Annotated in this window: 50 protein-coding genes, 11 tRNA genes, 2 rRNA genes, 1 other RNA gene and 1 riboswitch (1 of these 65 running past the window's edge); of the genes, 52 read left to right on the top strand and 12 right to left on the bottom strand. The window is 36.6% G+C overall.

From position 1 onward, the window contains the following. From F3D3_RS09435 to F3D3_RS09505, 15 genes are all read left to right on the top strand, one after another. Positions 1-815 (top strand): 23S ribosomal RNA (locus tag F3D3_RS09435); the annotation flags it as partial. 194 nt (positions 816-1,009) lie between these two features. Continuing rightward, a 5S ribosomal RNA gene (gene rrf / locus F3D3_RS09440) occupies positions 1,010-1,126 on the top strand. A gap of 50 nt (positions 1,127-1,176) precedes the next feature. Beyond that, a tRNA-Glu gene (locus F3D3_RS09445) sits at positions 1,177-1,251 on the top strand. 69 nt (positions 1,252-1,320) lie between these two features. Continuing rightward, a tRNA-Val gene (locus tag F3D3_RS09450) sits at positions 1,321-1,396 on the top strand. Positions 1,397-1,399: 3 nt separating this feature from the next. Next, positions 1,400-1,483, top strand: a tRNA-Leu gene (locus F3D3_RS09455). 3 nt (positions 1,484-1,486) lie between these two features. Next, positions 1,487-1,561, top strand: a tRNA-Gly gene (locus F3D3_RS09460). 8 nt (positions 1,562-1,569) lie between these two features. Beyond that, a tRNA-Gly gene (locus tag F3D3_RS09465) sits at positions 1,570-1,643 on the top strand. Positions 1,644-1,652: 9 nt separating this feature from the next. Beyond that, positions 1,653-1,728 (top strand) — tRNA-Lys (locus F3D3_RS09470). Positions 1,729-1,733: 5 nt separating this feature from the next. Beyond that, positions 1,734-1,808 (top strand) — tRNA-Cys (locus F3D3_RS09475). Between the two features lie 6 nt (positions 1,809-1,814). After that, a tRNA-Arg gene (locus tag F3D3_RS09480) sits at positions 1,815-1,891 on the top strand. 86 nt (positions 1,892-1,977) lie between these two features. Then, positions 1,978-2,053: transfer RNA gene (locus F3D3_RS09485), tRNA-Val, on the top strand. A gap of 2 nt (positions 2,054-2,055) precedes the next feature. Then, a tRNA-Leu gene (locus tag F3D3_RS09490) sits at positions 2,056-2,139 on the top strand. A gap of 36 nt (positions 2,140-2,175) precedes the next feature. Beyond that, a tRNA-Lys gene (locus F3D3_RS09495) sits at positions 2,176-2,251 on the top strand. Positions 2,252-2,437: 186 nt separating this feature from the next. Beyond that, positions 2,438-2,746: a hypothetical protein gene (locus F3D3_RS09500; protein ID WP_069873348.1), complete on the top strand. Its 309-nt coding sequence runs from the start codon at positions 2,438-2,440 to the stop codon at positions 2,744-2,746. A gap of 23 nt (positions 2,747-2,769) precedes the next feature. Next, the gene (locus F3D3_RS09505; RefSeq protein WP_069873350.1) at positions 2,770-3,714 is read left to right on the top strand and encodes an aminoglycoside phosphotransferase family protein; all 945 of its coding nucleotides are present in this window, start codon (positions 2,770-2,772) and stop codon (positions 3,712-3,714) included. Between the two features lie 288 nt (positions 3,715-4,002). Here the strand turns inward: F3D3_RS09505 and F3D3_RS09510 are convergent, their stop codons facing one another. From F3D3_RS09510 to F3D3_RS09530, 5 genes are read right to left on the bottom strand one after another with little or no spacing between them, the layout of a single operon-like run. After that, positions 4,003-5,226, bottom strand: coding sequence for an aspartate kinase (locus F3D3_RS09510; RefSeq protein ID WP_069873352.1), 1,224 nt, complete (start codon positions 5,224-5,226; stop codon positions 4,003-4,005). A 10-nt stretch (positions 5,227-5,236) separates the two neighbouring features. Then, positions 5,237-6,145 carry a homoserine kinase gene (thrB, locus tag F3D3_RS09515; RefSeq protein WP_069873354.1) on the bottom strand — a complete coding sequence of 303 codons (909 nt, stop codon included), beginning with the start codon at positions 6,143-6,145 and terminating at the stop codon, positions 5,237-5,239. Then, on the bottom strand, positions 6,138-6,410 hold the full coding sequence (locus F3D3_RS09520) for a pyridoxal-phosphate dependent enzyme (RefSeq protein WP_069873355.1): 273 nt from the start codon (positions 6,408-6,410) through the stop codon (positions 6,138-6,140). Before F3D3_RS09520 ends, thrB begins: the two co-directional genes overlap by 8 nt. Before the next feature lie 44 nt (positions 6,411-6,454). Further along, positions 6,455-7,690 (bottom strand): homoserine dehydrogenase, encoded by a 1,236-nt coding sequence (locus F3D3_RS09525; RefSeq protein WP_069873357.1) that lies wholly within the window; start codon positions 7,688-7,690, stop codon positions 6,455-6,457. A gap of 21 nt (positions 7,691-7,711) precedes the next feature. Beyond that, positions 7,712-8,152 (bottom strand): ACT domain-containing protein, encoded by a 441-nt coding sequence (locus F3D3_RS09530; RefSeq protein ID WP_069873359.1) that lies wholly within the window; start codon positions 8,150-8,152, stop codon positions 7,712-7,714. 263 nt (positions 8,153-8,415) lie between these two features. Between F3D3_RS09530 and F3D3_RS09535 the strand changes: the two genes are divergently transcribed. The 15 genes from F3D3_RS09535 to F3D3_RS09605 all read left to right on the top strand — a co-directional run bounded on the left by F3D3_RS09535 (position 8,416) and on the right by F3D3_RS09605 (position 23,517). Next, positions 8,416-8,865 carry a peroxiredoxin gene (locus F3D3_RS09535; RefSeq protein ID WP_069873361.1) on the top strand — a complete coding sequence of 150 codons (450 nt, stop codon included), beginning with the start codon at positions 8,416-8,418 and terminating at the stop codon, positions 8,863-8,865. Positions 8,866-8,911: 46 nt separating this feature from the next. Continuing rightward, positions 8,912-9,090: riboswitch (cobalamin riboswitch) on the top strand. A 94-nt stretch (positions 9,091-9,184) separates the two neighbouring features. Beyond that, on the top strand, positions 9,185-10,696 hold the full coding sequence (locus F3D3_RS09540) for a cobyric acid synthase (protein WP_069873696.1): 1,512 nt from the start codon (positions 9,185-9,187) through the stop codon (positions 10,694-10,696). Then, positions 10,690-11,649, top strand: a complete 960-nt coding sequence (gene cbiB / locus F3D3_RS09545) for an adenosylcobinamide-phosphate synthase CbiB (protein WP_255364383.1) — start codon at positions 10,690-10,692, stop codon at positions 11,647-11,649. The genes F3D3_RS09540 and cbiB overlap by 7 nt, the downstream gene beginning before the upstream one ends. Positions 11,650-11,704: 55 nt before the next feature. Then, complete coding sequence (locus F3D3_RS09550; protein ID WP_069873365.1) at positions 11,705-12,799, top strand: histidinol-phosphate transaminase; 1,095 nt, start codon at positions 11,705-11,707, stop codon at positions 12,797-12,799. Further along, positions 12,783-14,030, top strand: coding sequence for a helical backbone metal receptor (locus F3D3_RS09555; RefSeq protein WP_069873366.1), 1,248 nt, complete (start codon positions 12,783-12,785; stop codon positions 14,028-14,030). The genes F3D3_RS09550 and F3D3_RS09555 overlap by 17 nt, the downstream gene beginning before the upstream one ends. Positions 14,031-14,058: 28 nt before the next feature. Beyond that, a complete protein-coding gene (locus F3D3_RS09560) occupies positions 14,059-15,102 on the top strand; it encodes an iron ABC transporter permease (RefSeq protein WP_069873368.1) in 1,044 nt (347 codons plus the stop codon). A 9-nt stretch (positions 15,103-15,111) separates the two neighbouring features. Continuing rightward, positions 15,112-15,888, top strand: a complete 777-nt coding sequence (locus tag F3D3_RS09565; protein ID WP_069873370.1) for an ABC transporter ATP-binding protein — start codon at positions 15,112-15,114, stop codon at positions 15,886-15,888. Positions 15,889-15,937: 49 nt separating this feature from the next. After that, positions 15,938-16,498, top strand: a complete 561-nt coding sequence (gene cobU / locus F3D3_RS09570) for a bifunctional adenosylcobinamide kinase/adenosylcobinamide-phosphate guanylyltransferase (protein ID WP_069873372.1) — start codon at positions 15,938-15,940, stop codon at positions 16,496-16,498. A gap of 13 nt (positions 16,499-16,511) precedes the next feature. Then, positions 16,512-17,234, top strand: coding sequence for an adenosylcobinamide-GDP ribazoletransferase (gene cobS / locus F3D3_RS09575; protein ID WP_069873375.1), 723 nt, complete (start codon positions 16,512-16,514; stop codon positions 17,232-17,234). Positions 17,235-17,251: 17 nt separating this feature from the next. After that, positions 17,252-18,652 carry a cobyrinate a,c-diamide synthase gene (locus F3D3_RS09580; RefSeq protein ID WP_069873377.1) on the top strand — a complete coding sequence of 467 codons (1,401 nt, stop codon included), beginning with the start codon at positions 17,252-17,254 and terminating at the stop codon, positions 18,650-18,652. Positions 18,653-18,771: 119 nt separating this feature from the next. Next, entirely contained in the window at positions 18,772-19,578 is an 807-nt protein-coding gene (locus F3D3_RS09585) for a ZIP family metal transporter (protein WP_069873379.1), read from the top strand. Positions 19,579-19,747: 169 nt separating this feature from the next. Further along, a complete protein-coding gene (locus F3D3_RS09590) occupies positions 19,748-21,526 on the top strand; it encodes an FAD-dependent oxidoreductase (RefSeq protein WP_069873381.1) in 1,779 nt (592 codons plus the stop codon). Positions 21,527-21,624: 98 nt separating this feature from the next. After that, positions 21,625-22,005 carry a NusG domain II-containing protein gene (locus tag F3D3_RS09595; protein ID WP_069873383.1) on the top strand — a complete coding sequence of 127 codons (381 nt, stop codon included), beginning with the start codon at positions 21,625-21,627 and terminating at the stop codon, positions 22,003-22,005. Between the two features lie 3 nt (positions 22,006-22,008). After that, entirely contained in the window at positions 22,009-22,536 is a 528-nt protein-coding gene (locus F3D3_RS09600; RefSeq protein WP_069873385.1) for a Gx transporter family protein, read from the top strand. A gap of 21 nt (positions 22,537-22,557) precedes the next feature. Beyond that, positions 22,558-23,517, top strand: coding sequence for a polyprenyl synthetase family protein (locus tag F3D3_RS09605; protein ID WP_084388931.1), 960 nt, complete (start codon positions 22,558-22,560; stop codon positions 23,515-23,517). A gap of 132 nt (positions 23,518-23,649) precedes the next feature. On the opposite strand, the gene F3D3_RS09610 is transcribed toward F3D3_RS09605, so the two are convergent. Further along, a complete protein-coding gene (locus F3D3_RS09610) occupies positions 23,650-24,144 on the bottom strand; it encodes a GAF domain-containing protein (protein WP_069873387.1) in 495 nt (164 codons plus the stop codon). A 177-nt stretch (positions 24,145-24,321) separates the two neighbouring features. Then, positions 24,322-24,783 (bottom strand): transcription elongation factor GreA, encoded by a 462-nt coding sequence (greA, locus tag F3D3_RS09615; RefSeq protein WP_069873389.1) that lies wholly within the window; start codon positions 24,781-24,783, stop codon positions 24,322-24,324. 145 nt (positions 24,784-24,928) lie between these two features. On the opposite strand from greA, the gene F3D3_RS09620 reads away from it, so the two are divergent. Continuing rightward, complete coding sequence (locus F3D3_RS09620; RefSeq protein WP_069873391.1) at positions 24,929-25,936, top strand: hypothetical protein; 1,008 nt, start codon at positions 24,929-24,931, stop codon at positions 25,934-25,936. A gap of 47 nt (positions 25,937-25,983) precedes the next feature. On the opposite strand, the gene F3D3_RS09625 is transcribed toward F3D3_RS09620, so the two are convergent. Further along, complete coding sequence (locus F3D3_RS09625) at positions 25,984-27,162, bottom strand: GGDEF domain-containing protein (protein WP_069873393.1); 1,179 nt, start codon at positions 27,160-27,162, stop codon at positions 25,984-25,986. Between the two features lie 196 nt (positions 27,163-27,358). Here F3D3_RS09625 and asnS point away from each other — a divergent pair, with 196 nt between their 5' ends. From asnS to map, 3 genes are all read left to right on the top strand, one after another. Next, the gene (asnS, locus tag F3D3_RS09630) at positions 27,359-28,750 is read left to right on the top strand and encodes an asparagine--tRNA ligase (protein ID WP_069873395.1); all 1,392 of its coding nucleotides are present in this window, start codon (positions 27,359-27,361) and stop codon (positions 28,748-28,750) included. A 255-nt stretch (positions 28,751-29,005) separates the two neighbouring features. Then, the gene (locus F3D3_RS09635) at positions 29,006-30,976 is read left to right on the top strand and encodes a diguanylate cyclase (RefSeq protein WP_069873397.1); all 1,971 of its coding nucleotides are present in this window, start codon (positions 29,006-29,008) and stop codon (positions 30,974-30,976) included. A gap of 70 nt (positions 30,977-31,046) precedes the next feature. Next, positions 31,047-31,799 carry a type I methionyl aminopeptidase gene (gene map, locus F3D3_RS09640; RefSeq protein ID WP_069873399.1) on the top strand — a complete coding sequence of 251 codons (753 nt, stop codon included), beginning with the start codon at positions 31,047-31,049 and terminating at the stop codon, positions 31,797-31,799. Between the two features lie 9 nt (positions 31,800-31,808). Here the strand turns inward: map and F3D3_RS09645 are convergent, their stop codons facing one another. After that, entirely contained in the window at positions 31,809-32,483 is a 675-nt protein-coding gene (locus F3D3_RS09645) for an MgtC/SapB family protein (protein WP_069873401.1), read from the bottom strand. A gap of 242 nt (positions 32,484-32,725) precedes the next feature. On the opposite strand from F3D3_RS09645, the gene F3D3_RS09650 reads away from it, so the two are divergent. The 8 genes from F3D3_RS09650 (at position 32,726) to F3D3_RS09685 (ending at position 40,442) form a co-directional block, all read left to right on the top strand. Beyond that, the gene (locus F3D3_RS09650; protein ID WP_069873403.1) at positions 32,726-33,007 is read left to right on the top strand and encodes a DUF1294 domain-containing protein; all 282 of its coding nucleotides are present in this window, start codon (positions 32,726-32,728) and stop codon (positions 33,005-33,007) included. Positions 33,008-33,071: 64 nt separating this feature from the next. Beyond that, positions 33,072-33,965: a glutamate formimidoyltransferase gene (gene ftcD, locus F3D3_RS09655; RefSeq protein WP_069873405.1), complete on the top strand. Its 894-nt coding sequence runs from the start codon at positions 33,072-33,074 to the stop codon at positions 33,963-33,965. 3 nt (positions 33,966-33,968) lie between these two features. Beyond that, positions 33,969-35,240, top strand: a complete 1,272-nt coding sequence (gene hutI / locus F3D3_RS09660) for an imidazolonepropionase (protein WP_069873408.1) — start codon at positions 33,969-33,971, stop codon at positions 35,238-35,240. Positions 35,241-35,272: 32 nt separating this feature from the next. Further along, positions 35,273-35,890: a cyclodeaminase/cyclohydrolase family protein gene (locus tag F3D3_RS09665; RefSeq protein ID WP_069873410.1), complete on the top strand. Its 618-nt coding sequence runs from the start codon at positions 35,273-35,275 to the stop codon at positions 35,888-35,890. Between the two features lie 156 nt (positions 35,891-36,046). Next, complete coding sequence (locus F3D3_RS09670; RefSeq protein WP_069873412.1) at positions 36,047-36,886, top strand: DegV family protein; 840 nt, start codon at positions 36,047-36,049, stop codon at positions 36,884-36,886. A 249-nt stretch (positions 36,887-37,135) separates the two neighbouring features. Further along, positions 37,136-38,206, top strand: coding sequence for an alanine--glyoxylate aminotransferase family protein (locus F3D3_RS09675; protein ID WP_069873414.1), 1,071 nt, complete (start codon positions 37,136-37,138; stop codon positions 38,204-38,206). An 84-nt stretch (positions 38,207-38,290) separates the two neighbouring features. Then, positions 38,291-39,178 carry a D-2-hydroxyacid dehydrogenase gene (locus F3D3_RS09680; protein WP_069873700.1) on the top strand — a complete coding sequence of 296 codons (888 nt, stop codon included), beginning with the start codon at positions 38,291-38,293 and terminating at the stop codon, positions 39,176-39,178. Between the two features lie 16 nt (positions 39,179-39,194). Next, positions 39,195-40,442, top strand: a complete 1,248-nt coding sequence (locus F3D3_RS09685) for a DUF1015 domain-containing protein (RefSeq protein WP_069873416.1) — start codon at positions 39,195-39,197, stop codon at positions 40,440-40,442. Positions 40,443-40,576: 134 nt separating this feature from the next. On the opposite strand, the gene F3D3_RS09690 is transcribed toward F3D3_RS09685, so the two are convergent. Then, positions 40,577-42,487, bottom strand: a complete 1,911-nt coding sequence (locus F3D3_RS09690; protein ID WP_069873418.1) for a glutamine synthetase — start codon at positions 42,485-42,487, stop codon at positions 40,577-40,579. Between the two features lie 480 nt (positions 42,488-42,967). On the opposite strand from F3D3_RS09690, the gene ltaE reads away from it, so the two are divergent. The 4 genes from ltaE (at position 42,968) to ssrS (ending at position 45,712) form a co-directional block, all read left to right on the top strand. Further along, positions 42,968-43,984 carry a low-specificity L-threonine aldolase gene (gene ltaE, locus F3D3_RS09695; RefSeq protein WP_069873420.1) on the top strand — a complete coding sequence of 339 codons (1,017 nt, stop codon included), beginning with the start codon at positions 42,968-42,970 and terminating at the stop codon, positions 43,982-43,984. A gap of 9 nt (positions 43,985-43,993) precedes the next feature. Beyond that, positions 43,994-44,581 (top strand): hypothetical protein, encoded by a 588-nt coding sequence (locus tag F3D3_RS09700; protein ID WP_069873422.1) that lies wholly within the window; start codon positions 43,994-43,996, stop codon positions 44,579-44,581. 16 nt (positions 44,582-44,597) lie between these two features. Next, positions 44,598-45,506, top strand: coding sequence for an RluA family pseudouridine synthase (locus tag F3D3_RS09705; protein ID WP_069873424.1), 909 nt, complete (start codon positions 44,598-44,600; stop codon positions 45,504-45,506). A gap of 29 nt (positions 45,507-45,535) precedes the next feature. Beyond that, a non-coding RNA gene (gene ssrS / locus F3D3_RS09710) (6S RNA) lies at positions 45,536-45,712 on the top strand. Between the two features lie 83 nt (positions 45,713-45,795). On the opposite strand, the gene F3D3_RS09715 is transcribed toward ssrS, so the two are convergent. Both F3D3_RS09715 and F3D3_RS09720 read right to left on the bottom strand, forming a co-directional pair. Then, complete coding sequence (locus tag F3D3_RS09715) at positions 45,796-46,377, bottom strand: polymer-forming cytoskeletal protein (RefSeq protein WP_069873426.1); 582 nt, start codon at positions 46,375-46,377, stop codon at positions 45,796-45,798. A 10-nt stretch (positions 46,378-46,387) separates the two neighbouring features. Then, on the bottom strand, positions 46,388-47,389 hold the full coding sequence (locus F3D3_RS09720) for a M23 family metallopeptidase (RefSeq protein ID WP_069873428.1): 1,002 nt from the start codon (positions 47,387-47,389) through the stop codon (positions 46,388-46,390). A 239-nt stretch (positions 47,390-47,628) separates the two neighbouring features. Here F3D3_RS09720 and F3D3_RS09725 point away from each other — a divergent pair, with 239 nt between their 5' ends. The 6 genes from F3D3_RS09725 to F3D3_RS09745 form a co-directional block, all read left to right on the top strand. Continuing rightward, positions 47,629-48,054, top strand: coding sequence for a MarR family winged helix-turn-helix transcriptional regulator (locus tag F3D3_RS09725; protein WP_069873430.1), 426 nt, complete (start codon positions 47,629-47,631; stop codon positions 48,052-48,054). Positions 48,055-48,118: 64 nt separating this feature from the next. Then, positions 48,119-53,470: a diguanylate cyclase gene (locus F3D3_RS09730; protein WP_069873433.1), complete on the top strand. Its 5,352-nt coding sequence runs from the start codon at positions 48,119-48,121 to the stop codon at positions 53,468-53,470. A 74-nt stretch (positions 53,471-53,544) separates the two neighbouring features. Then, complete coding sequence (locus F3D3_RS09735) at positions 53,545-55,440, top strand: YgiQ family radical SAM protein (RefSeq protein ID WP_069873435.1); 1,896 nt, start codon at positions 53,545-53,547, stop codon at positions 55,438-55,440. 198 nt (positions 55,441-55,638) lie between these two features. Beyond that, positions 55,639-57,177, top strand: a complete 1,539-nt coding sequence (hutH, locus tag F3D3_RS09740; RefSeq protein WP_069873437.1) for a histidine ammonia-lyase — start codon at positions 55,639-55,641, stop codon at positions 57,175-57,177. Positions 57,178-57,189: 12 nt separating this feature from the next. Further along, positions 57,190-57,366 carry a DUF896 domain-containing protein gene (locus tag F3D3_RS23340; protein ID WP_084388933.1) on the top strand — a complete coding sequence of 59 codons (177 nt, stop codon included), beginning with the start codon at positions 57,190-57,192 and terminating at the stop codon, positions 57,364-57,366. A gap of 52 nt (positions 57,367-57,418) precedes the next feature. Beyond that, on the top strand, positions 57,419-57,671 hold the 5' portion of the coding sequence (locus tag F3D3_RS09745) for a chemotaxis protein CheW (protein WP_069873439.1). It continues 197 nt past the right edge of the window; only the first 253 of its 450 coding nucleotides appear in the window; it begins with the start codon at positions 57,419-57,421; the stop codon falls past the right edge of the window.

The raw sequence follows: 57,671 nt of genomic DNA on the forward strand, positions 1-57,671 counted from the left end.
GCTTGGCACTGGATAATGGTATATCATGTACAGGATAGGTGGGAGACATAGAAGTGAGGACGCCAGTCTTCATGGAGTCACTGTTGGGATACCACTCTTGATATAACGTTATTCTAACTATGGACAGTAACCCTGTTCTAGGACAATGTCAGGCGGGCAGTTTGACTGGGGCGGTCGCCTCCTAAAGAGTAACGGAGGCGCCTAAAGGTTCCCTCAGCGCGGTTGGAAATCGCGCGAAGAGTGTAAAGGCAAAAGGGAGCTTGACTGCGAGAGGGACACCTCGAGCAGGGACGAAAGTCGAGCTTAGTGATCCGGTGGCACCGCATGGAAGGGCCATCGCTCAACGGATAAAAGCTACCCCGGGGATAACAGGCTTATCTCCCCCAAGAGTCCACATCGACGGGGAGGTTTGGCACCTCGATGTCGGCTCGTCTCATCCTGGGGCTGAAGTAGGTCCCAAGGGTTGGGCTGTTCGCCCATTAAAGAGGCACGCGAGCTGGGTTCAGAACGTCGTGAGACAGTTCGGTCCCTATCTGCTGTGGGCGTAGGAAATTTGAGAGGAGCTGTCCTTAGTACGAGAGGACCGGGATGGACAAACCTCTGGTGTATCAGTTGTTCTGCCAAGAGCACTGCTGAGTAGCTAAGTTTGGAAGGGATAAGCGCTGAAGGCATCTAAGCGCGAAGCCCCCCTCAAGATGAGATTTCCCATCCTTTATGGAGTAAGATCCCATGTAGATAATATGGTAATAGGCCTGAGGTGTAAGTACAGTAATGTATTCAGCTGACAGGTACTAATAGATCGAGGACTTGACCAATGACAAGTTTTCACTTGTGAAAACGAGCAAGGTTTAAGACCACAAAAGAACAAATCGGTTAATCTGATATATGCAATTTTGAGTGTGCAAACATTGAGTTCTTGCTTGCAAGAATCTCAAGCCGACATAGCCTTTACGCAGTAAATGCAGGAGGCGTGTCGGAGTGCTTGTGAACTTAATTTAATACGAGATAATCCAGTGATGAAGGCGGAGGGGCTACACCTGTTCCCATACCGAACACAGAAGTAAAGTCCTCCAGCGTCGATGGTACTTGGCGGGCAGCTGCCTGGGAGAGTAGAACGTTGCTGGTTATCTAGTATGCTTTGGCATCTAGTGTTGATTGTTTGTACATTGAGCCTATGGCCCCTTGGTCAAGCGGTCAAGACACCGCCCTTTCACGGCGGTAACAGGGGTTCGATTCCCCTAGGGGTCACCATAATTTTTTTAGGTATATTATGGGTTTCATAAAACAATCGAAGTTATCCAAACTATAAATGGACAACATGGGAGTTTAGCTCAGCTGGGAGAGCATCTGCCTTACAAGCAGAGGGTCATAGGTTCGAGCCCTATAACTCCCACCATATGCGGGTATGGCGGAATTGGCAGACGCGCTAGACTTAGGATCTAGTGTCTTGTACGTGGGGGTTCAAGTCCCTCTACCCGCACCAATTGCGGAAGTGGCTCAGTGGTAGAGCATCGCCTTGCCAAGGCGAGGGTCGCGAGTTCGAATCTCGTCTTCCGCTCCATTTTTTTTGCGGGTGTAGCTCAATGGTAGAGCCCCAGCCTTCCAAGCTGGTTGTGAGAGTTCGATTCTCTTCACCCGCTCCATAAAGGCATGGTCCATTAGCTCAGTCGGTAGAGCATCTGACTTTTAATCAGGGTGTCCCGCGTTCGAGTCGCGGATGGATCACCATATAAGGCGACGTAGCCAAGTGGTAAGGCAGAGGTCTGCAAAACCTCTATTCACCAGTTCAAATCTGGTCGTCGCCTCCAAAATTTGCGCTCTTAGCTCAATTGGATAGAGTGTCTGACTACGAATCAGAAGGTTAGGGGTTCGAATCCCTTAGGGCGCGCCATCTAAATTAATGTGAGCTGTTATGATTATAGTATAGTCGTAACAGTTTTTTAAAATCAGAAGTTGTTTAAGTTATAAAGGAAACATGGGAGTTTAGCTCAGCTGGGAGAGCATCTGCCTTACAAGCAGAGGGTCATAGGTTCGAGCCCTATAACTCCCACCATTGCGGGTATGGCGGAATTGGCAGACGCGCTAGACTTAGGATCTAGTGTCTTGTACGTGGGGGTTCAAGTCCCTCTACCCGCACCATCTTATTTTTCAGTACATATAATCGTAAGATAATAAGGTCCATTAGCTTAGTTGGTAGAGCACTTGACTCTTAATCAGGGGGTCCCGCGTTCGAATCGCGGATGGATCACCATACTCATAAAAGACTTAACTGCTGTGATATAATCATAGCAGTTTTTTTTAAAAAATAATTAGTCTTATAAATATGTACAATATAAATGCCTCAGAGAATTGATGTCTAAAAAAAAATAGTCTATAATGAAAAGGTATGAGATTCAAAAAAAAATGAAAAAAAGCATTCTAAAGTTGAGAGGCGTAGATGAAGAATAAAAATATATTTATTATAACAATACTAATTTATATTATAACGGCTATAAGTTTAATTATTGGATTATCTCTACCGGTGGGTGATACATTTCTTGAAAGATTACTGGTGAACTTTAATTTACCCGCATATACCCAAGGCAATGAAGGCCTTTATATTCCAGGGGCTCAACTTTTTGTGGTCATATTGATAAGTTGGCTAATTTTGAAATGGCTGTATAGAGATCAAGTCTCACTTTGGAAAAATGGGCTATTGCTACTCATTGTACTTATAGTGCTATTATGGAAGGTAATCATTTATTGAAACGATGGCGGAAGGGTTTTTTTATGAATGTGACATATGATGAAATTGATCAAATTTTTAAGGACAAGTTAAATCAACCAAAAGTTAATATTTTACCTTGTGGTAATCATGACTTAAATCGCAATTTAGTCTTTAAGGTATACACGCCTTTAGAGCGTTGGATAATAAAATTTTACTATAAACCCCTAAAGAGAAGTCGTGAGATGAATGCACTCTCTTATTTTAATCAGAGTCATTTGAAAATAGTCGAAAATGGTAATTTGACAAATGGTACGGAATGGCTTATTTACGACTTTATTGAAGGTGAAGTGCTTGAACAGTGTTATAATACATTATCAGATGCAAATCTCAATACTTTATTCTATGATATAGGAAGAGAGATGGCTCGTTTACATAATGTAAAGCAATTTGATTATTTTGGAGATTGGGTAGATTATAAACAAAGTTCGCTTGAATGTTATAAGGCCTTCATCATAGAGGATACGGAGCGGTTAATTTTAAATAATTTGAAGCATAATCAAGAACAGGGTGTTATATTAGAACCTGCTATTGCTCTATTGAGGCGTGAATATCAGAATATACGAGATCTAAACGCAGGAAGATTATGTCATAGAGACTTAGATGGAAGAAATATTATTGTGAGTCGTTTAAATGGTGTTTATAAACTAGATACTATTTTAGATTTTGAAAAATGTGTTGTATTTAATGAACATTTTGATATTATTGGACTCTATAGAAAGTATTTTCTTAAAGCACCACATTTGATTAAACCCTTTAAATCTGGTTATGAAACCTTATTGACTATTGATGCAAGTTTTAACATAGAGCTGAAATTCAATCTTTTAAGACTAGGGATTGATCTAAGCAGCTGGGCAAAATATGTTTCAAATGATTTTTATATTGAAACGATGGCATATTTGTCTGATTTATTATTGAAAATTGATCGAATTGAAGACTTTTATATTTAGTTTAAAATGACAAGGTCTAATCGCAGTGACAGAGAGAGCAGGGGGAACGTTTCGCTCTTTGTGGGACAAAGTAGAATGCTCTATATAACCCTTGAGGAGATGTCCCCCACTTCTCAAAGTGGGGGTTCATATTCCTAATTCATTGGGAGTCCAAACGCCCAATGAATGCAATCCGATAGGATTGTGCAAGTGTTACGAGGGTAGCGAAGCGGACTGAGTAGACGCTTCGGTTAAAAACTTCCATAAAACAACTTATTCAGTTGAATTATGGAAGTTTTTTATGAACAGTTAAATGACTTTATTTAACTCGAAAAAATTGTGAATTTCAGATAAAGCTTCAGTTGCTTGTTTTTCATCTATAATACATGAAATTTTAATTTCTGAAGTGGAGATCATTTCTATGTTAATCCCCAATTGATACAATGCACCGAAGAGACCAGAGGCAATTGTGGCATCAGATGTTATACCAGTACCAACGATTGATAATTTAGCGACGTCAGTTTTAATAAGAAGTTCATTTGCCTCTACTTCTTTTATAAAAGCGTCTATAGTGGGTTTGACATGAGCCAGTTCATCCTTTGGGATTGTAAAAGAAATATCATTGAGGTCGTTATGATTTAAGTTTTGAATAATCATATCGATGTGAACGTTTTGTGCAGCCAATGCTGAAAACATTTTATAAGCTATACCAGGTTTGTCAGGGACGCTTGATACGGTGAGTCTTACAATATTGTCATCTAGGGTTACACCTCTAACTTGTGCTTTTTCCATACATTTCACCTCTTTAATTATAGTGCCGGGGTGGTCAAGCTCAAACGAGGATCTCACCACGAGTTTCATGTTGTTTTTTCTTGCAAGCTCAACTGATCTAGGATGCATGACCTTGGCACCTAGCTTTGCAAGTTCAAGCATTTCATCATAACTGATAGTTTGTATTAGGCAAGCCTCTTTAACAGATCTGGGATCAGCAGTGTAAATGCCCTTGACATCTGTATAAATTTCACACAGCTTTGCATTTAGGGCTACAGCTAAGGCAACTGCAGTTGTATCGGATCCGCCTCTGCCCAAAGTGGTTATATCCCCATTTTTACTTATGCCTTGAAAGCCAGCAACAATGACAATTTTATCTTCATTAATTTCTGATAGGATTCGATCTGTAATGATTTCGTTAATTTTGGCTTTTGAATAATAGGGATCAGTTTGAATGCCACATTGATAACCTGTTAGTGAAATCGCTTTATAGCCCTTTGATTCAATGGCCATAGCCAGTAACGAAATTGAAATTTGTTCTCCAGTTGAAAGTAACATATCCATTTCTCTTGAAGAGGGCGTAGCCGTGATGCTTTTTGCAAGTTCTATGAGATGATCTGTAGAATCACCCATTGCAGAGACAACCACTACGGGATTGAAACCTTTCTTTTTTTGTTCAATAATATGATTGGCGACGCGCTGAATGCGCTCTGCATTTGCAACGGAGCTGCCCCCATATTTCTGAATGATGATTTGATTCATAAGCACCTCTTTATTCTAGTAATTCGTAAGTTGTACCGTTTTTATTGACGGTTAAAGACTTTAACATCCATGCGTGATTCAACGTTTTTAAAAATGGATTGAAAATCAAATCAAATTCAGTATCTTCGCATTTCACCAAACCAATAAGAGTAGGTCCAGCACCACTTATAAAGGAACCAACAACATTGGTTTCTTTAAGTTTTTGCATAATAATATCTGATTCGTGTATAAGTTTAATTCTATACGGCTCGTGAATTTCATCTTTAAGAGAAAAGCTCAATAGATCATAATTTCTTGTATTGAGCGCATTAATAAGCATGCTTACTCTTGAGATATTGTTAACACATTGAGAAAGAGAATACTCAGTAGGTAAAACTTTTCGAGCGTCTCTTGTGCTCACTCTGAAATCTGGTATCAACACTTTAAATTGTATTTCATCTGGGAAATCCACCGTTGAATAGAAAACTTTATGAGAGTCATGGTCTAGACAAGAAATGACCATATTGCCTAAAATTGTAGGGACTACATTATCTGGATGCCCCTCAATTTCTGTTGCAAGATGAATAATCTCAGGTGTGCTGAGTTTGAAATCCATAAGGTAGTTAGCGGCAAAGATACCTGCAACGATAGAAGCAGCAGAGCTGCCAAGGCCTCGTGAAATCGGAATCTGGCATTCGCCCATAGTGAGGTTGTAACCTGTATCTTCAAAACCATACTTAGACAGGATATTATCAAGTGTGAGTTTTACATAATTATCTATATCTTCAACTTCAACTTTTCCATTTTCCCATGAGACTGAGTGCACGTTATCTTTTGTTTTTTCAACTGAAATTGTGTTAAATAAATTCAAAGCCACACCTAGGGTATCGAATCCAGGTCCCATGTTCGCTGATGTAGCGGGGACTTTAATCTTAATCATTCAGTATGCCTCCAATAATCGATTTAAGGTGATCATAGTCGCTATCAACGGCTTTAGTAACCGCCATGGTCATGCCTCTAGCTTTAAAAGATCCTGTTGGATTAAAACCATCATATTTAAGATAAATTTCAATTCTAGGCATTAGGGTTTCAAGATTTTTAGCGCGGATGAGCGGCGTATTGCCTTCATTAAGTGTAATGGCTTCGGTTGACTCTGCCAAAGGCATATATTTTCTATATGGATTAATTAATCCTGTGTACATCATAATAGTGATCTCCATGTTTTTAGTATTTTGTAGTGCTCAAGTTACTATTTATCAAATACAAGAAAGTGTTTATACTTACAATTTGCTTTATGAGCAATTTGATTTAATTGTTGAAGCAGGGTTTCTTCATTTTCAGCAACCAATTCTACATAAAGGATGTCTGAATTTGCATCTTTTGAGAGCTTAATCGCATTTGATGAAAAGCATTCAAATAGGAGCATAGTCAATTCTTGAAGCTTTCCATTTGTTAGTCGAATGACCCATTTTGATTTTTTCGGGTAATATTGATGAATGTGTACACTATCTTGATAATGATAAGAAGGCTGTATTTTCTTATTTTGAATAATATCGAGCAAATCCCCTAAGATCGCACTAGCCGTGGGGAACTTGCCAGCACCTTTTCCAGTAAACATGAGTTCACCAACAGCATCACCCTCCAAAATAACGGCATTATACTCATTGTCAATCTTGGCGTACTTTGATTGACTGGTTACATAAACAGGTCTGACGGTGCCGTAGATGCCATCTCCCATATCTTCTGAAAATGCCATGAGTTTCATTCTATAATTTTCACTGTGTGCATAGTCGATATCTGCTTTAAGAATGTTAGAAATGCCTTCAATCGGCAAGTCCGTCCATTTGATATTTTTTTTGTAACCAATCGAGGAGAGGATGACTAGCTTTCTCATTGCATCGTAGCCTTCAACATCTGAGGTTGGATCGGATTCGGCAAAACCCATTTCCTGCGCGAGTTCAAGTGCCGTTTCATAAGAAATATCGTCGTTAAACATTTTGGTGAGAATATAGTTTGTTGTACCATTGATGACAGCGCTGATGTTCTTTATGGTGTTACCGGCTAAGCATTCTTGAAGTGGCTTTAGAATGGGAATACCACCACCTACACTCGCCTCAAAACTTAAAATGGTGTTATTGAGTTTTGCAAGTTCCAAAAGGGCAGCGCCTTTTTCAGCAATCAAATCTTTATTAGCAGTAATAACTGGGATGCCTTTTTTTAGAAAGTACTCGAGATAATCATATGCGGGATATATCCCACCAATCGTTTCTATCGCGATGTCAAATTCTTCCTTTATGAGATCCTCAAAACTGTTCGTAAAGATATTAAAAGCTTTATGTGTTTTGTACTTATTTAAGCTGTTTACAAGAATTCTTTCAACGCGCACATTTTTTGAAAAGTTTTCCTGTATACTTTCATTATTTTTTTCTATGAGCTCGTAGACACCAGAACCTACAGTTCCGTATCCAAGCAACGCAATTTTCATATAAGAACCCCCTAGTTCAAGTTATTCAATGCCAAGTAAAGAAAATTTGTGAACACCTTCTATATTTTTTAATTCGTTAGAGAGTGTCGTAAATGAGTTGGTCATTTCGGATATATCAATAGTAATCGTAACATTGGCCATTAGATCAATGGGACTACTTTGGCTAATGGTCATGATATTGCCATTGTTATGGGCAATGCAATCAAGTACTTTGGACAATCGACCTGAATGATGATCTAAATTCATGGAGACAGTGGCCTTTTTTCCAATGACGCCATCGCCTAGTGCAAAGACAAAATCATTGTATTTATAAAATGTACTTCTACTGATACCTACTTTTTTTACCGCATCGGAAACTGATGTGGATTTGCCTTCTTTTAAAAGTGTTTTGGCTTCTACAACTTTAATAAAGACTTCAGGTAGAACATCAATGTGTATGAGTAAGAATTTTCCTTTATCCATGTTAACCTCCGTGTATTCTACAGACGGACAATTGTTCGCCAAATGATATTAATAAGGATTATAGCACATTAAAATACTGTATACAAGGCAATTGTTAAATATAATTCATGTTTTTATTTTAGAACATTTAAGGGTGTGTTTTATGAGCGGTTAAAGCTATGAATTGTTATGTAATAATCTGACGGATTGTGAATTTTGTAGTCCTTTGAGTATAAGCGGGTATATAATTGTTATGAAAAAGCGATTAAATTAGGAGGGCTTATATGCGTTATTTAAAAGATGATTTTGTTTTAAAAATGACCGGAAGTGGACAAATTGATCGAACTGTGCTTATGGAGCAGAATTTTATTCTCTATTTTTATCCTAAAGACAATACATCTGGTTGCACTTTAGAAGCACAGGACTTTGCTGATTTATATGATGAGTTTAAAGCATTGGGATATGAAGTATATGGGATCAGTAAAGATTCTATGAAGTCTCATGAGCGATTCAAAGAAAAATTCAATTTACCTTTCAACTTAATATCTGATGAAGCAAAAGTACTGCATCAATGCTTTGATGTCATCAAAGATAAAAAATTATATGGGAAACTTGTGACTGGAACAGAAAGATCCACTTTTGTCTTTAGAGAAGGGCTTTTATGTATAACTGAGTTCAGAGGTGTAAAGGCAAAAGGGCATGCGCGTGCTGTACTGGATCATTTGCAAAAGTAATACTGCCTTGACATTCTATAAAACCACCCGTATAATAGAGAAGAAAATTGAATAGTTTAATCAAGGTGCTTACTCTTTTAGCTAAGAGGGAAAGAGGTTGAAATCCTCTGCAGCCCCCGCTACTGTATATAGTGATGAAATCCAAGAATCCACTGAGAAATTGGGAAGGATGGAAAGTAAAGTGATCTATGAGCCAGGAAACCTGCCTTGATTTAGGATGAATCTACTTCGGAGGGAAGTCGGGTGATTTGAATTGATTGTATATTCAACACACGCATTTCTGCGTGTGTTTTTTTTTGAAGATAAAAGTGAGGATGTTATGGCAAAAAAACTAATGTTTCAGGGCACGGGTTCAACTGTTGGGAAAAGCCTTATTGTAGCAGCAATGTGCAGAATTTTAAACGATGAAGGCTATCGTGTAGCACCGTTTAAATCTCAAAACATGGCCTTAAATTCTTTCATTACAAAAGATGGAAAAGAAATGGGGCGTGCTCAGGTGGTTCAAGCAGAGGCCGCTAGAATTGAACCAGATGTTGCGATGAATCCAATTTTATTAAAACCGACAAGTTATGTGGGCTCGCAAATTATCTTAAATGGTCAAGTGTTTAAGAACATGAAAGCCAGTGAATATTTTTCAAAGAAGGATTTTTTGGTGCCTCATATAAGAACCGCCTTTAATAGCCTCAACCAAAACTATGATGTTATTGTTATAGAAGGTGCAGGTTCTCCGGCTGAAATCAATCTCAGAAGCCGAGATATTGTCAATATGGGACTCGCAGAAATTGTGGATACGGATGTCGTATTGATTGGCGATGTGGATAAAGGGGGGGTGTTTGCCTCTATATACGGGACTTATATGTTGCTGTCTGAATCGGAAAGGGCGCGTATTAAAGGTTTTGTCATCAATAAATTTAGAGGTGATGTGGCACTTTTAGTGCCTGGCGTCAAAATGATGGAAGAAAAGATCGGTATTCCTTGTGTAGGCATTATTCCTTTTATTGAGCAACTTAAAATTGATGATGAAGATAGTGTGTCTGAACGTTTGTATATGAAATCAGATAAGCCTATAAAAGTAGGGGTTATTAGATTGCCCTATATGTCAAACTTCAGCGATTTTACCGTGTTCGATATGGAATCCGATGTGAGTCTTGAATATGTCACTACGGAAAGTGAAATAGAAAGTTGTGATCTTTTAATTATTCCCGGCAGTAAAAATACCATCTTTGACATGCAATTTATTATTAAGCATAAGATTAATCAGGCGATATACAGATTCCACAAAGCTGAAAAACCAATTTTTGGTATTTGCGGCGGTTATCAAATCCTCGGCAACAGTATTTCCGATCCAGATAGTGTGGAGTCTATCGATCAAATGATTAGTGGTCTTGGATTATTAAATGTAGAGACCGTTATGGCAACAGAAAAAACAACTGTTCAAAGTGAGGCAACCATTCAAAATAATTACTTTGGTCTTATTACTGAGAAAATGCAAATTAAAGGTTACGAAATACACATGGGAGAAACCCTTTTTAATAGCGTTGATGTAGTGCCTTTTGCGCTGAATTCTAAGGGAAATTTCGATGGCGCAATAGATGAATCCGGTCGAGTCATGGGCACTTATTTTCATGGCATATTTGACAATGACCATTTCAGGAATGCAATATTAGATAAAATTAGGGCTCAAAAAGGGATTACATCTGATGACAGGGAAGATTCGTTTGAAGTTCTCAAAGACAGAGAGTATGACCGATTAGCTGAGCACGTTAAAAAATATATGGATATGACTTTGATTCGAAAATTTTTAGAGGAATCGAGGGTGTTAGATTGTTAGTCAATATCGGTATCGCAGTCCTTTTGGACTGGTTAGTAGGTGATCCTCCTAATTGGCCGCATCCAGTTAGGTTTATAGGGTGGTTAATCCGTAATTTTGAGAAGCTCATTAGACGCTTTTCAAAAAACCTCTATGTGGGTGGATTTATATTAATGATTTTAACAGTATCAACTGTTTTATCGTTATATATGTTTGCTGCATCAGTTTGCCACCCTTATTTTTTTAGAATTTTAAATATCTATTTATTATATACTTGTCTTGCTTGTAAATGCCTTAAAGATGAAGCTGTAAAAGTGAAGCAACTAATCCAATCCAACCAGATTGAAGCATCGAGAAAAGAATTGAGTTATTTAGTGGGAAGGGATACCGATACATTAACAGAAGAACAAGTATTGAGAGGGATTATTGAGACGGTATCTGAAAATACTGTGGATGGCATTTTAGCACCTCTTTTTTATATGCTTGTGGGCAGTTTGTTTACTTTTAATGGGATTTCAATGGCGGTGGCATTTGCCCTTATATACAAAAGTGTAAATACGCTTGACTCTATGGTAGGGTATATGCAAGCGCCTTATAAAGAGATTGGTATGATCTCTGCTAAAACGGATGATCTATTAAATTTTATGCCTGCACGATTGGGCGCTGTCTTTATGCTTGCGGCAGGTGCTGTTTTAAAGTTGAATGCAAAAAAAGGTTTTATCATCATGGTGAGAGATCATCAAAATCATAAAAGTCCCAATTGTGGGTATCCAGAATCGGTTACAGCGGGATTACTGGGGATTCAACTGGGAGGAACAAATATCTATTTTGGAGAACAAGTCTACAAACCGACGATTGGCGATAGATTAAGAGCTTTTGAAGTTGCTGATATTGATAAATCGGTGCAAGTGATGTATGTTTCAGAGATTATATTATTGCTATTAGGACTTCTTTTGGTGAATAGCATCTCATAGAATAATCAAGGATCGCACTGTTAATGATGTATATTGCTTAAAAGTAGGAGGCAAAATGAATTTTCATGGGGGCTATTTTGGATCAGAGGGTGTAATTGATTTCAGTGTCAATATTCCGCCACTTTCTTATCCGGAAGGTTTAAAAGAATTGATGTTGGATACATTTGAAGAACTTCGGAAATATCCTGAAATTGATGGCGTTTCGGCGCGTGATGCGATAGCGCATAGGACAGGGTATCAATCTGATGAGATCATTTTAGGAAATGGTGCAACTGAGTTAATCTATTTGTATTCAAGGAGTATCGGTGTTTCAAAGGCTCTGATACTTGAGCCTACTTTTACTGAGTATAGACGTGCACTTGAGTTAAATCATGTAGATGTGGCGGTTTTTTCACTCCTTGATTTTGTTAAAGCCGAGGGCAATCAATTATCGATTGCTGTTGATGATGTCAAATTATTGGAACAAATAATTTATACAATTGTAAATCAAAAAATAGAGTTGTTGGTATTATGCAATCCAAACAATCCAACAGGTCATCTTTATTCACGTGCATTTGTAGAGCAAATTATGGATGGCGTAAATGACCCGAATTTTAAAATTTTTATAGATGAATCTTTTTTAGATTTTGTATCCTATGATAAATTGGCGCTTTCTAATTTACAAATGAAGGGCTTAAAGTCGGTTTTTTTATTGAGATCAATGACCAAAAACTTTGAGGTGCCTGGTCTGAGGATTGGCTATGGGTTAAGTGATACGGAAACGATTGACAAAATGAAGCGTTATAAAGAACCGTGGTCCCTTAATGCGTTTGCACTTAAGGCAATTCCCTTCTTAGTCAATCAAGAGGGGCATATCGAGCGCATAAAAAAATGGTGTGAATCAGAATCCAATTTTATCGCAAGGCAATTATCCGAAATCGAAGGTTTAAGTTATTATAAAGGAGAGGCAAATTACTTTTTAATCCAAATTCCGGATTCAATGCATTTGACTTTCTTTGATAGGATGCTTAAGAGCAAGATCTATTTAAGGAAATGCGAAGATTTTATAGGACTTGGTAAATCCTATTTTAGAATTGCAATAAGAGAAAGAGCAGAAAATATTATATTGGTAAATGCCATTAAGGAGGTATTGAGTGGGTACAGTATATAGAAAATCAAGTTGTTTATTAATCGGTTTGATGATGCTTGTAGTAGCAGGGCTGTTATCCTTTGCATCAACTGTTGAAGTCAATGGTGAAAATAAAATCGTGACAACAGAAATAAAAAATGGAAGAACGTATATTTCTAGTGAAGACTTAAAGACCTTTGGCTTTACTACAGAGATCAAAGGCCAAATGATTATCGTCAAAAATAGTGATGTAAGTCTTACCTTTTATAGAGATACCAACAAAGTGACTGTAAATGATGCCGTAATCTCATTGGACTCTAAAATTTATGTGCGCAATGGTGTCCCTTATATTCCTATGAAGTTTTTCTTTGAAACCATCAACTATAGAGTGGGATGGACCCCAAAGTCGCATCAAGTGACTTTATATAAATTGGGTGATGAAAAATTTCCAATTGTAATCAGTGATGGTGATGTGCACTATAAATTTAAAGCACCCGCTAAAAGAGTTGTCTCGTTAGCACCTTCGGTAACGGAAATTTTATTTGCAATCGGTGCTGGAGATACGCTTGTTGGGAGAACCCTTTATTGCAATTATCCAACCGAGGCAAAGGCGATACAGACGGTGGGTTCTCTTTATGAACCCGATTTGGAAGGTATTTTGGATTTAGAACCAGAAGTTGTTATCGCGGCAACACATATAAATGAGGATGTCCTTAAAACTTTAACAAGTGCTAAAATTCAAACGTTAACTCAAAAATCTCCAAGTAAAATTAATGAAATTTATACTTTTATTTCGAAATTAGGAGCGCTAGTAGATCATAAGTATGAGGCGAGAGCTTTGATTTCTTCTCTTAAACTAAAAGTAGATCGCGTTAATCAGACAGTCGCTTTGATCCCAGAATCTGAACGCAAAACCATATATTATGTCGTTGGCACTGGTAAAAAAGAACATACTGCTGGCAACGGTACTTTCATTAATGAAGTGCTACAAGTTGCCGGTGGGATTAATGTTGCCACAGATGTAGAGGGGTGGTCGTATAGTCTGGAAAAGTTGATTGAACATAATCCAAGCTACTTATTTGGAGAGGGCTACAATTATGATACAATGATAGCGAGCGATAACTACAAGAATTTAAAGGCACTTAAAGACGATCATTACATTAAGATTGACAGTAATGTGTTTTCAATACCGGGTCCTCGTGTGATTGATTTAGGCTTAAAGCAGATCATTCATACGCTTTATCCAGATTATGAAAGTGATTTGAATTACTAAATGCATTCAAATTCTATAGGTAAAAAATATGAACTTTATTGAGAGAAGAAAATGGAATCGATTGTATATTGGGATTCTACTTTGTATATTGGTGTTCGTGAGTTTATTTGCCATCACTCAGGGATCTGTTAAGATCCCTGTAAGTGATGTTTTTCGCGTTTTTGTTCATCGTCTAAATTATCCAAATGATATCAGTGATATTAAAGGATCACACATTTTTATCATTGAAAATATTAGACTTCCTAGAATCGTTATGGCGAGTATCGTCGGTGGCGTATTGTCAATAGTGGGTGCTTCATTTCAAGCAATTTTTAAAAATCCAATGGCAGATCCATTTGTCATGGGTGTTTCATCAGGGGCTGCTTTTGGTGCCACTATGGGAATCGCATTTGGGTTGACAACAAATTTATTTGGATTTGGGACCATTTCGACTTTGGCGTTTCTAGGGGCGCTCGGGACCGTTTTTATTGTCTATTCGCTTGCAAGAGTGGGCACTAGAATTTCGACGACAAGTATTCTGCTCGCTGGAATTGTGATGAATTCTCTGCTAACATCCATTATTTCGCTGGTGATGATCATAAATCAAGATGATATTGCGAGGATTGTCACATGGACGATGGGGAGTTTTAATGGCGCATCATGGGATCAAATCGCAAAAATAGTATTGCCATCACTCATCGGTTTTGTATTATTGATGTTAAAGGCAAGAGATTTAAATGCAATTGTCATGGGTGAAGAGGATGCTAAGAATATGGGCGTCAATGTGGAACTTACGAAAAAGCTCATATTGATTTATTCATCTTTTCTTATCGCATTTTCTGTTGCGGTAAGTGGTATTATTGGATTTGTAGGTCTGATTATACCGCATTTATTTAGAATTGTTTTTGGTGCAGACCACCGTACGCTTTTGCCGGTATCTTTTTTTGGGGGGGCTATATTCCTAACGATTTCGGATACTTTGGCTCGAAGTTTAGTCCCAAATATGGAAGTGCCGGTTGGTATCATAACGGCGGTATTTGGTGGACCGTTCTTTTTATATTTGTTGAGCAAGAATAAAAAGAATATGGTATAGGAGGGCAACATGGTTGCAGCGATTCAAATAGAAAACTTAAAGTTTAAATACGATGAAGATGATGTTTTAAAATACATCAATCTCCATGTGCCTAAGGGCAGTTTTGTCAGTATTTTAGGGCCTAATGGCTCCGGCAAGACGACATTGTTAAAAAATGTGTGCCACCTTTTAAAACCTTATGAAGGTCAGATCGTCATAAGCGATCAACTCGTTGAGCGCTTTAAGAGTAAAGAACTCGCTAAGGAAATGGCTGTGGTACATCAAAGTGCAAGCACTGAATTTGATTTTAATGTGGAAGATGTAGTGCTAATGGGACGATTTCCATACATTAAAAAATTTCAATCTGAGTCCCTTGAAGACATTGCCATTGCCACAGAATCTATGAAGAAAACCTCTACGCTGCACTTAAAGCATAAGACCATTAAGGGCATAAGTGGTGGAGAACGGCAACGGGTGATGATTGCAAGAGCGCTGACTCAAGAACCACAAATATTGCTTTTAGATGAACCGATATCTCACTTAGATATCAAGTATCAATTAGAGATTTTAAAGCTATGTAAAGCCCTTAATGTAGAGAACCATCTTACAATTATCACCACGTTACATGATATCAATCTGGCAACGCGCTTTTCAGATTATATTATATTGATGAATCATGGTGAGATTGTGGAAATTGGAAAACCTTTTGAGGTAATGACAAAAGAAAATATCAAAAAGGTATATGAAGTGGATGTAGCAATTGTGAAAATAGATCAATTTGAAAATCCAATGATCATACCCCTTTGATCAAAGTGCGTAGACTTGAAAGGAATAAAACAGCATTTCAGGAGGTCGAATGAGTCAAATCATATTTATAACAGGTGGTGCTCGAAGTGGAAAGAGTACATTTGCAGAACAAACCGTAAAAAGTTTTGGCGAAAATATCATATACATTGCAACGGCGATTCCTTTTGATGAGGGGATGAAGGATCGAATTAAGAAGCACAAAGAAAGTAGACCGAAGACGTGGACGACTATTGAAGCTTATAAAGACTTTGATCAGCACTTTGATATGGCTGAAGTCAAGGCAGCTGATGGCATTATTTTCGATTGCATTACAGTTATGGTGACGAATTTGATGATGGCACCAAAGGTTGATTTTGAAATGGTGGACATGGATTTTGTCAATGAATTGGAACTTAAAATTCAAGACGAGGTGGATCAGTTAATCGCCACAGTTCGCAAACGTAATTTGAACATAGTGATTGTTTCTAATGAAGTTGGCCTAGGTCTTGTGCCCTTTTATAAAATGGGTAATTTTTTTAGAGATATCGCCGGTCGAATTAATCAGAAGATTGCTTCAGAAGCAGATGCCGTATATTTTACGGTGTCTGGAATTCCTATGAAAATCAAATAGGAGGCAGGCAGGTATGAAAGCTTTTTTGTTAATGTTATCTTTTTTTACAAGGATTCCAGTAGGGCATAAAGTCGCGTATTCTGATGCGCTCTATGAAAGAAGCATAAAGTACTTTCCCTATATTGGGCTTATCATTGGTGTGATCTCAGCTTTACCGCTTTGGCTGTTAAACGGAACTTCACAAGGTATTAAAAGTATCTTTGTGATATTGTTTTATCTATTTTTAAGTGGTGGCATTCATTTAGATGGATTAGCAGATGCCATGGATGGGTTATTCAGTGGCAGGGAAAAAGAGCGCATGCTAGAGATCATGAAGGATTCTAGGATTGGAAGTTTTGGTGTGATAGGCCTAATACTCTATTTTTTAGTGTTTTACCAATGTGCATCAGAGCTCATGCCGATCTTTATTGTATTAATGCCTTTTGTTGGAAAAAGTGCAGCGGCATTTACAGCGGGTTATAGTCATTATGCGAGAGTGTCTCCAGGGATGGGGACCATACTGATTGACTACCATAATCCTCAAACATCGATTGAAATTTTATTGGTAAATTTGGTGATTGCCTTTATTGCTCTTGGCATTGAAGGCCTTATAATCGTTAGCGTAACATTTGTTTTTGCTTTTTTATTGATGAAATGGATACAGGGTAAAATTGGAGGCATGACAGGAGATACTGTGGGGTTTGTTGTAGAAGTATGTCAAATGATTTTCCTTCTGCTATCAGTAATAGTATATTAAAAGTGAGGATTTATTGAATGAGAAAAGGTATGATTATTGCGGGCGCATCAAGCGGCTCTGGGAAAACAACAATTTCTATAGGGTTAATGCGGGCCTTTATGAAAAGAGGTTTAGTGGTTCAACCCTTTAAGACTGGACCAGATTATATAGACCCAATGTTTCACAGAAAAGTTTTAGGAACGTCATCTTACAACCTGCCACTGTGGATGGTGTCAGATGAGACGATTCAATACTTATTCAATAAAAGAAATGAAAACGCAGATATTTCAATCATTGAAGGGGTTATGGGATATTACGATGGTCATAGTGTAGAAGGCTTTGAAGGGAGCACGGCATATCTTGCCGATTTATTGGATGTATCGGCACTGCTCGTTTTTAATGCCAGCAGTATGTCTCTTAGCGCCGCTGCAATTGTGAAGGGATTTGCTGAGTTTAAAACGCCAACAAAGATCAAGGGCGTCATTTTAAATCAAGTCAACTCGGAGTCACATTATAAGATGTTGAAAGCTGCAATTGAGAAACATACACCGATAAAATGTTATGGCTATTTACCTAACAATAATGCCGTGGTAATCGAAAGTAGACATTTAGGGTTGTTGCAAGCGGATGAAATTGCGGATTTGAACTCTAAGGTAGATCTGATTGCTGAACAACTTGAAAAAACAGTAAATTTGGACGCGCTGTATTCAGATTTTGAATATGTTGAAAGGGTATACCATACACCTCCAGAAGTAGACTCTTTATTGTCTGAGATCAAACAGACTTTAACACTTAGAGGTTCTTTAACGCTTGGTGTTGCTAAAGATCAAGCGTTTTCATTTTATTATGATGAAAATTTAGAGACTTTAGAGGGGCTTGGTATTAAAATTAAGTATTTTTCACCGATGTATGATGAATACTTACCTGAACGCATAGATGCGCTTTACTTCGGAGGCGGTTATCCAGAGGTTTTTGCGGCTCAATTAAGTGCAAATCAAACTTTTAGAGAACAACTTTTTTTAAAGCTAGAAGCCGGAATGCCATGTTATGCTGAATGTGGTGGACTGATGTATCTCACGGATCTTATTGAAGATTTAGAGGGGTGGCCCTTTGAGATGGTGGGTTTTTTGGATGCCAATACATTGATGACAAAAAAACTTCAACGCTTTGGTCACACGCATATCAAATTGACGCTAGATGCCAGTGAAAAGCTTGGTAAAGCTTATGAGATCACATACAGAGCACACGAATTTCATAAATCTATTCTAGTGACACATCAGCCTATCACAAGAATTATCGAAGCGTCGAAAGGCTCTAATACTTGGCAATGTGGGTATTTTAAAGAAAACACATTGGCCACATATGCACATAATCATTTTTACAGTAATCTTGAGTTTTTAGTGTTCTTAATAGATTTATGGACTGTTAACAAATTGTAACATTCTCAATTCTCTGTTTAATGATTGCTTATTAGGGCATAAACATGATGAGTTCTTATATGAATTCTTAAAAATGACAGTAAAATAAGTATACGCACAATTATATGCAGGGGGTCAATATGGATATTATTAAAAATTCACCGGTTTTACAAGCGTTGCTCGCAACTCTTTTTACTTGGTTTCTTACGGCGTTAGGCGCTGGTATTGTTTTTTTCTTTAAAGAAATTAATCGAAAAGTACTTGATATTATGCTTGGTTTTGCGGCGGGTGTAATGATTGCAGCTAGTTTCTGGTCGCTCCTTAATCCCGCTATTGAAATGGCGGAACGCAGTGGTCAAATTCCTTGGGTTCCAGCTGTTGTTGGTTTTATGAGTGGCGGTATATTTCTTTTTTTAATTGATAAGATATTGCCTCATCTTCATAGTGGATTTCCGATGGAAGAAGCTGAAGGTGTAAAGACCAGTTGGCAGAGAAGTGTTTTGCTCGTCCTTGCAATAACCCTTCATAATATACCTGAAGGACTAGCTGTAGGGGTTGCATTTGGAGCACTGGCTGTTGGTTTACCTGAAGCGACTTTAGGCGGCGCTATTGCACTTGCCATTGGAATTGGCATTCAGAATTTTCCTGAGGGTGCAGCGGTTTCTGTACCGCTTAGAAGAGAAGGTTTTACCCGAAGAAAAGCATTTTTGTATGGGCAGGCATCGGGCATTGTTGAACCGATTGCAGGTGTAATAGGGGCATTACTAGTGGTGTCTATGCATTCTATTTTACCCTATGCACTTTCATTTGCGGCTGGTGCAATGATATTTGTTGTTGTGGAGGAATTAATTCCTGAATCCCAACGGGAAAAAAATACGGATCTTGCAACTATGGGTGCCATGGTTGGTTTTACTGTAATGATGCTCTTAGATGTAGCGCTCGGTTAAGTGATGATGAGATAGGATGTCTAAAAATACATCTCAAGGGTATATTTCCTTTGAGATGTATTTTTGATATAATAGGTATTGAGGAAAAGAAATATAAAATTGGATAACGTTTAGAGACATCAATTGTTAAAAAGATATCAGCGTTAATCAAAAAGAAATGAGGGAAGATATGTCAAATACTAAAAAAGTTTTAATTTTAGGTGGAGGATACGCCGGGGTTAAGGCAGGGAAAACGCTTCATAAGATTTTTAAACAAAATGAAGCTGTTGAGATTACTTTGATCGATAAACTGCCTTACCACACGCTTATGACAGAACTACATGAAGTAGCAGGTCATAGGACGGAACCCGATTCAATACGCATTGACTTAAGAGCAATCTTTAGCGGAAGAAAGGTCAATATCGTCACGGATGAAGTTGAAAAAATTGATTTTGAGCAAAAGAAGGTCAGTACAACAAGAAAAGTTTTTGATTTTGATTATTTAATTATTGCCTTTGGTTCAAGTACGAATTCTTTTGGAATTCCAGGGATTGAGACGTATGCGTATACATTGTGGTCATATGATGATGCGATGAAAATTAGACATCAGGTTGAGAAAATGTTTCAATTGGCAGCCATTGAGGACGATGAAGAAACAAGACGTCAAATGCTTACTTTTGCAGTTGTCGGTGGCGGGTTTACTGGTGTTGAAATGGCAGGTGAACTCGGAGAGGCCAAAAAACATCTTTCTGAGAAATACGGCATTAATCAAGATGAGGTTACAATTTATAATATTGAGGCCACTTCGAGAATTTTAAATACTTTAGAAGACGATCGACAAGTTAAAAAAGTTGAAAGAAGATTTAAAAGATTAGGGGTTACTCTGTTAAAAGATGCAGCTATTGTGAATGTAATGCCCGACAAATTTGAGCTAAAAGACGGCCGTGTAATCGCTTGTAATACTTTGATTTGGGGTGCTGGTATAAAAGTGAACAATTTTGTCGGTTCATTGGGCCTTAAAGCGGGCAGAGCAGGTAGAGTTGATGTAAATGAATATATGCAAACCGCTGAATATGCAAACGTCTTTGTAGCAGGGGACAATACACATTATGAAGATGCAGATGGATTATTACCTCAAATTGTTGAAGCGGCTGAACAATCAGGTCATACAGCAGCTGAAAATATTGCCAATTTAATTAATGAGAAACCGCTTCAGCCTCATAAGCAAGTTTATCATGGATTCATGGTATCGGTTGGATCTAGATATTGCGTATCTGATAATAATGGTTTAAAATTATCCGGATTTTTCTCAATGCTTGTCAAGCATTTAGTCAATTTCTATTATTTATTTACAGTGAGTGGTGTTGCTCAGCTCTTTGAATATTGGAGACATGAATTTTTTCATATTAAAAATAACCGTTCTTTCTTAGGCGGTCATTTTTCAAAAGCATCACCTAATTTTTGGTTAGTGCCACTTAGAATGTTTTTAGGTTTTATGTGGGTGATTGAAGGTGTTAATAAAATTAATGAGGGTTGGTTAGTGAGCGCTAAAATGATTGCTTCTGATGCAGTAAGTCAGGCAACAGAACAAGTCGCTGAAGGCGCAACTTATGCAGAGCCTTTATTAAAAGAAGTGCCTGGTATTGTACAGTGGATGATTGATAAGCTGATTGCGCCACATGCAGTTGTTTTTCAAACGATGATGGTTTTTGCTGAAATTGCATTTGGGTTGATGCTCATAGTGGGCTTATTTACTTTTATATCTGCAATTGCAACGACTGGAATGACTGTGGCAATTACCTTGACGGGTATGTCTGATGCGTCTATACTTTGGTATTTCTTTGGTGGGATTGCTATGATCGCTGGGGCAGGAAGTACTTTTGGATGTGACTACTATGTCTTACCGCCGCTTAAAAGAGGGTGGAAACGTACAGCGATTGCGAAAAAATCATATCTCTATTTTCACTAAGATTATTGGGGATATGATTATGACGTATTAATACTAAATCGTATTTGCTTTGCAAATACGATTTTCTAACGATTCAAGTACAAAAGGATGCATATTAAATGAAAAAAAACGATGTGATTTTAATCGTAATTGTTTTGTTATTAGGTGTAGTTTCTTATGGAATTATTAATTTTATGAAGAAAGATGTCGGGGATGATCTTAGGGTCATTATCAAGCATAGGGGGGTTGTTGTAAAGGAATACCCTTTTGATGATTTGACGAGAGAAACTTATGTCTTAGATGTCGAAGGTGAAATAAATGTGGTTCAAATTGAAAAGGGATTGGTCTCGTTATCCGAGGCTAACTGTCAAGATTTGATTTGTGTAAAGACGGGCTCGATTTCTAAACCAGGTGAAATAATTGTATGTTTGCCGCACAAATTCACAGTTGAAATTGTCTCGAATGAAAACCTAAGTGAAATAGACGATATAGTGGAGTAGCGAATGCGTAAAGTAAATAAATCTATAGATACAAGAAAATTAGTTCTAATTTCAGTCTTAGTGGCACAAGGCATGGTACTAGGGTATATAGAAAAAATGCTTCCCATTCCCTTTATAGTGCCTGGCGCTAAATTGGGACTTGCAAATATAGTCACATTAACGGCAGTTTATTTTTTGAACTTTAGAGCGTCGGCCGCAGTTGTTTTATTAAGAGTTTTATTGACTGCAGTGACATTTGGGTCCATTTCGAGTTTTTTGTATAGTCTGTCAGGCGGTGTTTTGAGTCTAATGGCGATGGCCGGTTTATTAAAAGTTTTTAAAAATGAGATGAGCTTAATCAGTGTTAGCATCATCGGTTCTATTTCACATAATGTGGGGCAATTAATGGTTGCAGCGCTTATTATTCATAATGTGCTTATATTAACTTATTTGCCTTTTTTGTTAATTGTAGCAGTGCCGACGGGAATCTTTGTAGGACTTGTTGCAAAAGCCTTAATTCAGTATTTAGAGAAAACAAATTTTATCAGATAAATTAGAACTAAAGGGGGTAAAATGTCCTTTAATTTGGAAGTTGAAGAAGATATAGAAGCACTTTATCATTTTTTACAAAATGAATTAAAAAGGGTGAAATACCGCATTAATTCGCAGACCCGTTCTAAGTTTATAGAGGTTCAGAGCATAATTGAAGATGTGATGCACAATGAAGGCAAAATGCTTAGACCGTTTCTCGTATTGCTCAGTGCACAGTTTGGTCATTATGAGGCAGAGAAAATACAAAAACTTGCTGGAGCAGTGGAAATATTGCATATGGCCACTCTAGTACATGATGATATTATTGATGAAGCAAAGTTAAGACGGCGTAAACCTTCAATACAAAGCAAATATGGTAAAAATATGGCAGTCTATACAGGGGATTATTTACTGGCAAAATCCATTGGTATTCTAAACGATGAGCATTTTGATCCCAGCAATGTAAGACAGCTTTCTCAAGCAATTTCAAAAATATGCGAAAGTGAAATCATACAGTACCAAAATAGATTTAAAGCGCTGAGCATTAAAAATTATCTAAAAGTGATCTCGGGTAAAACAGCAGCGCTTTTTGCTGTGAGTTTATATGTTGGCGCCCTTGAGAGTGACTGCGATGAAAAACTAGCGAAGCAGTTAGGGCGGATCGGTTATGAGATTGGGATGGCTTTTCAGATTATCGATGATCTTTTAGATTTTGATGAAAATCAACAGAAAATTGGAAAAAGTACGCTTTTGGATTTTAAAAACGGTTATTTTACGATTCCAATTCTATTTGCACTAAAAGAAAAGAAGGTTAATTTAGAAGACTATTCTAAAGCCGATTTAATCGATTTTGTCAGACTAAATAATGGATTGACGTCTGCAAAGCGTTTAGCAAAAAAATACACACAACGTGCGTTTGTGCGAATTGATTCATTAGAACCTTGTCATGCAAAAAAGGTTTTAAGGCAGTTTTCGAAACACTTATTGGAGCGTGATTATTAAAGTAGCTTATCTTAAAAGGACTACAGGTATTCTGAATGATTGCCTGCAGTGGCATAAAAAAACACACGCTGTAATCATAACTCTATGTCATGATTACAGCGTGTGTTTTTTAAATTAAGGATTTCTTTTATCTTATTTTGGCCATAAAATTGTCTTTGAGAGATAGTGTGCAATTTCTTCTAAATAGATTTGATCGGTTTCACTGAAACGCCCAATTTCAGGGCTATCAATATCAAGGACACCAATGAGTTGATTGTCTTTGAATAAGGGCAGAACGATTTCACTATTTGAAAAGAGATCACAGGCAATATGTCCTGGAAATTGATGCACATCTTTTACGACTATGGTCTTTTGGGTTTCGGCACTCGTGCCACAAACGCCTTCGCCAATTTTAATTGTAGTTACCGCAGGTTTGCCCCAAAATGGCCCTAATTTGAGTTGATTGTCTTTCATGAGGTAAAACCCAACCCAGTTTAAGTCGTGCAGTAGAAAGCCTACAGTCGCAGCAGCATTGGCAGCATTAGCTACCCAATCGGTTTCGCCTTCCAAAAATGATTTAATGTTCTCTAAAATATAAGGATATAGTAGTTCCGGTTCTTGATGATCACTCGGATAGATACAAGCCATATATAATCCCTCCTATTGTTTTTGGTTATACTAAACGCCCACTGAATGCAATCCGATAGGATTGTGCAAGGTTACAAAGGTAGCGAAGCGGACTGAGTATACGCTTAAAAAAACTAATGAATATCTTTAATCCAAAAAAAGCAGCTGCTTTTGCAGATGCTTTTTTAGTTTAAATGATTAAATTACTTCTAGAATTTCGATGCTGACAGCGCCGTTTGGTGACATGAATTCAACCTGAGCACCAGCTCTTTTCCCCATGAGTGCATTTCCAATAGGAGATTCGTTAGAAATTTTAGAATCGAGTGGATCGGATTCAATTTTAGTCACAATCTCAATAGTTTCAACCTCTTTTGTGTCTAAATATTTAATCTTTACAGTAGAATTGATACTTACAGCATCTTTCTCTGTAGACGCTTGAACTAATTCATAACTATCAAGAATTTCCTTAAGTTTAAGTATTTCAGTTTCATTATGAGATTGAGCTTCTCTCGCTGCATGATATTCTGCATTTTCAGATAGATCCCCAAACCCTCTAGCTTGTTTGATTTCTTCTGAAATCTCATGTCTTTTGAGTATAAGTTCATCGTATTCTTTTTGTAATTTAATAAGTGCAGCTTCAGTTAATAAAGTTTTCTTCATACCGCCATCTCCCCTAAAATAGTTTGAACATATTATATAGTATCAAATTACAGGTTGTTTGTAAATTACATTTTTTTTTACAGGCATTATTTTTTTTGATATAATAGAATGAGCATTTTAATTCAAATTTAAAAGAGGGCAATAGATGCGTATAAGATGGGGATTAATGATCCTAATGAGTTTATTAATTTGTACAGCGTGTAATCATTCAAATGAACAAATGGGTTATGATCCGGATCTCTTATCCTATATGGTTTCTGAACCGGCGCGCTATTATGGAGAAGGACAATACTACCATGAAATTCAAAAGATAGAAAGCACAGCGCTTGATAAGCAATATAGGATTGAAGCGTCTGGAGAAATCAAAGATACGTCCATTGGAAAGACTTATATTGATTACGCATTTAACTATCAATTTTTGATTACAGATCAAATGATACTTCAAACCCTCAACAATAATAGACTCAATGATTCTGATTTTAAAGAAATCGAATTATTGCGTTTGCCACTTGAAGTGGGGCATACTTGGACATTTAATGCGGTTATGTTCAATGATAAAACGGTGAAAATGACTGCTGAAATATTTGAGGTGAATGATACAAGTGATGAAATAAAGGTTCGGTATACTGCTAATGGCTACGTTGAAACACGGTTTTTTAAAAAGAAGTTCGGGGTGACTGATTTTATAAAAGAAGTGGCATACAAAGATGTAAAAGCAATAAGTGGATTTCATTTGGAAGAAGGTAAAAAAATCGGTTTGCCGAGATCTGAAAGTAAAATCAAGGAAAATTCGAATGAAGAAAACGCTTTTGCCGACATCAATGAGGTGAATGTAACGCCAGTAGAACACGATCTGATTTTGGGATTCAATCAAAATTACGAAAAGAAGATAAAGTTGGAAACCGATAATTTGTTGGATTATATAATGCCAGAATCACCTGCAAGCGAAAAAATTGACAATTTAAAGTTTGTTGACGTTGGCACGTTTAATTTTATGAAATTTAAAGTTAAATCGAAGACAACGGTAGGCGATTTAAGTACGATAGAGGTTGTAGAATTGTACGATCTGGGGAATGATCAATCCATCTTAAATACTGTAACTTATACCTTGAAAATATATGGAGATCAGCTCATGATCTATGATTTTGAATAGTAAACCCCGTTATTGATAATCTGAGGCATATCAACAACGGGGTCGGTTTATCCTTTAGTAAATACATTGCCTTTGTACTTCACTTGATTTCTCCCAGCTTCTTTAGCCGCATATAAGCCTTGATCTGCGATTTCTATAAGTGCAGAAAAATTCTTGCCATCGTAAGGATAAGTGGAAATGCCCATAGATATCGTGAATTTTGGTGCGGACTTATTTTGAATTTCTATACGCATTCTTTCTGAAATTTCAAGTGCACCAGGCGCATTGATATGAGGCATTACAAAGACGAATTCATCACCGCCGTAGCGTCCTAAAAAATCCGTTTTCCGATTGTTGATCATAAACGCATAGGAGAGGTATTTAAGACACTCATCACCGACCATATGCCCTTTTGTGTCGTTTATTGTTTTGAATTTATCAATATCAAACATGGCAATGGAGAAAATTTTAACGGAACTGTCGTTAATTAAATCATTGATAACAGAGGTAAGTCCGTTTCGATTTAAGGCTTTTGTCATGGGATCTTTCTGAGAACTTTCTTTGATATGTTCAACTTTATCTGCCATGACAGAAGTGCGTTTTTTTGCTTCGAATTCAACAGTTCTTTCAAACTTCCGCTCAAGATCAGCGAGTCTAACATCAATAGAAGCGCGCGACATTTTGTAAAATTTGAGCAATATGGAGATTTCGGAAAGCTGAAACACGGCATAAATTAAGAGACCAAAACTCATTAAAAAATAAGTGTGTCCATAGCTTAAAATGATGACGCCAATAAGTGCGATCAGATAAATTTCAGATATTTCTTTGTGCATAGCTGTTTTATAATGATTGTAATTCCGAAATTGAATGAGTATGATGATTCCCATCAGCAATATATTAGAAATATTCAAAAATTGGATGGGAATCATGAGGTTGAATCCAACCATTAGGAGCAAGACAATGCTTAAAATATATGCCAATAAGTGAAGAACACTATTTTCAATGACGCGTGTGAAAATCATAGATAGCGCTTGAACTGAAAAATATATAAATAAGGCAAGTTTATAAACGTAAAAATCACTGAGCAGTAGAGCAGAATTGGATATACCAATGATCGCAATAAACGGAATGACATCAAAATATTTTGATTTGACAAGTTTATCACTACTTCTATAAACAAAGACGTTGAAAAAATAAGAAAGTAAGAAAAGTGAAGCACTTACGTGTAAAATGTTAATTCTCTCCATTTAATGCCTCCTGTAAAAAATGATATAGGATAATAGTATAAGAAAAGTCTTAAAATATCAATGTTATATTTTGACTTAATGGATGGCATATATTATAATTTATATGATAAAAACCATTAATAATGAACAAAAGGTGCGTATTTAGAAAATGAACCCTTTAAATTTGTAGTATAGAGCGAGAAAAATGGAGGAAAATATGAAATCAGTATTAATAAGGGAAATTTACAATGATCCAGAGCGGTATACTGGAAAACCAATACAAGTTTCTGGCTGGATTAGGACGAGTAGAGCATCAAAAACATTTGGCTTTATTGAACTCAATGATGGCACTTTTTTTAAGAATATACAAATTGTATTTGAAGAAAACCTAGAAAATTTTGATGAGATCGCGAAGCTTTCTATAGCATCTGCAATTATCATAAAAGGGGCGTTAATCTTAACACCTGATGCGAAGCAGGCTTTTGAAATAAAGGCATCTGAGATTTTCATAGAAGGACTTTCAACACCAGAATACCCACTTCAAAAGAAGAGACACACAATGGAATATTTACGTACAATTGCACATTTAAGACCTAGGAGTAATACCTTTTCTGCTGTATTTAGAGTGAGATCAGTTGCGGCTTATGCCTTTCATAAATTTTTTCAAGACAGAGGGTTCGTCTACGTTCACACGCCAATTGTAACAGGAAGCGATGCTGAAGGCGCAGGTGAAATGTTCAAAGTGACGACTTTAGATTTTAATGATGTGCCTCGAACTGAGGGCGGCGCTGTAGATTATTCAGAAGATTTTTTTGGAAAAGAAACGAATTTGACTGTGAGTGGACAATTAGAAGCCGAAACATTTGCACTTGCATTTAGAGAAGTTTATACCTTTGGTCCGACGTTCAGGGCTGAGAACTCTAATACTAAAAGACATGCGGCAGAGTTTTGGATGATTGAACCTGAAATTGCGTTTGCCGATTTAACGGACAATATGACATTGGCAGAAGATATGGTGAAGTATGTAATTTCATATGTTATGGCACATTGCCCAGAAGAAATGGAGTTTTTTAACACAAGAATTGATAAAGGTTTATTAGAACGCCTTAATCATGTGGCAACATCTGATTTTGGAAGAGTAACTTATACAGAGGCCGTGGAGGCTTTAAAACAATCAGGTGTAGAATTTGAGTATCCAATTTTCTGGGGCGCTGATTTACAGACTGAACATGAACGCTATTTGACAGAAGAGGTTTATAAGAGACCTGTGTTCGTCATTGACTATCCCAAAGGCATTAAATCTTTTTACATGAGAGTAAATGATGATCAAAAGACTGTTGCGGCGATGGATCTTCTCGTTCCAGGTGTTGGCGAGTTAATCGGAGGTTCACAAAGAGAAGAACGGATGGATGTGCTGCTCAGTAGAATTAGTGAATTAGGCCTAAATGAAGAAGACTACTGGTGGTACCTTGAGTTGAGAAAATATGGCGGTACAAGACATGCTGGTTATGGCTTGGGTTTTGAGCGCATGATTATGTATCTAACAGGGATGGGCAATATCAGAGATGTCGTGCCTTTCCCAAGAACGGTTAAAAGCGCAGAATTTTAACCCAGATACGGTGCTATATGATTTGAAACAGTAAACTCTATAAAAACAAATTGTAAGGGCACTACGCGTAACTTCACTCATAAGTTATACGTAGTGCCCCTTTTTTTAAGTGTGCTATGAGTGTTGCGTAAGATTTGGATTCGTGTGAAACTGGCTTTTAACACTCTAACCCTAATTTATTTTTTTAAGCATGATTTCATGTGCCATAAAATGTGTATATATTAATAAGGGCATAAATAAGTGGGGGGAAGCTATATGAAATGTAATAATAAATGTCTTGTAAATATGATACTGATTATATTATTGATTATAGCAAGTGTAATTCAACTTAATAGTGCTTACGTACAAGAAATGTCTGAAATTAATTTAAGAAGCGTTTATATCAGTCGAAATTTAGATGAACTCTTGGTTTCATCTATACAACAACTTGAGTTGTTGGGCAGTCAAATAACGGGGATTATGTCTGATCATCAGTATGCATATAAAGAAAATTTATACAAGGAGGGAGAGAACTATGAAGTACTTGGAAAATCAGTCTCCTTAATTGGAATTGCAGAAAACAAAGAACTCAAACAAGAAGTAAAAGATGAAATTGCTAATATTCTTACCTTTGAAGCTTCATTTGTTAAAATTAAACAGAATTTAGCCAATATTGAATGGCTTTATTATTTGTCTCAAAATAATTTTATTACGATTTATCCGAAGACAACTCACAAAGCGAATACAATAATTCCAGTGACTTATGATTTTGAATTTTTTCAGATCGTCTCACCTCAAATGGATCCTAATAAACACGTTAAATTCACGAAAGTCTATGAAGATCAATTAGGCAAAGGGTCTATGATCACTATCTCAATGCCAATTTACAAAAAAGATCAGTTTATAGGTGCTTTATCAATTGACTATACACTGGAAGGGTTGTCAGATCTTTTAAAGTTTGAATCCAATGAAATGATGAACTATGTGTTGATCAATGAATATGACCAAGTAATTGCAACGAGCAACAACATCGTTGAAGGCAAATATCAAGAAACAGATGCTTATTTAAATTCCAAATATGGTATCGACTTAAAAGAAGTTGAAAGAAGAAAACATGAGCTTTTTACCAATGGAGATTATTACATTATGATTATTCCGCTGGCAGATGTGCCTTTTGAGGTGTATGTCATCGTTAATAGAATGACGTTTTATATTACTGTATTGAGTAAAATACTGCCGATTATCATTTCTTTATTGGGTATAATCATCATATTAAGCCTCTATTTTAAAACGATTAATATCAACGACTCTTTGGAAAAAAGTGAAAGAAAATTCAAATATGTATTTGATCAATCCGCTGCCTATGCCGTTATTTTAGATTCAAGTGGGAATATTGTCTATGCAAACCAGCAAGCTCTAAATATGATTGGTAGAAATATTGAAGATATAAGAGGTCAATATTTTTCTAATGCAATGTGGTGGGCATATTCTTTAGACTTGAATTTGTTTATTGACGAAGCGATTAAGGAAGTCATAAACGGCTTTTCCATAAAAAAAGATGTGATTTTAAGAGATATACACAAAAAAGAGCATGTGTACACGTTGTCGATGTTTGGCATCAGAGATGATTTTGGAAATCTTGATTATATTGCAACAACAGGCAATGAAATTACTGATCGAATAGAGATGGAAAGCAAGCTAGAAGGTTTATCTAAGACGGATTTACTAACCCAGACTTTTAACAGAAGAGGGATGTATGAAATCTTGGATCAAAGTGTGAATCTCTATAAGAGAAAACAAACGCCTTTCGTCATTTTGATTTGTGATATCGATTTCTTTAAAAATGTGAATGATATGTACGGTCATATGGTTGGCGATGAAATCTTGTCAGGGCTTGTATTACTGTTAAAAAAATCGGCTAGACCTTATGATGTGGTTGGAAGGTGGGGTGGTGAAGAATTCACCATATTGCTACAAGATACGACTGAAGAAGAAGGTGTCATCGTGGCGGAACGTATAAGGCGAGCGGTCTCTCAACATCCTTTTAAAAGTGATTTGACGGATCACGTGATTTACATCAGTTTGACAATTGGACTCAAGTCATATGAACCGGATTTCGACATTAGACAAATATTAAAGATGGCAGATGATGCTTTATATCATGGGAAGAAAAACGGCAGAAATCAAGTCGTCAATTATGTAAGCATGATAGGTAAGACAGATGCTGTTGATAAAGATGAACTTTGAGCAATGTAATTTTTGTAAGTTGGTGAAAGTAAGTTGGTGAAAGTAAGTTGGTTATGAATAGAGGCGGTTTATGATAGCGAAGACAGAAGCAGAAAAAGAGGCATTGGCGCATATTGGGAGAATAGTGGCTGAAGTGCGAGATACTATGATTGAAAGTGTCAGAGTGGGTATGACAACAAAAGAGCTTGACGAAATAGGTGGGGCGATATTAAATCAATATGGCGCTATGTCAGCCCCAATTGTAGATTATGATTTCCCAGGCTATACGTGTATTAGTGTGAACCAGACTGCAGCGCACGGCATTCCAAGTCATTACCAATTAACAGAAGGTGATCTGTTAAATATTGATGTCTCGGCTACCCTTGATGGGTTTTATGCGGATACGGGTAAGAGCATCGTCGTGGGTGAAAAAACAGAGCCGCAATCAATGAAAGAGGCTCTGTGTCAGGTTGCTTATGAAGCGCTGATGGCGGGGATATCTGCAGCAAAACCGGGAAATCGAATCAATGATATTGGAAAAGCCATATTTGAGACTGCTAAAGCAAATGGTTTCACAGTGATTATGAATTTAACGGGACATGGGATTGGAAAAGCTTTGCATGAAAAGCCTCAAGCTATATCTAATTATTACTGCAAAAGTGAAAATGATAAAATTGTGGTTGGAGAAGTACTTGCCATTGAAACCTTTATCTCCAATCGTTCCAACATGGTAAGGGAAGCCACCGATGGATGGGCTTTGAAGACTGTTGATGGCGGATTAGTCGCTCAGTTTGAGCATACCATTATTGTGCAAGAAGAAGGTTCGATTATTACGACTGTATAGTATGGCTTTCTAGGTTTCTTGTTCTGATCTTTTGAGTTCCACTTTGAGAATACCCACCAAGGATTCTAACTTGTGAATAATATCAATGTTTTTGATACCATAAGGCGGAATATAATCAATCTCAATGACGGTGTGATTGTTTATAGCCTCATGTGAGAGTGTCACTTTGTTTATGCGACAATTGTATTCTCCTAAGATTAATGTAATCGTACCAAGGCGTTCTGGTGCATCATCTGTTGAAATGAGTAAAGTGAATAAGCGCTTTGCTCGGGTTAGTTTTTTTTCGATTTGTGAAAAAGTTTTAAGTGTTATGAGCATAATAACCGCTGTGATAAGGGCTATTAGATAATAACCTGCGCCTACAACCAAACCAATGCAAGCGATAGACCACAGACTGGCGGCTGTGGTTAAGCCTTTAACAGTGGCGCCTTCTTTGATAATTGTTCCAGCGCCTAAAAAACCGATTCCACTGATGACTTGAGCGCCAAGTCTTGTGGGATCCATGTTGATATGTGTTGCCGCGAGTAAAAGGTTTACATCCATTATGATGGCTGAAGCGACACACACTAAAATGTGTGTTCTAAACCCTGCGGGTCGGTTGATGACTTCACGCTCAAAGCCGATAAGGCCCCCGATAAAGGTTGCAAAGAGTATTTTGATGATGGATTCAAAATTTAATGTCATAGTTTCCCCCAAAAATAAAAAATTATAAAATAGAATATAAGGGTTAGGGTGTCAAATCTAAAAGTTGAGCAACCCTCTACCCTATGATATCGTTTACGAGAAGTACGCGATAAAGCATAGGGTAGAGGGTTAATGCGAAACTGACTTTTGACACCCTAACCATATAAGCTTTATTATACTATTATTTATGCTCTATTTAAACGGGTAATAATCAGGAAAAATAAATCATCAAGGAGATTTTCATGAATTTTAAGTATGTAATTGTGGCTTTGACCGTCATTAATGTGATGAGTTTTGTTATGTTTGGACTCGATAAGTTTTTTGCCGTTAAAGGAAAATGGCGCATACGTGAAGTGACACTTCTGAGTATGTCTGTAATTGGTGGCGGTATCGGCAGTTTGATAGGAATGGTTTTGTTTAAGCATAAGCTTTCAAAGCGTCCTTTTAGAATTATAATTCCTTTGACAATTTTGTTGTATTGGTGCGGATGCGTTTATGTTATATGGAATATTCCAAAGCTATGAGTGGACGTTAAATAGACGACAATTTCATATACTGGTGTTAATCAATATTTTGGAGGCCAATAAGATGAATAAAATAATTCAATGTGTACCAAATTTTAGTGAAGGTAGAGATTTAGATAAAATTGAGCAAATCGTTTCTGCATTTAGAGGAAAAAATGGCGTTAAGTTGTTAGATTATAGCAATGATGAAGATCACAATAGAGTCGTTGTGACTTTAGTTGGAGAACCAGAACCTTTAAAAGCTGCAATTGTTGAGGCTGTAGGAACTGCAATCCGCTTAATTGATATGACGAAACATGAAGGTCAACATCCTAGAATGGGAGCAGTAGATGTTATTCCCTTTATTCCAATTAAAAATGTGACGATGGATGAATGTATTGAACTTTCAAAAAGTGTTGCACAGGCACTTTACGAAACTTATGAATTGCCAAGTTTCTTATATGAAAAATCAGCATCAGCACCTCATAGAGAAAACCTTGCAAAACTTAGAAAAGGCCAATTTGAGGGTATGGGCGAAAAGGTAAAAGAAGAAGAGTGGAAACCAGATTTTGGTGTTGCTATTCATAAAACTGCTGGCATTACCGCAATAGGTGCTAGAATGCCTCTTGTTGCATTTAATGTGAATTTGAATACAAGTGATATTGAGATTGCAAATAAAATTGCTAAAAACGTGAGACATTTAAGCGGTGGCTTAAGATATTGTAAAGCAATCGGTATTGAACTTGAAGATAGAGGTATTGTACAAGTTTCTATGAACATGACTGATTTTACCAAAACACCACTTTATAGAGCGTTTGAACTCATCAAAATTGAAGCGATGAGATATGGCGTTAGCATCGTTGGCAGTGAAATTATTGGACTTGTGCCAATGGATGCCTTAATTGGAACAGCAGAATTCTACCTTGGTGTCGAAGATTTTTCGTACGAGCAAGTTTTAGAAAAAAGAATTATGGAGTAAATGATGAAAAAGGGAAATATGATTATTTCGGGTGCAGCTGAGCTTGTAACTTGTAGTGGGTTTAAAGGTAAAGCTGGGGCAGAAATGAATGATTTAAAGGTTATAAATGATGCCTCCATTGTTATTGAAGGTGGGTTGATTAAAAGCATCACTAAAGACAAGGTCGATCTTGCAAACTATGAAAAGATGGGGTATGAAATCATTGATGCCACTGGAAAATGTGTCTTGCCTGGTTTTGTGGATTCACATACACATTTTATCTTTGGTGGGTATCGCCAAGATGAATACGATTGGCGTCTTAGAGGACAGAGCTACATGGAGATCATGTCAAAGGGTGGCGGCATTGTAAATTCAGTTGAAGGTACAAAAAATGCTTCTTTTGAAGACCTTTATGCAGTCGGCATTAAACGCTTAAACAGTATGGCGAGATTTGGTGTGACAACTGTGGAGGGGAAAAGTGGGTATGGCCTTGATCTTGATACTGAGATCAAACAGCTTGAAGTGATGAAGCGCCTAAATGAAGTCCATTCACTCGATATTGTGCCCACCTTTTTAGGGCCTCATGCACGCCCAAAGACTCATAAAGAGAAGCCTGATGAATTTATTGACTATATGATTGAAACGGTCTTGCCTGTGGTTGTAGAACAAAAGCTTGCGATTTTTGCGGATATATTTTGTGAAGAGAATGTCTTCTCAATTGAGCAGAGCAGACGCTTTTTAAATGCGGCAAAGGCAAAAGGCCTTAAACTCAAAATCCATGCAGATGAAATTGTAAGATTGGGGGGGGCAGAACTTGCGGCAGAGCTCGGTGCGATATCGGCGGATCATTTGCTTCAAGCTTCAGATGAAGGGATTAGAAGTATGCAAGAAGCTGGTGTTGTAACGACTTTGCTACCTTGTACAGCCTTTAGTCTTAAAGAGGACTATGCCAGAGCAAGAGATATGATAAATTCAGAATGTATTGTAGCACTTGCAACTGATTTTAACCCTGGGAGTTGTTTTACAGAATCCATTCCACTTCTAATTGCACTTGCAACAAATCAAATGGGGATGACCATTGAAGAAACTATAACGGCGCTTACCATCAATGGTGCTGCGGCACTTGGAAGAGCAGCTCAAGTTGGCAGTATAGATGTGGGTAAACGTGCAGATTTGGTTATTCATGAATTTCCATCTTATAAATTTTTACCTTACCATATTGCAGTGAGCACAGTGGAAAAGGTGATTAAAAACGGTGTTAAAATCATTGACCTCTATTATGATCAACCGTTATAATCAGTATAATGAACTTAACAAAGGAGAAGACCATGTTAAAAGACTTATATTTACAAGAATTTCTTGATAAAACAGAATCAAACGACCCAGTGCCGGGTGGTGGCAGCATTGCGGCGTTATCATCTGCCTTAGCTTCGGCGTTATCAGCAATGGTTGCCAATTTAACGATTGGTAAAAAAAATTACGAAGATGTTTCAGATGAAATGAAAGTAATTGCGGAGAAAATGAGTGCATTTAAACAAGCATTTGTATTGATGATTGATAAAGATGCCAACTCATTTGACAAGGTCATGAAAGCCTATAAGCTTCCAAAAGAAACCGATGCTGAAAAAGCGGAAAGAAGTAGACTGATCCAAGAGGGGATGGCTTATGCAGCCAGCGTACCACTTGAAGTCGCTGAAAAGACAGCAGAATTATTTGAATTGATCGAAGTATTGGTTCAAAAGGGCAATAAAAATGCCCAAACAGATGCACTTGTTTCTGCAATGATGGCAAGAACGGCTATTCTTTCAGCACTTTATAACGTCAAGATTAACTTGAGTTCAATTAAAGATGAAACTTTCGTTAAAACTACGACGGAGAAGGTAAAAGCACTTGAAAAATTAGCTGTGGAGAAAGAAACCTATATATTAGGCCTTTCTGAGTTATAAAGCAGAAATCAATCTGAGCGGATACTGCTTTCCTCAAGTTAAACCACACTTTTGTGTGGTTTTTTTTAGCTTCATTTGTAATGTTGACCTTTCTGGCGTATAATAAAGAGAGTCTATAAGATAAATTTAGTGAAACAAATCATAGGAGTTGAGGTTATGTATAAAGTAATTGCTGATAGTAGTAATGAAATTGATCAAGCGTTTTTAGATAGATATCCAGTTGACATAGTGCCCTTTAAATTGTATGTAGAGGGCGTTGAATATGTGGATGATGCTTCTTTGAATGTGGACCAATTTGTGGATGATATGGTTCATTCATCAAGTCTTCCCAAGTCGGCGTGTCCATCGCCAAATGATTTTATGGCACATTTTGATGGAGAAGCAGATGAAATCTATGTAGTCGCTATTTCGTCTAAGCTCAGTGGGACTTATAATAGTGCGATGCTTGCAAAAAATATTTACGAAGGTGAAAATCCAGGGAAAAAATTTATTCATGTATTTGATTCGTTAGGGGCTGCTGCCACTGAAACGCTTGTGACACGTAAAATTCATGAAGTCAAAAAACAAATCAGTGACCCTAAAGAAGTTGTAAAACTTGTAGAGCGGTACATTGAGGATACACATGTATACTTTATATCAGAATCATTGGACAATTTAATCAAAAATGGTCGGATTTCAAAGTGGAAAGGTATTATTGCTTCCACACTAAAAATATTGCCAATCATGGGTGCGAACGAGCATGGCGAAATAAAGCTTTGCGAAAAAGTGAGAACTTCTAATAAAGCTTATCAAAGATTAATTGAAATCCTTCAAGATGAAATCATTAAGAATGGTAAGAAAATAGTGGCAGTTACACATGTTGGCAATTTTGAGAGGGCAAATCAAATTGTGGAAGCTTTAAATAAGACCCCAGGTGTGGAAGAAATTTTTAATTTAAAATGCGCTGGGCTGTCGTCACTTTATGCAGATAATAATGGAATTATCGTCGCGTTGTGATCGGCAATTAATTTTAGAGATAAGAGGATAAAATTTATCCTAATAGAGTCACTAAATTATAGTAAACGCTGTACATAAGAGACATCAACTCGGCGTCACTTTCAAGGTTGATGTTTTTTTATGTATTTTTTTTATTTATTAAAATATATTAAGAAGAAAAGTGTAAAAGAGTGCGGGACAAATGTTGTCATCAGCCTGATTAAATGTTATGATTAACATGATTTAATAATATACTTTGAGGTGATTTGAATGCATAAAAGATTGTTTATTCCTGGACCAGTTGATGTAAGTGAAGACGTACTTTTAAAAATGGCAACACCGCAAATTGGACACAGAACCAAGGAAGCTTCGGCTTTACAAAGAAGCATTTCCGACAAAATGAAAAAAGTAATGTATACAGAAAATGAAATTCTTTTGTCAACTTCTTCAGGAAGTGGCTTAATGGAAGGTGCTGTAAGATCTTGTACAAGAAAGAAAGCAGCCGTCTTTTCAGTAGGTGCTTTTGGAAACAGATGGTATGAAATGGCAGTTGCTAATAATGTTCCAGCTGATATTTTTAAATCGGAATTAGGACAACCAACAACACCTGAAATGGTTGATAAAGCCCTTGCTACTGGCGAATATGACTTAGTTACAATTACACATAATGAAACTTCTACGGGTATTATGAATCCTGTTGAAGAGATTGCTGAGATCGTGAGAAAATACCCTGAGGTAATCTTCTGTTTAGATACAGTGAGTTCTATGGGGGGCACAAAGATTGAAGTGGACAAGTTAGGTGTTGATATCTGTATTACTTCGACACAGAAGTGTTTGGGTTTACCTGCAGGGCTTTCGATCTGTTCTTTTTCTATGAAAGCGATGGAAGCTGCTAAAGAGGTACCTCACAGGGGATTGTATTTAGACTTGTTATCCCTTTACGATTATGTTCAAAAGAAAGATTATCAATATCCATCAACACCTTCTTTGCCGCATATGTTTGCTTTAGACTATCAATTGGACAAGATTTTGGATGAGGGACTTGAAAACAGATTTGCTAGACATTTAGAAATGGCAAAAGTCGTTAGAGCATGGGCGCGTAAACATTTTGAAATGTTGGCTGAAGAGCAATATGCTTCTAACACATTGACGACAATTGAAAATACAAAAGAAATTAGTGTTTCTGATTTGAATAAAGAACTTGGAAAACGTGGTTATATGATTTCTAATGGGTACGGCTCTTTAAAAGATAAAACTTTTAGGATTGCACACATGGCTGATACAAAAATGGAAGATCTTCAAAATTTATTAAAAGAAATTGAGGATATTTTAAGTTTATAGTACAGTTGATTAGATGTTTAAAGGGTTTTATATTTTTTAGGAGGCTTACAAGTGGGAAGTTTAAGAATATTAGCAAATGATGGCATGGACAAAATTGCAGTAGATGTACTTGTTGAAGCAGGCAACTTCGTTGATACCAATCATTATGATGGTGATGCCTTGGTAGAAAAAATGAGAAATTCAGATGTGATCATCATCAGATCGGCAACTAAAATTCGTAAGGCATTGATTGATCAGATTAAAGGTGGAGACCTAAAGCTCATGATTAGAGCAGGTGTCGGCATCGATAATATCGATCATGTATATGCTGAAGAAAATGGTTTTACAGTAAAAAACACACCGAACTCAAGTAGTGCTGCTGTTGCAGAGCTTGCAATTGCGCATATTTTTGCACTTTCACGTCATATTCATGTGGCAAATGTGACTATGAAAAAAGGTGAATGGAACAAAAAACATTACAGTGGAACAGAAATAAATGGTAAAATCTTAGGATTAGTGGGCATGGGTCGAATTTCGCATGAAGTTGCGATCAGAGCGAAGGGACTTGGAATGACTGTCGTTTATACAGATCTATTTAGTAAGCCTGAGAAATACCCGGATCTTGAATACCTCACTTTAGAGGCGTTGTTAAAGCGATCAGATTATATATCTTTACACATCCCTTATGACAAAACTAAAGGTGCGACCATTAAAAAAGAACAATTTGAACTGATGAAAGATGGCGTTTATTTGATCAACACTGCTCGTGGTGGGGTTATTGATGAAAAGGCGCTTTTAGATGCGCTTAACAATGGAAAAGTTGCTGGTGCTGGGATCGATGTATTCGAAGAGGAACCCACTTTAAATCAAGCGCTAGTCGATCATCCGAAAGTTTCGTGTACACCGCATATTGGTGCATCCACTGCAGAAGCTCAAGAGCGTATTGGCTTTGAAACGATAGAGGTTATCAATAATTTTTTTAATATAAATTAAATTTGGAGGTATTAGAGTGGCAGTTGTTAAACCGTTTAAAGGCATAACACCAAAGAAAGCATTAGCTTCCAAGGTAGCTTCTTTACCTTATGATGTCATGAATAGAGAAGAAGCTAAAGAAATGGCTGGCGATAATCCGTATTCTTTTTTACACATTGCGAGGTCTGAAATTGATTTGCCAGAGGTTGAAAATCCGTATGATCAAATCGTATATGAAACAGCGCGTAAAAATTTAGACCGCTTTATCGCTGAAGGGACATTAGAGACTGAAGCGCAACCGATCTACTATATATACAGACAAATTATGAACGGCAGAGTACAGACAGGTTTAGTGGGTTGTACATCCATTGACGATTATATGAACGATGTGATTAAAAAACATGAATTTACAAGACCCGCTAAAGAAATTGATAGAATTAAAAATTTTGATCACTGTGATGCAAATACTGAACCCATATTTTTGACCTATAGGAAAAACGATGAAATCAATCTGATTGTAAATGATTGGATTAAATTTCATATGCCCACTTATAACTTCATAAGTGAAGATGATATTACACATATTCTATGGAAGTTAGATGATTTATCATTAGTGAGTCGGATTTCTGAAATATTCGACGGCATTGATTATCTTTATATAGCGGACGGTCATCATAGATCGGCATCATCTGTGAAGGTTGGCCTCATGAGAAGAGAACAATACCCAGATTATGATGGTACTGAAGAATTCAATTTCTTCATGTCGGTGATCTTCCCTGATGAAGATTTGTTTATTATGGATTACAATAGAGTTGTAAAAGACTTGAATGGGCATACTCAAGATGACTATATGAAACTCGTATCTGAGAAATTTGATATTGAAAAGGTAGAACAAGCTGAACCTTTTAAACCGATGACCAGAGCAACTTTTGGTATGTTTATAGATAATGCTTGGTATAAGTTAACTGCTCATAAAGGTGTTTATGATGAGAATGACCCTGTTGACAGGCTTGATGTATCCATTCTTCAGAAAAATCTTCTAGATCCAATCTTGGGGATAGAGGATCCACGAACCAATGAAAGAATTGATTTTGTCGGCGGCATCAGAGGACTAAAAGCGCTTGAGAAGAGAGTTTCAAATGGTTTTGCCGTTGCATTTTCAATGTATCCGACGACTATGGATGACTTGATTGATATTGCAAATGCGGGAGAAGTAATGCCTCCTAAGTCAACTTGGTTTGAGCCTAAATTAAGAAGTGGCTTGTTTGTACATCGATTATTTTAATTAATAATAAAATACAATAAAAAAAGGTGACGCTTAGATGATTCAGATCATCATAAGTGTCACCTTTTTTTATTTTTATCAATTTTAAAATTTATAAAAGTTTTAGGTTTTAGCAAAAGGCATCAGAACTTTTTTTACTCTTCAAGAATGATTAGATTTCTTTTGTAATCTAAATAATGCTTTGTGAGCAGTGACATGGTTTCGTTCATTTTAACTTGAAGATCAGATGCTGTTTGGAAATCACTTGAATCTAGCGCTTCTCTTATTCTAGTGAAGAGCGACTTCGCAGATAGAGAATCTTTCATTAAGAAAGTTTTCAATGATTTAATTTTTTCCCAGTTTACAACATCAAGATCTGAAATTTCATCATTGCCATGTAGTTTCTTAAAGCGTCTGATCGTGTTGATGTTTGAAGGAATAATTCTTTCTTTTAATTCGATAGACCACTCTGACAACATAAATGATCTATAGGATGCAATGATCTTAGGCGTAAACACATCGTTTTGAGTTAATAAAGCTACTTTTTCAGTGTATTTATCAAAGGCAATTAAATTTTCGTATACTGTTTTAGGTGGCATGCCGAATAAACGGTCTCTTTCTTCAGAAGAGTAATCTTCAAAAACATCCTCTTCGCTTCTGTATGCGCGATTTTTATCAAGGTAGTAGTGATCATCGCCATATGACTTGCTAAAACCAGCTTCAACTTCTTTTAAGCTGAGTTTAGAGTCTAAAGTAGCTTTGATGCCATCAAGTCCTGCTTGGCAAACTGCAGCTAACAAGAGGTATGTGTTGGAATTCGGATTTGGTGCTCTGAGTTCAAAACGTGTTGCGTATTTGCTGTTCATGTCTCTAACAAGTCCAGCGAGTACGGTTCTGTTACGAGAGGGTACTTCTGGGCTGTGGCCTAAAGAGGAAACGATACAAACAGGTGCTTCAAAACCAGGTTTAAGTCTATTTAAGCTGTCGTTAGTTGAAGAAACAAAAGGATTGATCACTTCGTAATTTTTAAGGAGTCCCATGAGTACGCCATAGCCGATTTTGCTCATGAAATATTCACTCATTACTTTTGGTGTGAAGAGGTTAACGGTCTTGCCGTTTTTAAGGACAACAGCTGCACCAATGTGATGATGTTCACCACTGCCTGCAACGCCTTCAAGTGGTTTTGCTTGGAAGGTTACGCTAAGGCCATTTTTTTCAAATACATCTTTGATAATGTCTTTCGCAATAAGTTCTTTATCGGCAGCAAGTAATGTCTTGTCGTATTTCCAGTCGATCTCCAATTGTTCCATAACATGTGTAAATGTATTTGTGCCCGCAAGCTTAGAGGCAACGCCACCTACTTCTTTATGGCCCATTTCAGGCTCAAAACCGTATAATTCAAGCATTTCAAGTGATTGCTCAAGGGAAGTTCTCACTTGACCATAAGTTCTTTTCCAGTATTGCTCTTTTAAATTTTGAGAAGCAGACAATTTTTCGATGTCTGTTTTAGTGTCGGGTGTTTTCACCCAAAATTCAAGTTCAGTTGCACTTGTCAATACAACATCTTCTATGTCATCTGTTTTTGTGATCTCAGGGTATTCTTCAAGTAAATCTGGATAGTTGCTAAATAGAGCAATAATTTCAGTTTTAAAATTTGCGACGGCATTTTTTAAGACGCTTCTTGAACAAACTTCTTTATCGTCATGGATTAAGAAAGCTGGAATCAATAATGTGCCCACGGGTGTACCTTCGCAAGTTAAATTGCTATAATTGTAGTCGATAACCCAATTTGCTGTTAAGTCTGGAATTAAGTCTACTTTTGCATTGTTTATTGTTGCAATCTCCGGTAAATAAACGGAAGAACCGTCTGTCTGAATACCATTTTTTAAAAAGCCATCAACATCACCCAATAATTGACTAACAGGCACTTTTTCGTCAGTGTGATTATTACCAAAGTCCACTGCAAGTAGTGAAACAAATTGAACTTCAGGGTGAGCTGTTAATAATGCGGATAATTTATCTTTTGTCTTGTCTTCAGCTTTGATGATATAAAGCAAGTCTTTCATAAAATCCTCCTTGTAGGTTCTGACACCTTGATATAATGAATTATTATAACACAAGAGAAAAAAATGTAAAGTTTTATTTTGTAACGTAAAAGCGCGTAAATGTTGTATTATAATTGATACAAGAGAGTGTTATCAAAAATTAATATTATAAAACTGAGTCTAATGTTCGTGTTTATGGCGAGTGGATTGTTAGATATAAAAGTAGTTTCATATGAGAGTGAAGCTTTTTATGGCGTAAAGACACTGTAATTATAGGCGGTTTGTAATGCGCAAAATTTATTTTTATTTTTATCCAATAAGGAACAAGCGAAAATAAAATTTCAGTCTTATAAATGATAATATTCGGATTCTGAATAAGATTTTACTTTAAATTTTCTTTCCTTATAAGACTGTTCATCAAATTTGGTTTTATGGTATAATTTAAATATATGGTTTTATATGAGAATGGACTAAAAATGCAATAGAGGATGAGAGGACGCCATGAGATATTATGATTTTAGAAGTGATACAGTAACGCAACCTACAGATCACATGAGAGCAATGATGGCAAAAGCAATTGTAGGTGACGATGTCTATGAAGATGATCCAACAGTAAAACAACTCGAAAGCCAAAGCGCTAAATTACTTGGAAAAGAAGCTGCATTATTTGTACCAAGCGGTACTTTTGGAAATCAACTTGCAATCTTAACGCATACCAAAAGGGGAGATGAAGTCATTTTAGGACAGGATTGTCATATTGTGATGCATGAAGTAGGTGCTGCTGCAGTTATTTCTGGTGTTCAACTCAGACAAGTTCAAACCAACAACGGCAGTATGAGTGTTTTGGAAATAGAAAAAATGATAAGAGAGTCTGATATTCATTATCCAGATACAGGTCTTATCTGTGTTGAAAATGCACATTCGTGTGGGGCTGTGGTCAGCGTCAAGCACATGCATAAAATTTATGAATTGGCACAAAAGCATGGTGTTCCCGTGCATTTGGACGGTGCAAGAATTTTTAATGCCGCAAAGGCCTTGGATGTAGCGCCGACTGAAATCGCAGCATGCGCAGATTCAATCATGTTCTGTTTAAGTAAAGGCTTATGTGCACCTGTGGGTTCTATGCTCGTGGGATCAAAAGACTTTATCAGTAAAGCACGCAAGATGAGAAAACTTATGGGGGGCGGCTTAAGACAAGTTGGCTTCTTAGCAGCTGCTGGCATAGTGGCTCTAGAGGATATGATAGAGCATTTGCCTGTAGATCATGAGCATGCAAAATATCTTGCTGAAAAATTAAGTGAAATTGACAAAATTGAAGTGCTAGATCATCGACTGGATATCAATATGGTTTTTGTGAAATTTAGCAGAGAACTTGATGACCGATTTATAAGTGAGCTCCATGAAAAGGGCATAAAAATTAATGGGCCTGAAAATGGAGAATACAGATTTGTAACGCATTACTGGATTGATAAAGAGGCAATTGATCTCCTCGTTAAAGCCATTAAAAATTACATTTAGGGGGAAGCGATGAACTATACTATAGAAGACCTCAAAGAAGCTGTCGTAAGGCTTGAAGATGCTTTGGTGACTCATGAAACAGAAGATGTCGATATGTGTGTCAGATTGATAAAAAATATTTCAAGTCAAATAAAGACGGATTATTGGTCCGATCATGTTAAAGAAGATGAAATCGTGATTCAGCCGGTGGCACATCATAATCATGATTATAAAATCATAAATACGATAGAGTTTTTATATAAACCGATGCACTTTGTCGATGTTTATGAAGGTAATGAGATTGAATATTTTGCAAAGGAACGGTCAGAAGAATTGCTTGAATCTGGTGCGATGGAAAAGCATAATGACTTTTGGTCTACGCATGAGATTATATATGGGAACGTCTACGGTTCCTTGCCACTAGAACTTTTACCTCCTGATAATATCTCTAAACTTTTGAGATGTGGTTGGAAAAAAGCAAATGTGGATATCGTTGAATTTTTAGAAACGGTTGCAGAGGAGCGTATTCGGGAGATCGCATCGTACAAATATAGACATTATATTATCATTAAAGAACTTGAAACGGGTTCGTATTTATTATTGAGGTATAATTTCTAAAATTCAAAGGAGCATCATGTTTATAAATGACGAAACACTAAAACTTGAATATCAAGTTGAAGCAAAAGAAAATGGCTTAAAAGTAATTGATGTCGTTGCAACGTGTATGAATATTTCAAGTCGTTTAATTAGAAAATGTAAAAGTAATCATAATATTTTACTCAATCGAAAGAAAACTTCTGTAAACCAGATCGTGAACGCAGGCGATGTGATCACTTTAATGCTTGATCATGATGAAAATACATTTGAAGCCAATCCCATCGAAATTAATATTGTGTTTGAAAGCGCCGATATGATGGCGATTAATAAACCCCCATTTCTGGTAGTGCATCCAACCAAAGGGCACCCAGAAGGGACTTTAGCCAATGCAATTTCATATTATCAATATAAAAGTAATCAAAATTTTAAAACACGTTTTATTAATCGACTAGATCGTGATACTTCTGGTATTGTCCTCATAGCCAAAAATGCTTATGCGCAGCAATTTATCTCCGAACAAATGCAAAATGACGCGGTTGATAAAATCTATTATGCCGTGGTAGAAGGTGTTTTAACTTCTGATCGTGGGACTATTAACGAGCCGATAGAGCGGGCAGAGGAAGGCGATATCTTGAGAATAGTAAGACCTGATGGTTTGCCTTCAATTACACACTATGAAGTCATAGAGCGGTTTAAGGGATTCTCCCTTTTGAGAGTGAAGCTTGAAACGGGTAGAACGCACCAGATTAGAGTCCATTTAGCCCACATTGGTCATGGTATTGTGGGAGATCACTTGTATGGTAACGTATCCGATTTAATCGAGAGACAGGCACTTCACTGTTTTGAAATGGCATTCAAAAAACCACGTGGCAGTGAATGGATCGTGGTGAATGCACCTTTACCAGAAGATATAACTGAATTGATAGAATCGCTTAGAATCTTGTAATTTGGCGATGTTCATGGTATAATAAGTTAAGTGTTCTGGGGTGTTGGTCACCTTATAAATTCAACCACTGTTTAATCGTAGGGAGAACGTGTTCTACTGCGTATGACGCGCTACAATTTTGGTAGAAGTCAGAAACAGAAGATAGTCCACCCACCTAGTTGGGGTGTGGTGTGAGATTTATCGGGTGACGGCATTCTGGGCAGTATATAAGTTCATAAATGCAGTATATAAGTTCATAAATTTAGACACAAAAAAAGCGACATCATCGCTTTTTTTCTATGCATTTTTTCTATGCTTTTTTAGCTTGAGGTGCATTGTTTCGGTTTTCGTTGTGAGCAGTGTTATTTCCGTTGGTATTAGAGGCATTGCTTGTGCTGTTATTCGTAATGTTATTCGTAATATTATCGTTGTTTGATTTATCATTTCTATTTTTATTGGATTGTGTTTTTTTGAAATCGATGAGATTGTTGTTGATTTTATCGATGTTTCTTTCAGAAATCATGGCATCAACTTCGATGACTATTTCTTCTTCGGGATCTACGAAGCAATTGCCTTTATAAGTGGCGCCTTCTTCTGTGTTAAAACTTTTGCAGATGATATCGCCATTGAGAGAGGCTTTGTGATAAAGATTGATCTTACCTTTTGTTTTTGTATTGCCTTCAACGATGCCATAAATATCTGCATTTATACAGGTTATATTGCCGTTAATATAGGCTTCTTCAGTAACTATGATGTTGCCAAGCGACTTGATATCACCAAGTACTTTACCATCGACACGGATGCTACCTTCACTTTCAATATCCCCTTTAATAATAGAACTTGGACCAATTATAATGTCAAATTTAAATTCGACTTCTTTCTTTGGAAACATGACAGACCTCCTATTTTTCTTTTAATATATTGAGTGGATTGATTTGAGTGTCATTAAACCTCACTTCAAAGTGTAGATGCGTGCCAGTACTTTTACCAGATGACCCCATAGTTCCAATGAGTTGACCTTTTGTAACGGTGCTGCCTTTGCTGGCTTTGAGTTCATTTAAATGTGCATACACGGTTTTATAGCCATAACCATGATTGATAATGATTACATTGCCAAAGCTACCGTTCCATCCCGCAAATATAACGATCCCATCACCGGCTGTATAGACATTTGTGCCAGTGGCATTTGCGAGGTCGATGCCTTTGTGACTAGCTGTTTTTCCAGTTACAGGATCTCTCCGAAAACCAAATGGAGAAGTTAATTTACCCTGAGTAGGATATAGATCAGGCCGACATTCCAAGTAAGTTATTTGGGATTGTAAAGTGGTGATCAGCTCTGAATATTCATTGCCTTGTTCTAAAATGAGTTTTGAAATTTCATCATTGGCAATAAGATCTGCCAGTTGACTGAGTAGAGCATCCTCTTCAGGGATTAACCCATCAGTGGATGTGTTAATGAAGCGGTCAAAGGAGCGACTTATCGGAACAGAAATGTTTGAACTTGTCTCCTGATTGAACATGGATACAAGTTGAGAGACGTTTTGGTTGACGGCATCCATTTCAATTAATCTTGAATTAACATAGGTCAAGGTATCCTCAAGAGATGTTTTCAGCACTGTGATTTCTTCCAATCTCAGATTATTTATACTTTCTAAAGACTGGAGTTGATCTTCTTTTATAATCATATTTTTATTTAAGGTAGAATTTTGTGTGGTTAAAATGATAGAATGTAGTCGAGTCGTGACGGTAGTGGTGAGTAAAGCAAGATTGGCGAGGATTAGTAGAATTAATATTGAGAATGCGATCGCTAAGTTAAAATGCCATTGCTTAATACTCTTTTGGGACTTAGGAATGACCATGATGGTTACTTTATTTTGTCTAAAGTAATTTTTGAGTTTATTCATATATCCTCCATTGAATAGCAAATTATATATCATTTTATCACAATTTTTTATAAAAGTTCAATGAATCCATAAAAATTAGTTTACCTAAGTTCTATTATTCTGTAAAATAGAATATATGCAAGAATGTGTTAAAATCTGGTTGGTGACTTTATTGATATAACATAGATATCACAAAAATCAGTTTTTAAACAACTTTTATGTTTAACGATAATGAGATAAAAAATGGAGGCCTATTGGGAATGGATGAAAGAACTGTTAGAATCGAAGAAAATTTAAGAAGAGTATGCTATAAAATCAAAAAGAAGGGAAGAGAGATATTAAATGATGTTGATATCACCCCACCTCAGTTTGAAGCTTTGCAATACTTGATTTATGAACAGAATCTAACAATAGGTGAGTTGAGTTCAAGAATGTATCTCGCGTGCAGTACTGTGACTGATTTATTAGATCGCATGGAGAGAAACGAACTTGTTAAACGTGTAAAAGACGAAAATGACCGTAGAATTGTAAGAATAGAGGTCCTTCAAAAAGGTCATGACTTACTTCAAAGTGTTATGGAAACAAGACGAAAATATGTGGCGGAAATTATGACTGAGTTAAGTGAAGATACAATCAATGGTATAGATGATAGCTTTAGAATTTTTAATGAAAAAGTTGAGTTGTAAAGTACGCGATGCTTTACTGCTTTTATCAGTGGGTGACGGCATTATATAATGGGGGCGTAATTATTTGAAAGTTATAAACAACCGATATCACGTCTTGGAAACGTTATCAAGAGAAAGCAGTGTTGTTGAATATTTGGTTGAAGATACGAAAAAAAATCATCAAATTAAACGCATTCGGATATTTGATACAGAAATATCAAATTATGAGTTTATGAAATCTATGGAGGAAAATTTTGTAGATATATCCACATATATACACGATCAAATTTTAACGGCTTATGAATTTAAACCCATCTATACGATAAATGGAAGTAAGGTAACGCGTAAGCAGTTTTTTTACACTTACGAGCATTACGATGAAAATTTAACGGTACCTTATTTTGAACTCAATAAATCAGAAATTAATAGTGTGATCGTGCAGCTGTGTAAAGCGATAAGATTTTTACATTTCAGAGGTATAATTTATAAATATCTCAATTTCAATGCGATAGTACTTTTAAGAGAGAACGGACAAATAAAACTTAAACTCAAAGATATAGCCAATAATTATATTAATGACTATTTCTTTAAGTTAGATCATGAAAGATATCAACAATTTATTGCACCGGAGATCTTATGGGGTGAAGAAGTTGACAATCATGCTGATATCTATTCATTAGGCGTTATGTTCTATTATTTGTATTATAGAGTGGATTTTACGTTGAAATCACTTCAGAGTTTGTCTAAAAATGTGAACAACACAGATATTCATAAGTTTATTTTAAAGGCATCAAATCATATTAAAGATGAAAGACATGATCATATACAAGCGTTTATTGATGAATTGACTAAATTGATTTGGATTGAAGTTGAAAAAGATGATATTAAATTCTATGATCGGATTCATGAGAAAACGATAATTGTGGGTAGAGATGCCATCATAACCGAATGTAAAGAAATCATATTTGATAAAATGAAGAAAATCGTAGGTTTAAATGGCATCTATATTCAAGGGGAAAATGGCATTGGCAAATCACGTGTGCTCAAGGAACTTGAATATACGGCCAAATTCAATCGAATTGCCTATGTGACGATTGATGCAATGAAATCTGAAGAGGACTCTTTTTATGCAATCAAAGAGATTATTTCCTTTATTGCGACTCAAGATGATGTTTCACCGTTGCTCATACAAAAATATGGGCAAGAGCTTGCGAAAATATTGCCAGAACTGACTTCTAAATGGAATTTAAAAGAAATGAAACCGTTTAATTTAGAAGCTCAAAAGATGAGACTTCTTAACAGAGCTTTCAATTTCTTTGTAGAATACAGCAACAATAAATATATGATTTTATTGGTCGATGATGAAGAATATATTCATCCTGATGAAAGGTATTTTTTTGACCAATTGGTTCATCATAAAGGCCATGCGAATTTTATGCTGATCTTCACAGGTGTGGATCAAGATAGACCTTATCAGATGTTTCCTGATACCATTCGGCCTGTAAAATTACCGTTTTTAAATTTAGAAGAAACGGGTAAAATTGTTCAGAAATCTCTTGGCATCAGCAAGATTCCTTATCGGTTTACACATCGAATTATGATAGAGTCTATGGGGAAACCAAACAGTACGAAAAGACTTGTCAAGAAATTGTGGCTTGAAAAAGTGATCTTTTTTGATCAAGAACATTTACAGTGGAATTTGGATCAAGTCGACGATGGTTATAAATTTGAATATGCAGAAGAAAATGATTTGGAAATAATAAAAATGATTGAGGATATTGTTCCTAAGCATATTGAAATTTTAAAAAAAATAGCTGTTTTAAAAGGCGCATTTAATCTAAATGTACTTCTGAGCTATGCGGAGATAGACGAGGAGCAAGCTTACTATTTTATTTTCGAGATGGAGTCTAAAAAGATTCTTAACAAACGTATAAGTGATGTTGAGTATGTTTTTGGATTTTATAAAAATGAGGTTAAAAAATATTTTGTGGATCTATTATCAGTAGAAGAAGTGAAGTCTCTATCACAAAAGGCAGCCTCTATATATGAGCATCGGTTTAAAGTTTATGATGAGATCAATGAAACTTTGATTGATTATTTGATCGCATCGGAGAATTTCGTCGAGGCAGCTCAGTATTCAGCTCTTTTTTCAAAGTATTATATTGAAAAATCTAATAGCCATAAAGGGATTGATTTGCTTGAGCAGGCCAGTCAAATATACGATCATTTATATGATGTGAGCAATATTATAAAAACATCTAAAAAGCTGATCAAGAATTATATTAGTATTGGGAAATTAGATAAAGCGTACGAAAAAATCTTATTTTTAATTGAGTTGACTGAAGCGGATTATCCAGAGGATCATATTGATGCCCAACTTGAACTGGCAGATATCTATTACTACAAGTACGATATTAATAAAGCAACGGATCAGATAGCGTTTTACTTCGATCAATCCCAGCAACTTGACTATCTAGAAGGTGAATTTAAATCGGCTCAACTCTTATGTCGATGTTTTGCAGAAAAAGGGGATTTAGATAAAGTTTTTAAACTTATTGATTCTTATTTAGCGAAAGCGAAAGCCATAAATCATCGTTATTATACGGCTGTGTTTTTAAGTGAACTTGGACGTTACAATCATTTCATGAATCGATTTGATGAAAGTCTTGAAGCTTTCAATAATGCACTTGATATCTTTAATGAAATTGAAGATGAAGAGCACATCATTAAGATTTATAATAACTTTGGTGTAATCTACTTAGATGAATTGGGAGATTACATTGTTGCAAGAGAATATTTTAGAAAGGCATACAATAAAGCCAATGCACGAAATCACTATGTTTCAACACCAATACATCTCAATAATCTAGGGGAGACCTATAAAATTGAAGGCAAGTTTCAAACGGCCATAAAGTATTTTGAAGAGTCATATCTTTTAGCTGAAAATGTGGGCGATAAGAATATGGTTATTTTATCATTGCTCAATTTGTGCTATGTTTCACTTCTGATAGAGCATTATGGTAAAACGCATACTTTGATTAATAGACTTGAGCATGAAATTAGTGCGATAAAAAATAGAGAATTTGATAAATTTGATTATTTCATGCTTCACTTTGAATACTTTATTACGATGAATAGTGTGATGAAAGTCGAAAAATGGCGTTATGATTTTGATGCAGATGAGATTAAGGATGACTATAGACGTTTTAGGATAAAAGTCATTGATCTCATTATAAAATATCGAAAAAGTGCCCTTATTATTTCGAGCAAGCAAGTGCCCTTTGACGATATTAAGGCATTGAGCTCGACTGTAAAAAACCCAACTGAAGCAATGCTCGTTAGAAATTTTCTTTTAGATATTATGATTGATTTTATTGATTATGCTGATTTTATTGAAGTTAAAAAATTGATTAAATTGGATGATCAACTTGTTGCGCTTTATAATACAAAGCATGTTCGGTTGAAAAGAGCTTTTATAGATGCGTGTCGAGGAGCAGGTAGCTTTCAATGTGTAGACGAAATGATTCCTCTGATCAAAGAAGAATCGCAAGAATTACTTTGGAGAGCCTACAAGTTTTTAGGAGATGATGCGTATCATGCGAATCATCAGTATAATGCCCTTAAATTTTATTTAATGTCATTAGATATCATCGCAGATTTATCCATAGAGATTGCTCAAGAATATAAAGAAACCTATATTTTATATGATGATTCTAAAATGACCCTTAAAAATAGAATCAATAAAATCATCAAAAATTTTCTAAACTTTGAGAATACGTCTGGTCATCAGATCTATTTTGAAGAACGCATAGATACAGTTGATGATTACTTTGATCTAAATCATTTTAATTTGCTTTATCAAAATAAAAGTTTTGTGAAATCGGTCTATGAGCATTATAAATTTAGTGCCGTCGCTTCTTTTCAAACGCCCACGGATCTCATTAAAAGCCTTGGCAAAGATGACCGAGAAAATCTTCAGATGATTTTAAGGTACCTCATTCATATGACAATTGCCGAACGCGGCATGATTTACATGTTGGATGTTAACGATAATATAGATGAAATCATAAAAACATCAGATGATGTTTTAGGGTATGATATCCTCAAGTTAATCAATAGTATTGGAAATGATTTAGAGGGTGTCTATATATCAAAATTAGATGCGGATACGAACGTTCAGATTCTTTCAGATGAACAGAAAGGCATTATCTTTTTTCCGATCTATGAATCTGTAAATGAGAGTGCGAAACTTGAAAAGCGTCGAGAAGATCTGCTCATTGTAAGGAAAAGAGTCGTTGGATATGTTTTTCTGGATACCAATAATGTGATCAATCGCTTTAACCCACAATCTTTTAATCAAAGCAAATCCTTTATGAATTTAATCTATCTCATGATGGACAATTACAATTTAAAATTAATTTCATCCGTTGATAAACTCACAGGCGTTCAACTCAGAAAAGCAATTGAGCTTGCTTTTACAAGAGAACTCAATCTTTCGAGGCAAAACAACACGTGCCTATCGGTTATTATGCTTGATATTGATAAATTTAAAAACGTCAATGACACTTATGGGCACCGTAAAGGAGATGAAATTCTTTCGAAGATTGGAGAGTTGTTAAATGCTTCTATTCGAAATACGGATTATGTTGGACGTTATGGCGGTGAGGAGTTCGTAATCATCTTACCGGAGACCAATGTGGTTGATGGCTTAAAAGTGGCTGAAAAGATTCGATCTAAAGTGGCACATCAGAAACTTTTAGGGGAGGAAATGCCACTCACAGTGAGCCTTGGTGTATCCACCTATCCAGATGATGGCGTCAACGAAGAAGAACTCGTGGAGAAAGCCGATCAGGCGCTATATTACTCTAAAAATAATGGCCGTAATCAATCCAATAGTTGGCATGAGAAACTTGTTAAAGCAGGCCACAGATACGATAAACTGGCTGGAATTCTAACGGGTAATATTTCTGCGGATACGCGAAATGTGCAAGCCTTAACGGATATACTGGCCCAATTGGAAAATTCAAAAAGTGCTGAAGATCGCATTAAAGACACTTTTATCACACTTCTTGATATTACAGAAGCAGAAGAAATTTGTTTTATAAAATATGACGAAAATTGGACCATTAAAGAAGTGATCAGTAAAAAGAAAGGTCATGATATACTGACCTCAGATATCTATATTAATCAAAGGCTTCTTGATCAATTTCAGAACACAACAGAAAGTCAGTATTTTATTGATTGGGAAGAAAGTGTATCTTACGATAAGATGACCCATATTCCTAATTGGAAGTCGTACATTGTAATGAGCTATAATGAACTTGGGAAAAAAGGAATCCTTTCAATTTCTGTACCGATTCATGAAAAGGAACTTGATTTTAGTAATTATAACTTTGTAGAAACTTTAAAGTTAGTCATAAGTTATATATTATTTTAACATTTATTGCATTTTAGACAGATAGTTACTATACTGATTTTGTGTGTAGTCACTTTTTATGAAAAGAGGAAATAATGATTTTAAATGATTTTTTACCGGTCAATAAAGCGGATATGGCTAAGCTTGATTGGGACTATTTAGACTTTGTATTGGTATCTGGAGATGCCTATGTAGACCATCCGAGTTTTGGCCCCATAGTCATTGCAAGAGTTTTACTGGATGCTGGATTTCGCGTGGGTATAATCGCACAGCCTGACTGGAATGATCCTAGTAGCATTGAAGTTTTAGGAGAGCCGAGACTGGGCTTTTTAGTATCCGCAGGGAATATGGACTCTATGGTGAACCATTACTATGTTTCAAGACGACATAGGGATACAGATAATTATTCTGAGGGGGGTGTCATGGGGAAGAGACCTGATCGTGCAACGCTGGTCTACACCAATCTGATTCGGAAGAAATATAGAAATAAACCGATTATTTTAGGCGGTATTGAAGCATCCCTTAGGCGGTTTGCACATTATGATTATTGGGAAGATTCTGTAAGGCGATCCATATTATTTGACAGTTCAGCAGATTTGCTGATCTATGGTATGGGCGAAAATCAAGTGGTTGAGATTGCAGAGTATCTCAATAATGGCATTGAGATTCAGTATATTCAACATGTTCCTGGAACGTGCTATATGACATCATCACTTGATAATTTAGATCAATATATAGAAATACCTTCATACGAAAGTGTTAAAGCCAATAAAGTTAAGTACGCTCAGGCTTTTAAAGTTCAATACGATGAACAAGATCCCATTAGAGGCAAAACTCTAGTTCAGAAGCACAATGGTGTTTATTTGGTGCAAAACCCGCCTACTATGCCCCTTGAAAGAGACCGTCTGGATTGGGTCTTTAATCTCGGGTATAGGAGACAATACCATCCTATGTATGAAGCGGGTGGAGGCATTCCTGCAATCAAAGAAGTTAAAATGGGCATCATCAGCGAAAGAGGTTGTTTTGGGAATTGCTCCTTTTGTGCACTTGCGTTTCATCAAGGCCGCATTATCACTTCGCGCTCACATGAGTCGATAATAGAGGAAGCGAAGATCATTCAGTTGGATGCGGATTATAAAGGTTATATCAACGACGTCGGAGGTCCGACAGCAAACTTTAGACATCCTGCCTGTAAAAAACAACTCAAGCACGGCGCTTGTAAACATAAGCAGTGTTTATACCCCGAACCTTGTGAACATCTGGATACCGATCATAGTGATTATATAGAGCTTCTCACGAAATTGAGAAACCTAGAAGGCGTTAAAAAAGTGTTTATTAGAAGCGGTATTCGGTACGATTACCTCATGTATGATCAAGATGATGCCTTTTTTTATGACTTGTGTCAGTATCATGTGAGTGGGCAGTTAAAAGTAGCACCAGAACATATTGATGAAACAGTTCTAGATTATATGGGAAAACCAAGTGGTAAACTCTATGGTCAGTTCGTTAAAAAATTTGATCAAATCAACCATGAACTTCAAAAAGAGCAATACATCATTCCTTATCTGATGAGTTCACATCCGGGAAGCACCATTCAATCTGCAATAAAATTAGCTGAATACCTCAGAGATATAAATTACACGCCAGAACAAGTCCAAGACTTTTATCCCACACCTGGGACCATGAGTACTTGCATGTATTACACTGAAATAGATCCCAGAACAATGAAGGCTGTATTTATCCCTAAAAGTAACAAGGAGAAGGCTATGCAGCGTGCGCTCCTCCAATATAAAAATCCAAGAAATTACGATTTGGTATATGAGGCATTAATTCTTGCCAACAGACAAGATTTGATCGGATTTCATGCAAAAGCACTCATAAAATCACGGTCAGAGCATTCGGGATATACGGGCTCTAAAAAAGGAAAACCGAGGGTATCCAATTCACAAACGTCTATAAAATCATCTGAGAAGACTAAAAAAAGACGGTAATTCGATAATATAACCCTTGAGGAGATGTCCCCCACTTCTTAAAGTGGGGGGCATATTCCTAATCCAGTGGGAGTATAAACTCCCACTGGATGCAATCCGGTAGGATTGCGCAAGGGTTACGAAGGTAGCGGAGCGGACTGAGTATACGCTTTGAGTATCAATGAAATGCGTTTATAACAAATTTTAAGGGGTGCTAAAATGAAAGAAAATAGGGTTATGATCGATGGAAAAAGTTTGACAATTGAAGATATTATCAACGTTTCAAGAAAAAATTTTAAAATCCAGATAACAGAAGACGCTTTAGTTAAAGTGGATAAAGCGAGAAAATTAGTCGATTATTTTGTAGATGAGAAAAAAGTAGTTTACGGGATCACCACGGGATTTGGTAAATTCTCTGATGTTGTTATTTCAAAAGAGGAGACGACTGATCTTCAAACCAATCTCATCATAAGTCATGCGTGTGGTGTGGGGACCCCTTTTACAGAAGATGTTTCCAGAGCTATTATGTTATTGCGTGTCAATAATTTAGCAAAAGGACATAGTGGTGTGAGAAGAGTGACGCTGAATACGCTTGTTGAAATGATCAATCGTGGTGTTCATCCCCTTATTCCAGAAAAGGGCTCGCTAGGTGCAAGCGGCGATTTAGCACCACTTGCACATATGGTTCTCGTTATGCTCGGTCTAGGTGAAGCCATCTATCAAGGAGAGAAACTCTCTGGCGCGGATGCCATGAAGAAAGCGGGTATTGAGACAATCGTATTGACATCTAAAGAAGGTTTGGCACTGATCAACGGCACTCAAGTCATGACTGCTGTGGGAACACTTGTCACTTATGAAGCGGTTCAGCTTTTAAAACTTTCAGATATTTCGACTTCTTTAACTGTAGAAGCGTTAAAAGGGATTACAGATGCTTATGATCCTAGACTGCATCAAGTTAGACCACATTTAGGACAAATCAAAACAGCAGAAAATTTGCTCAACATCTTGAAAGGCAGTAAACTCACAACTAAACAAGGTGAAATCAGAGTACAAGATGCCTATACGCTTAGATGTGTGCCTCAGATTCATGGCGCGAGCAAAGACGCGGTTCAATACGTGGTCGATAAAATTAATATAGAAATTAATGCCGTCACAGATAATCCAATTATTTTTCCAGATGATGAAGTGGCTTTTTCAGGCGGAAATTTCCACGGACAACCTATGGCGTTGCCATTTGATTTCCTTGGGATAGCACTTTCAGAAATAGCAAATGTTTCTGAGAGGAGAATAGAGAGACTTGTGAATCCACAACTCAGTGGTTTACCTGCTTTTTTAACACCACATGGCGGTTTGCATTCGGGTTTTATGATCGCTCAATATGCAGCAGCGGCACTTGTGTCTGAAAATAAAATATTGGCACATCCCGCAAGTGTGGACTCGATTCCTTCGTCAGCGAACCAAGAAGATCATGTGAGCATGGGGACTATTGCAGCTCGGAAAGCAAGAGAGATTTTGTTCAATGCTCAAAACGTGGTTGCAATCGAGTTATTGGCAGCGGCTCAGGCGATTGACTTTGATGATGCAAGTAAATTAGGCGCTGGTTCAAGAGCGGCATATGATGTCATCAGAAGAGAAGTCACAAAAATTGAAGAAGATCGTGTAATGTATCTGGATTTTAATAAAATATATGATATAATTAAAACTAATGAAATCGTAGAAAAAGTAGAAAGTGTCGTAGGGACACTGGCTATTAATTAGAAAGGTGATTATTTGTTATCTCAAGAAAAATTAGATCGTATCAATTTTTTAGCAAATAAGAAAAAGACTGAAGGATTGAACGATGAGGAGCTCAAAGAGCAATTAGAACTTCGAGAAGCTTATTTAAAAGCGTTTCGAAGTAGCTTTAAAAAGCAACTGGACAACATAGAAATTGTCTATAAGGATTAATTTTTGGGTAGATATCCCTTGAAACGATTAAAATTTCATTGGAGGTGTTTAAATGGCGGAGAAACAATACATTGTATTTAAGCTAAACGACGAAAAGTTCGCAGCCAATATCAACCACATCGCATCTATAACAGATTATGCTTCAATTACATCATTGCCAAATGGACCCGCATATGTGGATGGGCTTTTAAATCTGAGAGGCGATATCATACCCGTTGTCAACCTTAAGAAACGATTTAAAATGACGGATACAGTTGCAAGGGATAAACGCATCCTAATTGCTAGACGTGACGATATTCTCATTG

The sequence above is a fragment of the Fusibacter sp. 3D3 genome (assembly GCF_001748365.1).
Taxonomy (GTDB): Bacteria; Bacillota; Clostridia; order Peptostreptococcales; family Acidaminobacteraceae; genus Fusibacter_A.

What these genes read in the sequence shown, in the direction of transcription:
- F3D3_RS09500 (WP_069873348.1), top strand. Translation starts at nt 2,438, where the DNA reads ATGAAGAATAAAAATATATTTATTATAACAATACTAATTTATATTATA.
- F3D3_RS09505 (WP_069873350.1), top strand. Translation starts at nt 2,770, where the DNA reads ATGAATGTGACATATGATGAAATTGATCAAATTTTTAAGGACAAGTTA.
- F3D3_RS09510 (WP_069873352.1), bottom strand. Translation starts at nt 5,226, where the DNA reads ATGAATCAAATCATCATTCAGAAATATGGGGGCAGCTCCGTTGCAAAT.
- thrB (WP_069873354.1), bottom strand. Translation starts at nt 6,145, where the DNA reads ATGATTAAGATTAAAGTCCCCGCTACATCAGCGAACATGGGACCTGGA.
- F3D3_RS09520 (WP_069873355.1), bottom strand. Translation starts at nt 6,410, where the DNA reads ATGATGTACACAGGATTAATTAATCCATATAGAAAATATATGCCTTTG.
- F3D3_RS09525 (WP_069873357.1), bottom strand. Translation starts at nt 7,690, where the DNA reads ATGAAAATTGCGTTGCTTGGATACGGAACTGTAGGTTCTGGTGTCTAC.
- F3D3_RS09530 (WP_069873359.1), bottom strand. Translation starts at nt 8,152, where the DNA reads ATGGATAAAGGAAAATTCTTACTCATACACATTGATGTTCTACCTGAA.
- F3D3_RS09535 (WP_069873361.1), top strand. Translation starts at nt 8,416, where the DNA reads ATGCGTTATTTAAAAGATGATTTTGTTTTAAAAATGACCGGAAGTGGA.
- F3D3_RS09540 (WP_069873696.1), top strand. Translation starts at nt 9,185, where the DNA reads ATGGCAAAAAAACTAATGTTTCAGGGCACGGGTTCAACTGTTGGGAAA.
- F3D3_RS09550 (WP_069873365.1), top strand. Translation starts at nt 11,705, where the DNA reads ATGAATTTTCATGGGGGCTATTTTGGATCAGAGGGTGTAATTGATTTC.
- F3D3_RS09560 (WP_069873368.1), top strand. Translation starts at nt 14,059, where the DNA reads ATGAACTTTATTGAGAGAAGAAAATGGAATCGATTGTATATTGGGATT.
- F3D3_RS09565 (WP_069873370.1), top strand. Translation starts at nt 15,112, where the DNA reads ATGGTTGCAGCGATTCAAATAGAAAACTTAAAGTTTAAATACGATGAA.
- cobU (WP_069873372.1), top strand. Translation starts at nt 15,938, where the DNA reads ATGAGTCAAATCATATTTATAACAGGTGGTGCTCGAAGTGGAAAGAGT.
- cobS (WP_069873375.1), top strand. Translation starts at nt 16,512, where the DNA reads ATGAAAGCTTTTTTGTTAATGTTATCTTTTTTTACAAGGATTCCAGTA.
- F3D3_RS09580 (WP_069873377.1), top strand. Translation starts at nt 17,252, where the DNA reads ATGAGAAAAGGTATGATTATTGCGGGCGCATCAAGCGGCTCTGGGAAA.
- F3D3_RS09585 (WP_069873379.1), top strand. Translation starts at nt 18,772, where the DNA reads ATGGATATTATTAAAAATTCACCGGTTTTACAAGCGTTGCTCGCAACT.
- F3D3_RS09590 (WP_069873381.1), top strand. Translation starts at nt 19,748, where the DNA reads ATGTCAAATACTAAAAAAGTTTTAATTTTAGGTGGAGGATACGCCGGG.
- F3D3_RS09595 (WP_069873383.1), top strand. Translation starts at nt 21,625, where the DNA reads ATGAAAAAAAACGATGTGATTTTAATCGTAATTGTTTTGTTATTAGGT.
- F3D3_RS09600 (WP_069873385.1), top strand. Translation starts at nt 22,009, where the DNA reads ATGCGTAAAGTAAATAAATCTATAGATACAAGAAAATTAGTTCTAATT.
- F3D3_RS09605 (WP_084388931.1), top strand. Translation starts at nt 22,558, where the DNA reads ATGTCCTTTAATTTGGAAGTTGAAGAAGATATAGAAGCACTTTATCAT.
- F3D3_RS09610 (WP_069873387.1), bottom strand. Translation starts at nt 24,144, where the DNA reads ATGGCTTGTATCTATCCGAGTGATCATCAAGAACCGGAACTACTATAT.
- greA (WP_069873389.1), bottom strand. Translation starts at nt 24,783, where the DNA reads ATGAAGAAAACTTTATTAACTGAAGCTGCACTTATTAAATTACAAAAA.
- F3D3_RS09620 (WP_069873391.1), top strand. Translation starts at nt 24,929, where the DNA reads ATGCGTATAAGATGGGGATTAATGATCCTAATGAGTTTATTAATTTGT.
- F3D3_RS09625 (WP_069873393.1), bottom strand. Translation starts at nt 27,162, where the DNA reads ATGGAGAGAATTAACATTTTACACGTAAGTGCTTCACTTTTCTTACTT.
- asnS (WP_069873395.1), top strand. Translation starts at nt 27,359, where the DNA reads ATGAAATCAGTATTAATAAGGGAAATTTACAATGATCCAGAGCGGTAT.
- F3D3_RS09635 (WP_069873397.1), top strand. Translation starts at nt 29,006, where the DNA reads ATGAAATGTAATAATAAATGTCTTGTAAATATGATACTGATTATATTA.
- map (WP_069873399.1), top strand. Translation starts at nt 31,047, where the DNA reads ATGATAGCGAAGACAGAAGCAGAAAAAGAGGCATTGGCGCATATTGGG.
- F3D3_RS09645 (WP_069873401.1), bottom strand. Translation starts at nt 32,483, where the DNA reads ATGACATTAAATTTTGAATCCATCATCAAAATACTCTTTGCAACCTTT.
- F3D3_RS09650 (WP_069873403.1), top strand. Translation starts at nt 32,726, where the DNA reads ATGAATTTTAAGTATGTAATTGTGGCTTTGACCGTCATTAATGTGATG.
- ftcD (WP_069873405.1), top strand. Translation starts at nt 33,072, where the DNA reads ATGAATAAAATAATTCAATGTGTACCAAATTTTAGTGAAGGTAGAGAT.
- hutI (WP_069873408.1), top strand. Translation starts at nt 33,969, where the DNA reads ATGAAAAAGGGAAATATGATTATTTCGGGTGCAGCTGAGCTTGTAACT.
- F3D3_RS09665 (WP_069873410.1), top strand. Translation starts at nt 35,273, where the DNA reads ATGTTAAAAGACTTATATTTACAAGAATTTCTTGATAAAACAGAATCA.
- F3D3_RS09670 (WP_069873412.1), top strand. Translation starts at nt 36,047, where the DNA reads ATGTATAAAGTAATTGCTGATAGTAGTAATGAAATTGATCAAGCGTTT.
- F3D3_RS09675 (WP_069873414.1), top strand. Translation starts at nt 37,136, where the DNA reads ATGCATAAAAGATTGTTTATTCCTGGACCAGTTGATGTAAGTGAAGAC.
- F3D3_RS09680 (WP_069873700.1), top strand. Translation starts at nt 38,291, where the DNA reads ATGGACAAAATTGCAGTAGATGTACTTGTTGAAGCAGGCAACTTCGTT.
- F3D3_RS09690 (WP_069873418.1), bottom strand. Translation starts at nt 42,487, where the DNA reads ATGAAAGACTTGCTTTATATCATCAAAGCTGAAGACAAGACAAAAGAT.
- ltaE (WP_069873420.1), top strand. Translation starts at nt 42,968, where the DNA reads ATGAGATATTATGATTTTAGAAGTGATACAGTAACGCAACCTACAGAT.
- F3D3_RS09700 (WP_069873422.1), top strand. Translation starts at nt 43,994, where the DNA reads ATGAACTATACTATAGAAGACCTCAAAGAAGCTGTCGTAAGGCTTGAA.
- F3D3_RS09705 (WP_069873424.1), top strand. Translation starts at nt 44,598, where the DNA reads ATGTTTATAAATGACGAAACACTAAAACTTGAATATCAAGTTGAAGCA.
- F3D3_RS09715 (WP_069873426.1), bottom strand. Translation starts at nt 46,377, where the DNA reads ATGTTTCCAAAGAAAGAAGTCGAATTTAAATTTGACATTATAATTGGT.
- F3D3_RS09720 (WP_069873428.1), bottom strand. Translation starts at nt 47,389, where the DNA reads ATGAATAAACTCAAAAATTACTTTAGACAAAATAAAGTAACCATCATG.
- F3D3_RS09725 (WP_069873430.1), top strand. Translation starts at nt 47,629, where the DNA reads ATGGATGAAAGAACTGTTAGAATCGAAGAAAATTTAAGAAGAGTATGC.
- F3D3_RS09735 (WP_069873435.1), top strand. Translation starts at nt 53,545, where the DNA reads ATGATTTTAAATGATTTTTTACCGGTCAATAAAGCGGATATGGCTAAG.
- hutH (WP_069873437.1), top strand. Translation starts at nt 55,639, where the DNA reads ATGAAAGAAAATAGGGTTATGATCGATGGAAAAAGTTTGACAATTGAA.